The 56,614-nt window shown below is 70.3% G+C and carries 51 protein-coding genes and 1 riboswitch (1 of these 52 cut by a window edge); of the genes, 18 read left to right on the top strand and 33 right to left on the bottom strand.

Features of this window, described 5'->3' with window-relative positions; translation table 11 throughout:
- On the bottom strand, positions 1–1,386 hold the 5' portion of the coding sequence (locus tag FVE25_RS49390) for an MFS transporter (protein ID WP_157254351.1). The gene continues 135 nt to the left of window position 1, outside the view; only the first 1,386 of its 1,521 coding nucleotides appear in the window; its start codon is at positions 1,384–1,386; its stop codon lies off the left edge, out of view.
- Positions 1,387–1,495: 109 nt separating this feature from the next.
- Here FVE25_RS49390 and FVE25_RS49385 point away from each other — a divergent pair, with 109 nt between their 5' ends.
- The gene (locus tag FVE25_RS49385; RefSeq protein ID WP_157254350.1) at positions 1,496–2,239 is read left to right on the top strand and encodes a TetR/AcrR family transcriptional regulator; all 744 of its coding nucleotides are present in this window, start codon (positions 1,496–1,498) and stop codon (positions 2,237–2,239) included.
- On the opposite strand, the gene FVE25_RS49380 is transcribed toward FVE25_RS49385, so the two are convergent.
- Genes FVE25_RS49380 through FVE25_RS49370 form a run of 3 tightly spaced genes read right to left on the bottom strand, consistent with a single transcriptional unit; the run spans position 2,236 to position 4,141 of the window.
- Positions 2,236–2,829 (bottom strand): response regulator transcription factor, encoded by a 594-nt coding sequence (locus FVE25_RS49380; RefSeq protein WP_157254349.1) that lies wholly within the window; start codon positions 2,827–2,829, stop codon positions 2,236–2,238. The genes FVE25_RS49385 and FVE25_RS49380 overlap by 4 nt on opposite strands.
- Positions 2,826–3,938: a sensor histidine kinase gene (locus tag FVE25_RS49375; protein WP_157254348.1), complete on the bottom strand. Its 1,113-nt coding sequence runs from the start codon at positions 3,936–3,938 to the stop codon at positions 2,826–2,828. The genes FVE25_RS49380 and FVE25_RS49375 overlap by 4 nt, the downstream gene beginning before the upstream one ends.
- On the bottom strand, positions 3,935–4,141 hold the full coding sequence (locus FVE25_RS49370) for a hypothetical protein (protein ID WP_157254347.1): 207 nt from the start codon (positions 4,139–4,141) through the stop codon (positions 3,935–3,937). The genes FVE25_RS49375 and FVE25_RS49370 overlap by 4 nt, the downstream gene beginning before the upstream one ends.
- A 92-nt stretch (positions 4,142–4,233) precedes the next feature.
- Here FVE25_RS49370 and FVE25_RS54155 point away from each other — a divergent pair, with 92 nt between their 5' ends.
- Positions 4,234–4,455 carry a hypothetical protein gene (locus FVE25_RS54155; protein ID WP_181019960.1) on the top strand — a complete coding sequence of 74 codons (222 nt, stop codon included), beginning with the start codon at positions 4,234–4,236 and terminating at the stop codon, positions 4,453–4,455.
- 7 nt (positions 4,456–4,462) lie between these two features.
- Here FVE25_RS54155 and FVE25_RS49365 read toward each other — a convergent pair whose 3' ends face one another.
- Genes FVE25_RS49365 through FVE25_RS49340 form a run of 6 tightly spaced genes read right to left on the bottom strand, consistent with a single transcriptional unit; the run spans position 4,463 to position 9,485 of the window.
- Positions 4,463–5,338 (bottom strand): ABC transporter ATP-binding protein, encoded by an 876-nt coding sequence (locus FVE25_RS49365; RefSeq protein ID WP_157254346.1) that lies wholly within the window; start codon positions 5,336–5,338, stop codon positions 4,463–4,465.
- Positions 5,339–5,384: 46 nt separating this feature from the next.
- Positions 5,385–5,705: an NIPSNAP family protein gene (locus FVE25_RS49360; RefSeq protein ID WP_219825987.1), complete on the bottom strand. Its 321-nt coding sequence runs from the start codon at positions 5,703–5,705 to the stop codon at positions 5,385–5,387.
- Positions 5,706–5,731: 26 nt separating this feature from the next.
- On the bottom strand, positions 5,732–6,757 hold the full coding sequence (gene purM / locus FVE25_RS49355) for a phosphoribosylformylglycinamidine cyclo-ligase (protein WP_157254344.1): 1,026 nt from the start codon (positions 6,755–6,757) through the stop codon (positions 5,732–5,734).
- Positions 6,754–8,190, bottom strand: a complete 1,437-nt coding sequence (purF, locus tag FVE25_RS49350; protein ID WP_157254343.1) for an amidophosphoribosyltransferase — start codon at positions 8,188–8,190, stop codon at positions 6,754–6,756. Before purF ends, purM begins: the two co-directional genes overlap by 4 nt.
- Positions 8,191–8,241: 51 nt before the next feature.
- Complete coding sequence (locus FVE25_RS49345) at positions 8,242–8,985, bottom strand: SDR family NAD(P)-dependent oxidoreductase (protein WP_157254342.1); 744 nt, start codon at positions 8,983–8,985, stop codon at positions 8,242–8,244.
- Positions 8,986–9,026: 41 nt separating this feature from the next.
- Positions 9,027–9,485 carry a MarR family winged helix-turn-helix transcriptional regulator gene (locus FVE25_RS49340; RefSeq protein ID WP_157254341.1) on the bottom strand — a complete coding sequence of 153 codons (459 nt, stop codon included), beginning with the start codon at positions 9,483–9,485 and terminating at the stop codon, positions 9,027–9,029.
- A gap of 142 nt (positions 9,486–9,627) precedes the next feature.
- Between FVE25_RS49340 and FVE25_RS49335 the strand changes: the two genes are divergently transcribed.
- Entirely contained in the window at positions 9,628–11,274 is a 1,647-nt protein-coding gene (locus FVE25_RS49335; protein ID WP_157254340.1) for a hypothetical protein, read from the top strand.
- Here the strand turns inward: FVE25_RS49335 and FVE25_RS49330 are convergent.
- From FVE25_RS49330 to FVE25_RS49320, 3 genes are all read right to left on the bottom strand, one after another.
- Entirely contained in the window at positions 11,271–12,224 is a 954-nt protein-coding gene (locus tag FVE25_RS49330; protein ID WP_157254339.1) for a hypothetical protein, read from the bottom strand. The genes FVE25_RS49335 and FVE25_RS49330 overlap by 4 nt on opposite strands.
- 101 nt (positions 12,225–12,325) lie before the next feature.
- Positions 12,326–12,628 carry a hypothetical protein gene (locus FVE25_RS49325; RefSeq protein WP_157254338.1) on the bottom strand — a complete coding sequence of 101 codons (303 nt, stop codon included), beginning with the start codon at positions 12,626–12,628 and terminating at the stop codon, positions 12,326–12,328.
- A gap of 123 nt (positions 12,629–12,751) precedes the next feature.
- On the bottom strand, positions 12,752–13,189 hold the full coding sequence (locus tag FVE25_RS49320) for a sterol carrier family protein (protein WP_157254337.1): 438 nt from the start codon (positions 13,187–13,189) through the stop codon (positions 12,752–12,754).
- Positions 13,190–13,405: 216 nt separating this feature from the next.
- Here FVE25_RS49320 and FVE25_RS49315 point away from each other — a divergent pair, with 216 nt between their 5' ends.
- Both FVE25_RS49315 and FVE25_RS49310 read left to right on the top strand, forming a co-directional pair.
- Positions 13,406–15,361, top strand: a complete 1,956-nt coding sequence (locus FVE25_RS49315) for a PhoX family protein (RefSeq protein WP_157254477.1) — start codon at positions 13,406–13,408, stop codon at positions 15,359–15,361.
- A gap of 45 nt (positions 15,362–15,406) precedes the next feature.
- A complete protein-coding gene (locus FVE25_RS49310; protein ID WP_157254336.1) occupies positions 15,407–17,287 on the top strand; it encodes an ABC transporter ATP-binding protein in 1,881 nt (626 codons plus the stop codon).
- Here FVE25_RS49310 and FVE25_RS49305 read toward each other — a convergent pair.
- Positions 17,251–18,660, bottom strand: a complete 1,410-nt coding sequence (locus FVE25_RS49305) for a DHA2 family efflux MFS transporter permease subunit (RefSeq protein WP_157254335.1) — start codon at positions 18,658–18,660, stop codon at positions 17,251–17,253. The genes FVE25_RS49310 and FVE25_RS49305 overlap by 37 nt on opposite strands.
- Before the next feature lie 72 nt (positions 18,661–18,732).
- Here FVE25_RS49305 and FVE25_RS49300 point away from each other — a divergent pair, with 72 nt between their 5' ends.
- The gene (locus tag FVE25_RS49300) at positions 18,733–19,389 is read left to right on the top strand and encodes a TetR/AcrR family transcriptional regulator (RefSeq protein WP_246268711.1); all 657 of its coding nucleotides are present in this window, start codon (positions 18,733–18,735) and stop codon (positions 19,387–19,389) included.
- 8 nt (positions 19,390–19,397) lie between these two features.
- Here the strand turns inward: FVE25_RS49300 and FVE25_RS49295 are convergent, their stop codons facing one another.
- The 5 genes from FVE25_RS49295 to FVE25_RS49275 are packed head-to-tail and all read right to left on the bottom strand — an operon-like array spanning position 19,398 to position 24,158.
- Positions 19,398–19,718, bottom strand: coding sequence for a type II toxin-antitoxin system PemK/MazF family toxin (locus FVE25_RS49295; RefSeq protein ID WP_157254333.1), 321 nt, complete (start codon positions 19,716–19,718; stop codon positions 19,398–19,400).
- The gene (locus FVE25_RS49290) at positions 19,715–19,939 is read right to left on the bottom strand and encodes a hypothetical protein (protein WP_246268685.1); all 225 of its coding nucleotides are present in this window, start codon (positions 19,937–19,939) and stop codon (positions 19,715–19,717) included. Before FVE25_RS49290 ends, FVE25_RS49295 begins: the two co-directional genes overlap by 4 nt.
- 24 nt (positions 19,940–19,963) lie before the next feature.
- Entirely contained in the window at positions 19,964–21,406 is a 1,443-nt protein-coding gene (locus tag FVE25_RS49285; protein WP_157254332.1) for an MFS transporter, read from the bottom strand.
- A 46-nt stretch (positions 21,407–21,452) separates the two neighbouring features.
- Positions 21,453–22,115, bottom strand: coding sequence for a Crp/Fnr family transcriptional regulator (locus tag FVE25_RS49280; RefSeq protein ID WP_157254331.1), 663 nt, complete (start codon positions 22,113–22,115; stop codon positions 21,453–21,455).
- A gap of 33 nt (positions 22,116–22,148) precedes the next feature.
- Positions 22,149–24,158: an adenylate/guanylate cyclase domain-containing protein gene (locus tag FVE25_RS49275; protein ID WP_219825986.1), complete on the bottom strand. Its 2,010-nt coding sequence runs from the start codon at positions 24,156–24,158 to the stop codon at positions 22,149–22,151.
- A gap of 229 nt (positions 24,159–24,387) precedes the next feature.
- Here FVE25_RS49275 and FVE25_RS49270 point away from each other — a divergent pair, with 229 nt between their 5' ends.
- On the top strand, positions 24,388–25,236 hold the full coding sequence (locus FVE25_RS49270) for a collagen-like domain-containing protein (RefSeq protein ID WP_157254330.1): 849 nt from the start codon (positions 24,388–24,390) through the stop codon (positions 25,234–25,236).
- Between the two features lie 44 nt (positions 25,237–25,280).
- Here FVE25_RS49270 and purL read toward each other — a convergent pair whose 3' ends face one another.
- The 6 genes from purL to FVE25_RS57260 form a co-directional block, all read right to left on the bottom strand.
- Positions 25,281–27,536: a phosphoribosylformylglycinamidine synthase subunit PurL gene (gene purL / locus FVE25_RS49265; protein ID WP_157254329.1), complete on the bottom strand. Its 2,256-nt coding sequence runs from the start codon at positions 27,534–27,536 to the stop codon at positions 25,281–25,283.
- Positions 27,533–28,216, bottom strand: a complete 684-nt coding sequence (purQ, locus tag FVE25_RS49260; protein ID WP_157254328.1) for a phosphoribosylformylglycinamidine synthase subunit PurQ — start codon at positions 28,214–28,216, stop codon at positions 27,533–27,535. The genes purL and purQ overlap by 4 nt, the downstream gene beginning before the upstream one ends.
- A gap of 119 nt (positions 28,217–28,335) precedes the next feature.
- Complete coding sequence (locus FVE25_RS49255) at positions 28,336–28,719, bottom strand: ATP-binding protein (protein ID WP_157254327.1); 384 nt, start codon at positions 28,717–28,719, stop codon at positions 28,336–28,338.
- A 220-nt stretch (positions 28,720–28,939) separates the two neighbouring features.
- Complete coding sequence (purS, locus tag FVE25_RS49250; RefSeq protein WP_157254326.1) at positions 28,940–29,185, bottom strand: phosphoribosylformylglycinamidine synthase subunit PurS; 246 nt, start codon at positions 29,183–29,185, stop codon at positions 28,940–28,942.
- Positions 29,103–30,461 carry a hypothetical protein gene (locus FVE25_RS49245; protein WP_425489535.1) on the bottom strand — a complete coding sequence of 453 codons (1,359 nt, stop codon included), beginning with the start codon at positions 30,459–30,461 and terminating at the stop codon, positions 29,103–29,105. The genes purS and FVE25_RS49245 overlap by 83 nt, the downstream gene beginning before the upstream one ends.
- Positions 30,397–31,758 carry a hypothetical protein gene (locus FVE25_RS57260; RefSeq protein ID WP_425489533.1) on the bottom strand — a complete coding sequence of 454 codons (1,362 nt, stop codon included), beginning with the start codon at positions 31,756–31,758 and terminating at the stop codon, positions 30,397–30,399. Before FVE25_RS57260 ends, FVE25_RS49245 begins: the two co-directional genes overlap by 65 nt.
- Positions 31,759–32,106: 348 nt before the next feature.
- On the opposite strand from FVE25_RS57260, the gene pdhA reads away from it, so the two are divergent.
- From pdhA to FVE25_RS49220, 5 genes are all read left to right on the top strand, one after another.
- Positions 32,107–33,195 carry a pyruvate dehydrogenase (acetyl-transferring) E1 component subunit alpha gene (gene pdhA, locus FVE25_RS49240; RefSeq protein WP_157254324.1) on the top strand — a complete coding sequence of 363 codons (1,089 nt, stop codon included), beginning with the start codon at positions 32,107–32,109 and terminating at the stop codon, positions 33,193–33,195.
- Positions 33,192–34,172, top strand: coding sequence for an alpha-ketoacid dehydrogenase subunit beta (locus tag FVE25_RS49235; protein ID WP_157254323.1), 981 nt, complete (start codon positions 33,192–33,194; stop codon positions 34,170–34,172). The genes pdhA and FVE25_RS49235 overlap by 4 nt, the downstream gene beginning before the upstream one ends.
- A 14-nt stretch (positions 34,173–34,186) precedes the next feature.
- Positions 34,187–35,689 (top strand): dihydrolipoamide acetyltransferase family protein, encoded by a 1,503-nt coding sequence (locus FVE25_RS49230; protein ID WP_157254322.1) that lies wholly within the window; start codon positions 34,187–34,189, stop codon positions 35,687–35,689.
- A 114-nt stretch (positions 35,690–35,803) separates the two neighbouring features.
- Positions 35,804–39,379, top strand: coding sequence for a glycosyl hydrolase 2 galactose-binding domain-containing protein (locus FVE25_RS49225; RefSeq protein WP_157254321.1), 3,576 nt, complete (start codon positions 35,804–35,806; stop codon positions 39,377–39,379).
- Positions 39,380–39,388: 9 nt separating this feature from the next.
- Positions 39,389–39,682 (top strand): Dabb family protein, encoded by a 294-nt coding sequence (locus FVE25_RS49220; RefSeq protein WP_157254320.1) that lies wholly within the window; start codon positions 39,389–39,391, stop codon positions 39,680–39,682.
- Here the strand turns inward: FVE25_RS49220 and FVE25_RS49215 are convergent.
- Positions 39,679–39,903 (bottom strand): hypothetical protein, encoded by a 225-nt coding sequence (locus FVE25_RS49215; protein WP_157254319.1) that lies wholly within the window; start codon positions 39,901–39,903, stop codon positions 39,679–39,681. The two genes, FVE25_RS49220 and FVE25_RS49215, sit on opposite strands and share 4 nt — an antisense overlap.
- 174 nt (positions 39,904–40,077) lie before the next feature.
- The gene (locus tag FVE25_RS49210) at positions 40,078–41,883 is read right to left on the bottom strand and encodes an acyl-CoA dehydrogenase (protein WP_157254318.1); all 1,806 of its coding nucleotides are present in this window, start codon (positions 41,881–41,883) and stop codon (positions 40,078–40,080) included.
- A gap of 103 nt (positions 41,884–41,986) precedes the next feature.
- Here FVE25_RS49210 and FVE25_RS49205 point away from each other — a divergent pair, with 103 nt between their 5' ends.
- From FVE25_RS49205 to FVE25_RS49190, 4 genes are all read left to right on the top strand, one after another.
- Positions 41,987–42,796, top strand: coding sequence for a class I SAM-dependent methyltransferase (locus FVE25_RS49205; protein WP_246268681.1), 810 nt, complete (start codon positions 41,987–41,989; stop codon positions 42,794–42,796).
- A gap of 10 nt (positions 42,797–42,806) precedes the next feature.
- Positions 42,807–42,870, top strand: a riboswitch (guanidine-III (ykkC-III) riboswitch).
- A gap of 34 nt (positions 42,871–42,904) precedes the next feature.
- On the top strand, positions 42,905–43,228 hold the full coding sequence (locus FVE25_RS49200; protein ID WP_157254316.1) for a DMT family transporter: 324 nt from the start codon (positions 42,905–42,907) through the stop codon (positions 43,226–43,228).
- 9 nt (positions 43,229–43,237) lie between these two features.
- Positions 43,238–43,621 (top strand): VOC family protein, encoded by a 384-nt coding sequence (locus FVE25_RS49195; RefSeq protein WP_157254315.1) that lies wholly within the window; start codon positions 43,238–43,240, stop codon positions 43,619–43,621.
- Between the two features lie 25 nt (positions 43,622–43,646).
- A complete protein-coding gene (locus tag FVE25_RS49190) occupies positions 43,647–44,114 on the top strand; it encodes an SRPBCC family protein (protein ID WP_157254314.1) in 468 nt (155 codons plus the stop codon).
- Between the two features lie 25 nt (positions 44,115–44,139).
- Here the strand turns inward: FVE25_RS49190 and FVE25_RS49185 are convergent, their stop codons facing one another.
- Positions 44,140–44,580 (bottom strand): hypothetical protein, encoded by a 441-nt coding sequence (locus FVE25_RS49185; RefSeq protein WP_246268679.1) that lies wholly within the window; start codon positions 44,578–44,580, stop codon positions 44,140–44,142.
- A gap of 75 nt (positions 44,581–44,655) precedes the next feature.
- Between FVE25_RS49185 and FVE25_RS56900 the strand changes: the two genes are divergently transcribed.
- Positions 44,656–45,576 carry a GNAT family N-acetyltransferase gene (locus FVE25_RS56900; protein WP_157254313.1) on the top strand — a complete coding sequence of 307 codons (921 nt, stop codon included), beginning with the start codon at positions 44,656–44,658 and terminating at the stop codon, positions 45,574–45,576.
- Here FVE25_RS56900 and FVE25_RS49175 read toward each other — a convergent pair.
- From FVE25_RS49175 to FVE25_RS49165, 3 genes are all read right to left on the bottom strand, one after another.
- Positions 45,560–47,554 carry a molybdopterin-containing oxidoreductase family protein gene (locus FVE25_RS49175; RefSeq protein WP_157254312.1) on the bottom strand — a complete coding sequence of 665 codons (1,995 nt, stop codon included), beginning with the start codon at positions 47,552–47,554 and terminating at the stop codon, positions 45,560–45,562. The genes FVE25_RS56900 and FVE25_RS49175 overlap by 17 nt on opposite strands.
- Positions 47,555–47,611: 57 nt before the next feature.
- Positions 47,612–49,168 carry a M28 family peptidase gene (locus tag FVE25_RS49170; RefSeq protein WP_157254311.1) on the bottom strand — a complete coding sequence of 519 codons (1,557 nt, stop codon included), beginning with the start codon at positions 49,166–49,168 and terminating at the stop codon, positions 47,612–47,614.
- An 89-nt stretch (positions 49,169–49,257) separates the two neighbouring features.
- Positions 49,258–50,349, bottom strand: coding sequence for a M20/M25/M40 family metallo-hydrolase (locus FVE25_RS49165; protein ID WP_181019958.1), 1,092 nt, complete (start codon positions 50,347–50,349; stop codon positions 49,258–49,260).
- Between the two features lie 416 nt (positions 50,350–50,765).
- On the opposite strand from FVE25_RS49165, the gene FVE25_RS49160 reads away from it, so the two are divergent.
- Entirely contained in the window at positions 50,766–53,162 is a 2,397-nt protein-coding gene (locus FVE25_RS49160; RefSeq protein ID WP_246268677.1) for a lysylphosphatidylglycerol synthase transmembrane domain-containing protein, read from the top strand.
- On the opposite strand, the gene mgrA is transcribed toward FVE25_RS49160, so the two are convergent.
- Entirely contained in the window at positions 53,131–54,138 is a 1,008-nt protein-coding gene (gene mgrA, locus FVE25_RS49155; RefSeq protein WP_157254309.1) for an L-glyceraldehyde 3-phosphate reductase, read from the bottom strand. The genes FVE25_RS49160 and mgrA overlap by 32 nt on opposite strands.
- Positions 54,135–56,183, bottom strand: coding sequence for a S9 family peptidase (locus tag FVE25_RS49150; RefSeq protein WP_157254308.1), 2,049 nt, complete (start codon positions 56,181–56,183; stop codon positions 54,135–54,137). Before FVE25_RS49150 ends, mgrA begins: the two co-directional genes overlap by 4 nt.
- Between the last annotated feature and the right edge of the window lie 431 nt (positions 56,184–56,614).

The following is a 56,614-nucleotide window of genomic DNA, read 5'->3' as shown; positions in this document are numbered from 1 at the left end:
GAACGCCATGCCGCTGGTGAAGGCGGAGCGAGCCACCTCGGCCAGCCCGGAGTCGCCGGTCTGCGCGGCCACCGCGAGCGCGTCCCCGATCGACTGCCGGGCCTGCTCGGGCGCGCTCTGCGGCATGGCGCCGGTGAACGTCCCGGCCAGGAGGCTGCCCAGGATGGCCACGCCGAGCGCGGCGCCGGCCTGCTGGACGGTGTCGTTCAGCGCCGAGCCCACGCCGGCGTGCTCGTGCGGGACGGCGCCCATCAGCGCGGTGATCGCCGCGGGCTGTGCCAGACCGGAGCCGATACCGAAGATCGTCAGTGCGATGGCCACCTTGAGGAAGCTGTCACCCGGCTCGAACGTGGTCATGAACGCGAACCCGCCGCACTTCGTCAGCAGGCCGGAGACGGCCAGCGGCCGGTTGCCGAGGCGCTGGCCCAGCGTGGAGGCGACGGCGTTGACCAGGATCACCGCGACCGCCATCGGGATCAGCGCCAGGCCGGTCTGGGTGGGCGTGAAGCCCAGCACGAACTGCAGGTACTGGGTCAGCGCCAGCACCAGGCCGCCGTTGCCGATCTGCAGCAGGACCAGGGAGAGGCTGCCACCGCTGAAGTTGCGGTTGCGGAAGAGCGCGAGCGGGACCATCGGGTTGGGGGTGCGCAGCTCCCAGACGACGAAGGTGGTCATGCCGACCACGGCCAGGGCGATCGCGGTCAGGGTGAGCGGGTGGCCGATGCCGTGTTCGGGAACCCAGATGATGGCGCCGACCACGGAGGTCATGCCGACCATCGACAGGATGGCGCCGAGGGGGTCGGCCTTGCGGGCGGGACCCTTGGACTCGGGCATCAGCGTGAGCGCGGCGATGATGGCGATGATCGCGATCGGGACGTTGATGAGGAAGACGGAACCCCACCAGAACTTGGCGATCAGCACGCCGCCCACCACCGGGCCGCCGATCAGGCCGACCATGAGGGCCGAACTCCAGATGGACATCGCCCTGCGGCGTTCCTGGGCGTCGAAGACCGTGATCAGGATCGACAAGGTGCTCGGCATGACCAGCGCGCCGCCGACGCCCATGAGGACCCGCCCGGCGATCAGCATCTCCGGGCTGGTGGCATAGGTGGCCACGAGGGAGGCCACGCCGAAGGCGGCCAAGCCGATGACCATCACCTTCCGCCGGCCGTACCGGTCGGAGAGGCTGCCCGCGGTGAGCAGCATGCCGGCGAACACCAGGATGTAGGACGCGATGATCCACTGAATGTCCTGGGGACTCGCGTGCAGGTTTTCGGTGAGCGGCGGGATCGCCACGGTGAGCACGCCGTTGTCGACGACCAGCACCAGCGTGCTCAGGCAGAGCACCAAAAGGATCAGCCAGCGTCGTGGATGACGTTCGGCCATGTCTTCACTCCTCCATGATGAGTACAGTGTGCCAACTCCGAACACTGTACGGACAGAAGACAGTGTGCGCAACTCCGCACGATGTGCGGCCGTGCGCTATGCTGACGCAATGGCGAACGCGCAGCAGTACCCATCCGTGTGGACCCGCCCGCAGCCGCGCCGGCGCGAGCATCCGGCCCTGAGCAGGGAGCAGATCGTGGCCGAGGCGCTGAAGCTGCTCGACGCCGACGGCATCGACGCGCTGAGCATGCGGCGCCTGGGAGCCGCACTGAACGCCGGCGCCACGTCCCTCTACACGCACGTGGCCAACAAGGACGAGCTCATCGAGCTGGTCGTCGACCTGGTCCTCGGCGAGATCGAGCTACCCGCGCAGGACGACTGGCGGCCCGCGATGGAGACCGTGGCCAGGAGGCTGCGCGCGATCATCCTGGGACACCCGTGGATCGCCGCCGTCCTCGACGGGGTGGGCACGACCTTCTTCGGCCCGAACATGATGCGGATCACCGAGCGGCTGCTCGGGGTCCAGGTGATGGCCGGCTTCACCACCCAGGACGCGGACGAGACCCTCAAGCTGGTCTTCGCCTACGTCATCGGCCTGAGCGCCGGCGAGGCCGCGGCCCTGACCCGCCTGCGCCGCGACGGCTGGACCGAGCAGGACGTGCTGGACAGCAGGCTCCCGGACGCCGAGACGATCGCCGAGGAGGGCTTCCCGCTGCTGAGCAGCGTCTACCTCGGCTACCAGGGCCGGCCGCCGGAGGAGATGCGCGAGGCGAGCTTCGAGTACGGCCTGGCCCGCATCCTGGAGGGCGTCACCGCCCACCACGAGCGCACCCACCACGAGCGCACCCGCTAGAGCCAGCCCCGCGAGTGCGCCACGTGCACCGCCTCGGCGCGGTTGCGCGCGCCCGTCTTGCCGATCGCCGACGACAGGTAGTTGCGCACCGTCCCCTCGCTCAGGAACAACCCGGCGGCGAGGTCGGCCACGGTCGAGCCGTCGCCGGCCGCCCGCAGCACCTCCCGCTCGCGGGGCGTGAGCGGGCTCGGCCCAACCTCCCGCGCGGACGTGGCCAGCTTCGGATCGATCACCCGCTCGCCCGCCATCACCCGCCGTACCGCCTCCGCCAGCTCGGCCGCCGGAGCGTCCTTGACCACGAACCCCGCCGCCCCGGCATCCAGCGCCCGGCGCAGGTAGCCGGGCCGGCCGAACGTGGTCACGATCACCACCCGGTGGCCGCGCAGCCGTTCGGCCACTTCCAGCCCGGACATCCCGGGCATCTCTATGTCGAGCAGCACCACGTCCGGCCGATGCTCCGCGGCAGCCGCGGCGACCAGGTCACCCCGGCCCACCTCGGCCACCACCTCGATGTCGGCCTCCAGGTTGAGCAACGCCGCCAGCCCGCCCCTGACGAGCTCCTGGTCGTCGGCGATCAGGACGCGGATCACGGCGCCTCCAGCGGAACCCGGGCGCGCAACCGGTACCCGCCCTCCGGCCTGGCGCCCGCCTCCAGCACCCCACCGGCCGCCCTCACCCGCTCGGCCAGCCCGCGCAGCCCGTTCCCCTTCCCCTCGGACACCGCATCCGGTACGGCGCAGCCGTCGTCACACACGTCCAGGCTCGCCCAGCCGTCCTCCACGCCCAGCGTGATCCGGCACTGCCCGGCCCGGCTGTGCCGCACCACGTTCGTGGCCGCCTCCCGCACCGCCCAGGCCAGCAGGGTCTCGGTCGCCCACGGGATCGGGCCGCCGGCGGGGGAGACCCGCACCGCGATCCCGGCCAGCTTCATGGTGTGCGCCGCCTTCTCCAGTTCCGCCGACAGCTCCGGGGTCCGGTAGCCCGCCACGGCGTGCCGTACCTCGTCGAGGGCCTGGCGGGCGGTGGCCTCCACGCCGGCCATCTCCCCGGCGGCCCGCTCGGGGTCGGTGCGGGCCAGGCGGGCGGCGAGCTGGCTCCTGATCGTGATCGAGGTCAGCGTGTGGCCGAGCGTGTCGTGCAGGTCGCGGGCGAAGCGCAGCCGTTCGTTGTCCACGGCCAGCGTGGCCACCTGGGCGCGGGCGGTGTCGAGCCGCCAGATCAGCACGCCCATCTGCTTCGTCGAGTTCACGGCGAGGGCCAGGGTGAGCACGACCGGCGGCAGCCACCACGCGTTCTGCCCGTCGGCCAGGACGACGGCGGTGCTCACGGCGGCGGTCGCGACCGCGCCGGCGGCGAACGCGGCTGCCCGGAGCACCGTCGCCAGCACGGTGATCACGAAGACGAACGCGACGTAGGCCCAGGTGGGCCCGAGCAGGGGCAGCAGCGCCGCCGCGGCCGCGACCAGGACGGTCACCGCCCACGGCTGCGGCGACCCGGCCCCCGGCCCGATGAACCGCCACATGGTCACCAGCCAGGACCGGCCCAAGACCATCAGCACGGCCACTGCCGCCACGACCCGCAGGGGACTCGGGCCGGAGGCGACCAGCACCCACAAGGGCCACACGGTGATCAGCAACCAGGCGGCCGTGCCCGCCCGGGCCGCCGACCGCCCGCGGTGGAAATCGTCGGTCCCCTTCACAGGGCCCGACGGTAACGCCAGGCGGCCAGTCCGGAGAAGACCAGCGTCCACGCGGCCAGCACCACCAGCGACCGCACGGCCGGCGGATCGCCGGCCAGCGCTCCCCACCCCAGGGACCCGGACTGGTAGGCGGGGCTGAACTCGGCCAGCGTCCGCATCCCCTCCGGCATGAGCGGCACGGGCACCCACAACCCGCCCAGCACGGAGCAGCATTCCGGCCAGGCCCGCGAGCAGCTTGGCCGAGATGTAGCCGTGCGCGGGCAGCGGTGTCACGGCGAGCTGCCGCAGCCATCCCTTGGAGCGTTCGACGGCGATCGCGCCGCCGATGGACATCGCGCCGCCCATCGCCCCGTATGTGGCCATCGAGACCATCATGTGGTCTTTGACGTTGGCCTGTCCCTGCGGGGCCAGGCGCAGCACCTCCGTCCACAGCAGGTACAGCGCCACGGGGAAGGCGGTCGTCATGACCAGGCCCACCGGGTTGCGCAGGCCGCGCACCAGCTCCAGCCTCAGGTAGGACCGCATCAGGCGCCTCCTGTCAGCGTCATGAAGGCGCTCTCGAGGTCGGTGCCGGCCGTACGCACGTCCCGGACGTCCGGCAGCGCCGTGAAGAGCGCGCGGAGGGTCGCGTCGGAGGCGGCGGTCTGCAGTACGGCGGTGCCGTCCTCGACCCGGACCCGCAGGACGCCCGGCAGCGACCAGAGCGGACCCGTGTCGGCGCCGTCCAGCGCGAAGCGCACCTCGAGGCCGCCGACCAGCGACTTGATCGTCTCCACCGGGCCGTCGGCGACGATCCGGCCATCGGCCAGCAGGATCACCCGGTCGGCGTAGTCGTCGGCCTCGGTCAGGTAATGGGTGGCGAAGAGGGTGGTGTGACGGCGGGCGCGCACCTCCTGCCACAGGGCGCGCCGGCCCTCCACGTCGAGGCCCACGGTGGGTTCGTCGAGGACCAGCAGGTCCGGGTCGCCGATCAGTGCGAGGGCGAAGCGCACCCGCTGCCGCTGGCCGCCGGAGAGCTTGCCGATCGGCCGGGTGGCGAGGTCGTCCACGCGGGCGGCGCGCATGACCAGCTCGACCGGGAGTGGTTTGGGGTACATTCCGGCGGCGGCCGTGATCAGCTGTTTGACCGGCACGTCCTCCAGCAGCCCCGATTCCTGGAGGAGCACGCCGACGCGGCCCTCGCGCAGTGCGGCGGCGGGGCTCCGGCCGAGCACCGTGGCGCTGCCCGAGGTGGCGGGCAGCAGGCCGAGGGCGATGTTCAGCATGGTGCTCTTGCCCGCCCCGTTCGGGCCGAGCACCGCGATCGTCTCGCCCTCGTCGACGCTGAGGTTCACGCCGTCGAGGGCGGTTCTGGCGCCGTAGCGTTTGCTGACGGCCTTCAGTTCCAGCGCGTTAGGCATGGGAACAGGCTGCGGGACGGGGTGGTGCTGCTAGTAGTGCCGTATGTCAGTGTTTGAGGGCGTTGACGGCTGCGCGGGACGTGTCGATCGCGACGCTGTGGTAGCTCTCGATGTGCGAGACGATCGCCTGGCGCGGGCCCTCCAGCCAGGTGGGGCTGGAGTAGAAGGCCGCCTCCTGCCGCTCGTGCGCCTCGAGCGAGTCGAAGGCGCGCAGCAGGTACGCCTCCTCGTGGCCGTCCTCGTCGGCCAGCGACGGGCCGCAGCCCACGACCTCGATGCCGTGGGCCAGCAGCATGGGGATGGCCTGTTCCCGCATCGCCCGGACGAACGCGTCCCGGGTGCCCGGCTTGAGGCGGTAAGTGCGCATTTCCAGGATCATGGGGAGATCATCCCTTAGACATATCGGGCTTGTCCGCTACCCGGGACGACCTCGCCGAGGACCCACGCGGGCAGCCCGCGCGACTCCAGCAGACGGACGGCCGGATCGGCCGCCTCCGGCGCGACGATCGCGGCCATGCCCACGCCGAGGTTGAACGTGCGGTCGAGGGCGGGCCGCTCGATCGAGCCGTGCCCGGCCAGCACCTGGAAGACGGCCGGAACCGTCCACGAGTCCCGCGACAACACCGCGTCCAGGCCCGGGGGCAGCGATCGGGCGATGTTGCCCTCGACGCCGCCGCCGGTGATGTGCGCGTACGCGTGCACCTCGAGCGTCCTGGCCAGCTCCAGGCAGTCGAGGGAGTAGATGCGGGTCGGCTCCAGCAGTTCCTCGCCCAGCGGGCGCGACAACTCGGGCAGGTCCGCGTCCAGCGACAGACCGGCATTCTTCAGCACGTGCCGGACCAGCGAGTAGCCGTTGGAATGGATCCCCGACGAGGCCATGCCCAGCACCACGTCCCCGGCCTTGACCCGGTCGGGGCCCAGCATGGCCGACGCCTCGACCACGCCGGTGCCGGCGCCGGCCAGATCGTACTCGTCGGCGCCCATCGCCCCCGGGTGCTCGGCGGTCTCGCCGCCGACCAGGGCGGCCCCGGCCAGGCGGCAGCCCTCGGCCACCCCGCCCACGATCTCGGCGATGCGCTCCGGCACCACCTTGCCGCAGGCGATGTAGTCGGTCATGAACAGCGGCTCGGCGCCGCAGACCACCAGGTCGTCAAGAACCATGCCGACCAGGTCGACGCCGATGGTGTCGTGCTTGCCGTACTGCTGGGCGATCATGACCTTCGTGCCCACGCCGTCGGTGGAGGTGGCCAGCAGAGGCCGCTGGTAGCGCAGCATGAACGAGGCGTCGAACAACCCGGCGAAGCCGCTGGCGTCGTCGACCACCTCGGGCCGCCGCGAGCGCGCGACCTTCGCCTTCATCAGCTCGACGGCCCGCTCGCCCGCCGCGATGTCGACACCGGCGGCCTCATACGTTGTCACTTGGTGCTCTCCAACACGTACTTCCCGACGTTGTCCTGGTCGATCGGGATCGGGTAGCTGCCGTCGAAGCAGGCACGGCACAGGCGCTCGGCCGGGATGGTGGTGGCCGCGGTCAGGCCCTCCAGGGAGATGTAGCCGAGCGAGTCGGCGCCCAGCGAGGCGCGGATCTCCTCGACCGACAACGACCCGGCGATCAGCTCGGCGCGGGTGGCGAAGTCGATGCCGTAGAAGCACGGCCAGGCCACCGGGGGAGAGGAGATGCGCACGTGCACCTCACGGGCCCCCGCCTCGCGCAGCATCTTGACGATCGCGCGCTGGGTGTTGCCGCGCACGATCGAGTCGTCGACCACGACCAGCCGCTTGCCCTCGACGACCTCGCGCAGCGGGTTGAGCTTGAGCCGGATGCCGAGCTGGCGGATGGTCTGCGACGGCTCGATGAACGTGCGGCCGACGTAGGAGTTCTTGACCAGGCCCTGGCCGTAGGGGATGCCGGACTCCTCGGCGTACCCGACGGCGGCCGGGGTGCCGGACTCGGGCGTCGGGATGACCAGGTCGGCCTCGACCGGGTGCTCGCGGGCCAGCACCCGGCCCACCTCGACGCGGGTGACCTGCACGCCGCGCCCGGCGATGGTGGTGTCGGGGCGGGCCAGGTAGACGTACTCGAACAGGCAGCCCCTCGGCTCGGCGACCGCGAACCGGCGCGAGCGCACGCCGCGCTCGTCGATGGTGAGCATCTCACCCGGCTCGACCTCGCGCACGAACGTGGCGCCCACGATGTCGAGCGCGGCCGTCTCGGAGGCGACCACCCAGCCGCGCTCCAGACGGCCCAGGACCAGCGGGCGGATGCCCTGCGGGTCGCGGGCCGCGTAGAGCGTCTTCTCGTCCATGAAGACCAGCGAGTAGGCGCCGAGCACCTGCGGCAGCAGCTCGGCGGCGGCGTCCTCGATGGAACGGCTGCGATCCTGCGCGAGCAGGGTGGTGAGGACCTCGGTGTCGGTGGTGGCCCGGGTGGTGCCCGGCTCGAGGCGCTGGGCCAGAACCGGGGTGTTGATCAGGTTGCCGTTGTGGGCGAGCGCGAGGCCGCCGACCTCGGTCGAGCTCAGCGTGGGCTGCGCGTTCTCCCACACGCTGGAACCGGTGGTGGAGTAGCGGCAGTGCCCGACGGCCAGGTGGCCGCGCAGGGTGCCCAGCACCGACTCGTCGAAGACCTGGGCCACCAGGCCCATGTCCTTGTAGACGAGGATGCGGCTGCCTTCACTGACCGCGATGCCCGCGGACTCCTGGCCGCGGTGCTGCAACGCGTACAGCCCGTAGTAGGTGAGTTTGGAAACTTCCTCGCCTGGCGCCCATACACCGAAGACCCCGCAGGCGTCCTTGGGGGCACGGTCTTGAGGGTCCAGGTCATGGCCGAGTCGGCCGTCGCCCTTCAGCACGTGCCTCAGTTTAGGTCGGCCACTACCCTGCTCGCACACCCGGGTGCTAGATCACATGGTATGGGCGGATCGTGCCGCGTTGGACCCCTCTCGGATGATCTCGCCGGTGAGGTTGCGGTTGGCCGCCGATCCGAGGAACACCAGCAGCGCGGCCACGTCGTCGGCCGTGGACATCCTCCTGGCCGGGGTACGGCGGGCCATCGCCTCGAACACCTGGGCCGGAATGGGCGTGCTGTCGGTTCTGGTCAGCCCCACGGCCGCCACGTTCACCAGGATCCCGTCGCCGCCCGCCTGCCAGGCCAGGGTTCTGGCCAGGCCGTGCAGGGCCATCTTGGCCGTGCCGTACGGGCCGGAGCCCGGCGTGCCCTCCTCGGCGATACCGGAGGAGACCAGCACGATGCGTCCGAAACCCTTCTCCCGCATGGCCGGCAGCACGGACTGCGTGAGCACCACGTTGCCGACCACGTTGGCGTGCAGCATCTCGCTCCAGTGCGCGGCCGGAACCTCCTCGAAGCTCTCCTCCCGGGGCGCGTCGCCGCCCCACATCACCGCGTTCGCGATCACCGAGTCGAACGGCCCGGCGGCGGCGACGGCCGCGCGGATGCCCTCGTGGTCGCTCAGGTCCATGGGTACGGCTGCCGCCGTCCCGCCGGCCTGCTCGATCTCTTCGACGACCCGCTTCGCCCGGTCGGGGCCGGATCTGTAGGTCAGGGTGACCCGGTGGCCCTCTCTGCCGAACGCGCGGGCGGTGGCGGCGCCGATCCCGGACGAGCCGCCGGTGACAAGGACGTGCATGACGAACTCCCTCGTGCTGTGTTAGCCAACTAATTAGCCAGCTAACTACATGCCTCCCCGCCATGCAACGGAGTTTCGCCCTGGGCGGACGGACAGCTCCAGAGCCGGCCCACCAGGCGCACCAGCGTCTTGCGGTCCTCCGGCTCGAGCTGGGCCAGGACCTCCCGGTCGTTGCGCTCCCAGATCTCCTCCACCGGCGCCCGCAGCGCCCTGCCCGCCTCCGTCAGATGCACATGGCTCAGCCGGGGCCGCATCGGATCGGGCTCCCGGCGCACGAACCCCGCCCGCTCCAGCCGCTGGATGGTCTTCGTCACCGTCGGCGGCTCCACCCCCAGCCGCGCGATCAGCTCGCCCTGCGACAGGCCGTCCTCCCGCCAGAGCTGGTTGAGCAGCATCTCCTGGCCCACGTGTAGCCCCAGCTTCGACAGCTCTGCCGCGACCCGGTAGCGGTGCACCTTGGTGATCTTGATGAGCGCGTAGGTGAGGGTCTCGTCCAGCATGTCTTCATCTTGCCCGCCGCCAGCGGTTTTGGCGCACCGTGGACCAAGCATGGGCGGACTCTTACCGTGTCGAGCGGTTGCCTGTGGCAGGTGCGCGCAAAGGTGGAGTATCCGGCATGACGACCAGTCGGGAGACGCAGACGTGACCACACCTGGGGACCCGAACCAGCCGCGCCCACCTGCGGACGGCCGTCCCTCGCAAGACACGCCAGACGAGGCCGAGCAGCCCACGCCGCCCTCGGATGAGCTGCCCGAGCCGCCCGAGTCCGAGCAGCCGCCCGCCTCGTGGTGGGTGGACGAGCCCGCGATGTCCGACGAGCCCACAGCGCCCCAGCCGTCCGAGCCGTGGCGCACGCAGACGGGTGAGCCGTCCGAGCCGTGGCGGACGCAGGCGGGTCAGCCGTCCGAGCCGTCTGAGCCGTGGCGCACGCAGGCGGGTGAGCCCTCGGGGTGGGGGGCCGCGGCGGCGGAGGAGCCGATCGTGCCCGCGCCGCCGGTCGTGCCGCCGGAGACCCCGCCCGTGCCGCCGCCGCCCGCGCCGCAGCCGTCCCCGTGGGACCAGCCGGACGCGCCGGCGCCGCAGGACGCCGAGAGCACCACCGCCTACGAGCTTCCCGCGTGGGCCCGCGACGACGCGCCCGAACCCGCCGGCCCCTGGGAGACGCCGGCCGCCGGCCAGTCGGAGACCTCCACCTGGCCGTCACCCGGGCAGCCCACCGGCCAGGAGACGCCCGGCTGGCCGGAGACCGGCACGGAGCAGCCCTGGAAGTCGCCCGAGCAGCCCGCGGCACCGGAGGCGGGACAGCCGGAGGAGACCCAGGCGTACCCGATCCCGGGCGCCACGCCGTCCTACCCCGGCTGGGAAAGCTCCTCACCCACCTCGACCTGGGAAAGCCCCGGCGGCACACCCACGTCGGGCCCGCAGCCCTCGCGCTACGACCCGCCCACTCCCGCCGACCGCCCGTCCTTCGCCCCGGCCGACCCCTACACGGGCGGCCCCAAGGAGTACGGCACCGCCGAGACCTACGGCGACACACCTTCTTATGGCTCCGACACCGGAGCCGCCTTCGGAGCCGGTGCGGGCGGCGCAGCAGCAGGGGCCGCCGCAGCGGCAGCCGCAGGACAAGGCGGCACACAAGACCCAGGCGCACCAGGCCCAGGCGGGCCGGGCCCAGGCGCTCCAGGTTCCGGCACGTCTGGTCCGGGCGCTGCGGGAACTCCCGGCAGCGGTGAGTCGCCCTACGGCACCGGCCCATCCAGGGACCCCTACGCCGCGGCCGCTCCGAGCCCGGCGGAAGGCCCGGTTCCCGGCGCCTCGCCGTACGGTGGCGCGGAGCCGCACGCAGGGGAACCGTCCGTCCCGGGTTCGACCCCGTCCAGCCCGTACGGCGGCGCCCCCGGCGGCCCGGCGTACCCGCCTCCGGCGGGCGGCGCCTACACCCCGCCTCCGGGCAGCGGCCCGTACCCGCCGGACTGGGCGCAGAAGAAGCCGGGCAACGGCCTGTCCGTGGCCTCGCTGGTGCTGGGCGTGGCCAGTGTGTTCCTGCTGCTGGTGTGTTTCACCGGCGTGCTCACCGCGATCATCGCGATCGTGCTGGGCGCGGTGGCGCTCTCCAAGGGCGCGAGCAAGGGGATGGCCTGGACCGGCATCGCCCTGGGCGTTCTGACGCTGGTCCTGGCGGTGGCGGCCTTCTTCGGGATCCGCAGCTACTTCGCCGAGTGCAGCAACCTCCCGCCGAACCTCGCCGAGCGCTGTGTCCAGGACAAGCTTCCCTGGAGCACGCCCTAACGCTTCTTGCGTCGGCGTTTCCTGGGTTCGTCGAAGTACGGGGCTTCGGCGGCGTAGTAGGGCTCGCCGCCGTACCAGCCCCACAGCCCGGCGATCACCGCGAGGGCCGTGCCGACCGCCGCCACCGCGACGTTCAGCCCGTACATCAAGCCGATGGGCACGGCGGCGAGCGCGAAGAGGGGGAGTTGGAGCATCGACGGCCCGGGCCAGCGCGGCGGCCGGCTCGGGCGGTGGTAGCTCTGCCACTTGCGCGGGAAGCGGTGCCGCAAGGATCCCGCGGGCCACAGCCGCGTGCCGTTTCTGAGGTCCACCACTGCCCTGCCCCCGGCGATTCTGGCCGTCGCGGGTACGGTGTCCTGCGCATCGGTCATGTGGTCCAGGTCGGCGTGCCAGTAGATCCGCTGCATGCGCGGCTCGCCGTCTTCCAGGGCCAGAACCAGGTAGGCGGCCGCCCATTTGGCGGTGCGGTGTCCGGTTTGGTGCTGGATCAGCCGGGCCGGCCGTACCCTGCACGGCTGCCCGGGAGCGCGGGCGGCGCGCCCGTTCATCACCAGGCGGACCCCGAGGGGCAGCCACGCCACCGGTAGCGCGATCAGCAGGACGATCAACAGGGCGCGGTGCCCATCGCCCGGCTCGGGGAAGTTGCCCTCCACCGGGAAGGCCAGGCCGCCGTCGCCGTACCGGATGGACACCGTGCTGCCCGGCGGGAGTTCGTCCATCTGGGTGGCGGAGTAGCGGGCGAAACCATCCTCGTCCGTCCAGACCAGGCCGACGCCACTGATGTTCTTCTTGTAGAAGAAGATCTCGTCCACTGTCGCGGTCGCGGTCCGGGTGGCCCGCTCATCCTGCGCGGCCACCTCCAGCACGGGCGGCGTCAGCGCGGCCGCGGCTATGGCCATTCCCAGCGTGTAGCCCGCCATCGACCAGGCGGTCGTCTTCCATAAGCCCATGTATCTCCCCCCGTCATCCGGACAACGGCTCGGGGAGACCAAAAGTGTCGCCCGGACCAGACGGCCGCCCTCACCGTGGCCGCCTGGTCCGGCTTCATCGGTCAGTCAAGTGCCATGAAGCTGCCGACGTCGTCCAGCCGGATCTCGCCGGGGTGGACCGGGTTGAAGATCCTGGTCCGGCATGCGCCGTCGGGGAAGACCAGGATGACGCCTTCGGTGAAGTTGGCCACGCGGCTGTGGAGGCCGGTGCCGGGGTGGCATGCGCGAGGCTCGGGGTTCTCGACGACCAGTTCCTCGCCGTTCGGTGCGGTGAGGATCACGACGCCTGGTGCGGCGAGGGCGGGGCCGGCGAACGCCACGGTCGCGGCCGCCGCCACCGCCAGCATGAGGGGGACGGGACGCATGAGGTTTCCCTTCTGTCGACGGAAAGACCTCCCCATCCTTAACTGACGGCAGTCGATCTACTACTGTCCGTAGCGGCAGCCTGGCGTGGCGAAAGGGTGCGGATCACGACGCCAGCCACCTGCCTAGATCGGCAAATATCCGGAAAGATCGGCGCGTGCCCCACTGGCCGACACCGACCCCTTGGCCATCGCCTCGTCCCACCCGATCCGTCCCAGAGCCAGGTCGATCCAGGTCCTGGCATCGGTCTCGATCACGTTCGGCGGCGTCCCGCGCGTGTGCCTGGGCCCCGCGATCGCCTGCACCGCCGCGTGCGGCGGCACCCTGACCTCCACCGTCCGCCCGGGCGCCGCCGCGGCCAGCCGTTCCAGAAGATGCCGTACGGCCAGCCGCTCGGCCGCCCGCTCCGGCGTGGCCCCCCGGTCGTAGGCGCTCACCACGGCCGCGACCAGCGCGTCGGCCAGCCGGGCCGCAGGGCCGTCGTATTCCGGCTGGTCATTGGCGATGAGCTGCGCGTCGAGCGCCGCCCTGAGCTTGTCGGGGTCGATCTTCCTGGCTGCCATGGTTTCCATTCTCCAACGCCCCTGGCGTCATTACCCTGGGCGCTGCGGTATCCACCCAGCCAGCGTTCATCGACTCGGTGACCGTCGTTCACCAGCGGTTCCGAATTCGGCCGTAACGTCCCGGCCGAACGATTGTGCACCACCTTGGAGGACCCCGTGCTGCTGCCCCTGCTCTCCGACTCGCACAAGGGCGGCCGATCCGCCCTGACGTGCCAGATGCGATGCGGCAACGCGTGCGCTCATGACGTGGCCAACCCCAGCACGAACTCCTACTTCGGCGACATCGCGGCCAAGGCCCTGTCGCGCCGCGGCGCGCTGCGCGCGGGTGCGCTGGGTGCGCTGGTCGTCGGGGTGGGCGTGGCGGGAGCCGTGCCCGCCATGGCGGACGAGATCGAGCTGACGGGTGAGGCCGAGGCCGCGCGCCACGGTCGCGGCCGGCTGCGCTTCACACCGGTGGCCCCCAACAAGGACGACGCGCTGCGCGTGCCGGACGGCTACCGCTCCTCGGTCGTGGTGCGCTGGGGCGACCCGGTGCTGCGGGACGCGCCCGCCTTCGACTTCGACAACCAGACGGCGGACGCGCAGGCCAAGCAGTTCGGCTACAACTGCGACTTCGTGACGTTGTTCCCGATGGGCCACGACCGCGGCCTGCTCTGGGTCAACCACGAGTACACCGACGAGTCGCTGATGTTCCGCGGCTACACCCCGGCCACCGCGACGCCCGAGCAGATCAAGATCGCCATGATGGCCCACGGCGGCTCGGTCGTGGAGGTCGAGCGGGTGAGCTGGACCGGCCAGTGGCGGCTGGTGACCCGCGGGCGCCGCCGGTACAACCGCCGCGTCACCGCCCAGACGCCGATGCGGTTCTCCGGTCCGGCCGCGGGCCACGACCTGCTCAAGACCGCCGCCGACCCGGCCGGGCTGAAGCCGGTCGGCATGCTGAACAACTGCGCCGGCGGCACCACCCCGTGGGGCACCGTGCTGACCGCCGAGGAGAACTTCGACCAGTACTTCGTCAACGGCGACCGGAACAACCCCAACGTCGCCCGCTACACGATCCCCACCAACATCCCGAGCGGCAACCGCCGCTTCGACAAGGTGGACGAGCGCTTCGACCTGGCCAAGCACCCGAACGAGGCCAACCGCTTCGGGTGGATCGTGGAGATCGACCCGTTCGACCCGGATTCCGAGCCGATCAAGCGCACCGCCCTGGGCCGCTTCAAGCACGAGGCCGCCACCACGCACGTCGGCAGGGACGGCCGTCTCGTGGTGTACATGGGTGACGACTCGCGCTTCGAGTACGTCTACAAGTTCGTCTCGCGCCGCAGGTACATCCCGGGCCACGACTCGAACAACCGCAGGCTCCTCGACGACGGCACGCTGTACGTGGCCCGGTTCACCGGCGACAGCCCCAAGACGGAGATCGACGGCTCCGGCCGGCTGCCGCAGGACGGCGCCTTCGACGGCTCGGGCGAGTGGGTCCCGCTGGTGACGGGCAACCAGTCGCACGTGGAGGGGATGAGCGCGGCCGAGGTGCTCATCTACACGCGCGCGGCCGCCGACAAGGTGGGCGCGACCAAGATGGACCGGCCCGAGGACGTCGAGCGCAACCCGGTCACCGGCGCGGTCTACGTGGCCCTGACCAACAACTCCTCCCGTACCCCCGCCCAGGTGGACGAGGCCAACCCGCGCCCGTCGAACAAGCACGGCCACGTGGTGGAGATCGTCGAGGGCTCGGGCGTCACGTTCGCCTGGTCGCTGCCGCTGGTCTGCGGTGACCCGAACGACCCGGCGACGTACTTCGCCGGCTACGACAAGACCAAGGTCTCGCCGATCTCCTGCCCGGACAACCTCGCCTTCGACCGTGACGGCAACCTGTGGATCTCGACGGACGGCAACGCCCTGGGTTCCAACGACGGCCTGTTCGTCACCCCGGTGCGGGGGCCGGAGCGCGGCTACGTGCGCCAGTTCCTCACGGTGCCGATTGGCGCGGAGACCTGCGGCCCCATGGTGACCAACGACCAGCGCAGCGTCTTCGTGGCCGTTCAGCACCCGGGCGAGATCGACGGCGCCACCCCGGACAACCCGGCCAGCCGCTGGCCCGACGGCACCCAGCCGCGCCCGTCGGTCGCGGTGGTGTGGCACGCTAGGGGCAGGGAGATCGGCTCCTGAAATTCGCTTGACCTCAAGTAAGGTTGAGCTCTTACCGTCGTCTCCATGAGCATGGAGATGACCGCGTGGCACCAGCTTTACTCGATGAACAACAACCAGCGTGACCGCAGGCCCCTGTCCAAGGAAACGCTGAAACGCATAGGCGCCTTCGCCCGCCCTCACCGCCGCAGGATCACCGTGTATCTGGTGCTCAGCGTGGTGATGGCGGGCATGGCCGTGCTCGGGCCCGTGCTCGCGGGGCGGGTGGTGGACGCCATCGTCAAGGCCGAACCACTCGGCACCGTGGTCGGCCTCGCCGTCCTCATCGCCGGCCTGGCGCTGGCCGAGGCGGGCCTCGGCCTGATCAGCCGCTGGTTGTCGGCGGGCCTGGGCGAGGGCCTCATCCTCGACCTGCGCACGGCGGTCTTCGACCACGTCCAGCGCATGCCGGTCGCCTTCTTCACCAGGACCCGCACCGGCGCCCTGGTCAGCCGCCTCAACAACGACGTGATCGGCGCCCAGCGGGCCTTCACCGACACGCTGTCCAGCGTCGCCGGCAACGTGGTCACGCTCGTGCTCACGCTGACCGTCATGATCGGCATCTCGTGGCAGATCACGCTGCTGGCGCTGATCCTGCTGCCGGTGTTCGTGCTGCCCGCCCGGCGCATGGGCGTCAAGATCGCCGGGCTGCGCCGCGAGGCCGCCGACCACAACGCGGCCATGAGCACCCAGATGACCGAGCGGTTCTCCGCGCCAGGCGCGACGCTGGTGAAGCTGTTCGGCCGCCCGGCCAGGGAGTCGGCCGAGTTCGCCGCCCGGGCCAGGAGGGTGCGCGACATCGGCGTGCGCACCGCCATGACCCAGTACGTCTTCGTCACCGCCCTCACGCTCGTCTCCGCGCTCGCGCTCTCCCTGGTCTACGGCCTCGGCGGCTTCTACGCGCTGCGCGGCCAGCTCGACCCCGGCTCGGTGGTGGCGCTGGCGCTGCTGCTGACCCGCCTGTACGCGCCGCTGACCAACCTGGCCAGCGCCCGCGTGGACGTGATGAGCGCCCTGGTCAGCTTCGAGCGCGTCTTCGAGGTGCTCGACCTGGAGCCGCTGATCAAGGACAAGCCGGGGGCGCGTGCCGTACCCGAAGGACCCGCGCGGGTGGAGTTCGACGACGTGCGCTTCGCCTACCCGTCGGCCGACAAGGTCTCGCTCGCCTCCCTGGAGGAGGTCGCGACGCTCGACACCCGCGGCGGCGAGCAGGTGCTGCACGGCATCTCCTTCACCGCCGAGCCCGGCCAGATGGTCGCGCTCGTGGGCTCCTCGGGCGCGGGCAAGTCGACGATCGCGCAGCTCCTGCCCCGCCTCTACGACGTGGACGCGGGTCAGGTACGGCTCGGCGGCGTGGACGTGCGTGAGCTGAGCGCCGACTCCATCCGGCGGACCCTGGGCATGGTCACCCAGGACGGTCACCTGTTCCACGACACGATCCGCGGCAACCTGCTCTTCGCCCGTCCGGAGGCCACCGAGGACGAGATGTGGGACGCCCTGCGCAGGGCCCGCCTGGCCGGGCTGATCGAGTCGCTGCCCGACCAGCTGGACACCGTCGTCGGCGAGCGCGGCTACCGCCTGTCCGGCGGCGAGCGCCAGCGGCTGACCATCGCCCGCCTCCTGCTGGCCAAGCCCCAGGTCGTGATCCTGGACGAGGCCACCGCCGCCCTCGACTCCACCAACGAGGCGGCCGTGCAGGCGGCGCTGGCCGAGGCGCTCGACGGCCGCACCGCGGTGGTGATCGCGCACCGCCTGTCCACGATCCGCGCCGCCGACCTCATCCTGGTGATCGAGGACGGCCGGGTGGCCGAGCGGGGCACCCACGAGGAGCTGCTGGCCCTCGGCGGACGCTACGAGGAGCTCTACCGCACTCAGTTCGCCGACCCGGCCATCTCCGAGGCCGCGTGAAGGCTCCGGGTACGGCCCCGCCGGAGCGCGAACAGGCTCACCGGCACCCCCGCCAGCACGATCGCCGCCGCGATCACCAGCGTGAACTGGTAGGCGTCGAGGAAGGCGGCCAGCGGCGCCAGGCCGCTGCCGCTCTGCCGGGAGGTGAGGATCGCGCCGAGGACGGTGATGCCGAGCAGCCCGAACACCTCACGGGAGACGTTCAGCACCCCGGAGGCGACGCCGCCGCGGCCCTCCGGCAGGGCGCCCAGGATGGCCGCGGTCAGCGGCACCAGCATGCCGCCGCCCAGCCCGTAGAGCAGGAACCAGGGCAGCACGTCGCCGTACCCGCCGCCGGCGCCGACGCCGGAGAGCATGAAGATGGCCGCCGCCATCAGCACGAGGCCGAGCGCCACGGCCGGGCCGATGCCGATCGCGGCGGCCAGCCGCTGTGACAGGACGGCGACGACCGCCATGAGCAGCGCCATCGGCACGAACGCGGCCCCGGCCTGCGTGGGGGAGAAACCGAGCACGTTCTGCAGCCAGAGCGCGCTGAAGAAGTAGATGCCGAACACGCCGAACGACCACACGCCCATGCTCAGCAACCCGCCGCCGAACACCCGGGAGCGGAACAACGACAGGTCGATCATCGGCTCGTCCGAGCGGGTCTCGACGACGAGGAAGACCCCGGCGGCCAGGGCGGCGACGGCGAAGGAGCCGAGGATCACCGGCGCCGTCCACCCGGCCACCGGCCCCTCGATGAGCGCGTAGGTCAGCGCGAACAGGGCGACGGTGGAGCCGGCCAGCCCGGGCAGGTCGAGGCGGTGCCGTACCCGGATCTGCGCGGACGGCAGCGACCGATGGGCCACCCAGAGCGCACCGGCCCCGATGGGCACGTTGATCAGGTAGATCCAGCTCCAGTGCAGGCTCTCGCTGATGAAGCCGCCGGCGACCGGCCCGAGCGCCATGGACAGCGCGCCCGCGGCGCTCCAGATGCCGACGGCCCGCCCGCGTTCGGCGGGCTCGGGGAAGACCTGTGACAACAGCGCCAGCGCGGCCGGCGTGAGCAGCGCCGCGCCCACGCCCTGCACGGCCCTGGCCGCGATCAGCATGGTCCCGGTGGTGGCCAGCCCCGCGACCAGCGAGGCGAGGGTGAAGACCGCCAGCCCGCCGAGAAACACCCGCCGCGCCCCGAACAGATCGGCCAGCCTGCCCCCGGCCAGCATGAGCCCGGCGAAAAGGAGGATGTAGGCCGTCGTGACCCACTCCAGCCCCGCGAGCGTGAGCCCGAGCTCCCGCTGGATCGTGGGCAACGCCACGTTCTGCACGTTGTTGTCGAGATAGGTCATGAAAGACCCGAGCGTCACCGCGCCCAGCACCCATCGCCTGCGCATGCCGTACCTTCCTATACGCCGTACTTGTACGACGTATAGGAGAACTTGTACGGCGTATAGTTGTCAACCGTGATGGGAAAACTGAGCGCCGAAGCGATCGTCGAAAGGGCCCTGGAGATCGGTGACGGCGAAGGGCTCGAGGCGGTCACCATCAGACGCCTGGCCACCGACCTGGGCGTCACGCCCATGGCGCTCTACTGGCACTTCAAGAACAAGGAACAACTGCTCACCGGCATGGCCGACCACCTGATCGCCGGCTTCGCCGTCGCGCCCGACGACGGCCGCCCCTGGCTGGACCAGCTACGTGAGCTGACCCAGGGCCTGATCAGAACGCTGCGCCGCTACCCCTGCGCCAAAACCGTCCTGGAACAGATCGACCAGACCCAGGTCCCCAGCTTCCTGGTCGTCTGGGACCACACCCTCGGCCTGGCCCGCGCCGCCGGGTTCGACGTGGAGGAAAGCTGCCTGATCACCAAGTACATCCTCCAGAGCGCCATCGCCATCGCCGACGCCCCGGTCCACCTCCGCACCGGCCGCACCCCGGAGCAGGTCAAGGAGGTCCTCCGGGTCAAGCGCCTCGGCCTGCAGTCCCTGCCCGCCGACCGCTACCCGCACCTGGTGGAGATGGCCGCCCCCATGGTCGGCGACATGGACCCCGCCCTCTACGACTCCTTCGGCATGGAACTCATCCTTGCCGGCATCGAGGCCCTGGCCCGCGCGAAGGCATGACCAGGGCCTCAGAAGAGGCCGAGTTTGAGCATGAGCGCACGGTCCAGGTCGGCGATCTCGTGCGGCTCAAGGCCGCCCTTGAAAAGGCCGAGTCTGCTCGGGTCCACCGAGTAGATCTGGTCGGTAAGGACCCGGGTCTTGACGCCATCGAACTCGATCTCGGGTCGGTAGATCGCGGGACCGGCACTTGTCGAGGTCAACGCCACGGTCACGGTGCTCGTCGCGAACCGGCCGGACTGAATCACTATTCCGTACCGCTTCCCTTGCTGTTCATGGCCGCGACCACCGGTAAAGGGTTTCACCTCGCGGATCGCTCCGCGGAAGATCACTCCGCGACTCCCATGAAGCGCTGGATGGCCAGCATCTCAGCCTGATCGTCGGCATCGTTGCGTAGCCTCTCGGCATCCTCCTGCGCCTGCTCGAGCAGAAGCTCTTTGTAGGCTCGCATGATCGCATAGCGAACTGCCTCTGACCTGCTGCGACTGTCCCCTGCCAGGGCGCGCAGAGCGGTTTCCATGGCCTCATCGGTGCGCACGTTGAGCGTCCCCATGCACTCAGTGTAACACGTTTTGTATTACACCTTCGGTGTCCGCGCGAAGGCCGACAAGGCGGTGCCGAGGAGGGCGACGGTGAACAGGACCGCGTAGGTGCGCTGGAAGCCGGTCATGAGCTGGTCCACGGCCACCGGGGAGAGCTGGGACAGCGTCGCCGCGTACACCTGGTTGCGGAGGGCGGGGCCCACGGAGCTGGTGATCAGGCTCAGCGACAGGCCCACGCTCAGCACGAAGCCCACGTTCATGATCATGATGCGGAAGCCGTTCACCACCCCGAGGCTTCCGCTGGGCAGGGCGGTCATGACCTGGGTGGTGTTGCCGGTCAGGAAGGTGCCGCTGCCGCAGCCGGCCAGGAACAGGCCGACCCCGATGAGCCCGTACGGCGTGGCCGGGTCGGCCGTGAGCGTCAGGACGCCGAGGCCCAGGGCGCTGAAAGCCGAGCCGACGATGGCCAGCGTGTACGGGGAGAGCCGCCTGCCCAGGGCGCCGGCGATGGGGGAGGCCAGGCCCATGCCGACGGGGAGGGGGAGCACGCTCAGGCCCGCGGTGAAGGCGTCCGCCCCGCGCGCCGCCTGGAAGTACAGGGCCACCACGAGGATCAGCGCCGACCTGGCCAGCGCGTTGCAGAACGAGGCCAGGTTGGCGCAGGCCAGCATGCGGCCGGTGAACAACGTCATGTTCAGGACCGGATGGGAGGCCCGCCGTTCCACGACCACGATCAACGGGGCGAGCACCACGAAGATGGCGGCGCCGGTCAGGACCACGGGGCTGGCGGGGCCGCGGGATCCGGCCTCCGACAGGGCCAGCAGGACCGCGGACAGCGCGGCGAAGACGAGGGCGTTGCCCAGCGCGTCCACCGGCTCGCGCGGGCCCCTGGGCATCTTGCGCAGGGTCATCGCGCCCCACACGAGGGCGAGCACGCCGGCGGGCACGTTCACCCAGAAGATCCACTGCCAGCCGGCGGTCTCGGCGATGAGGCCGCCGAGGGTGGGCCCGGCGAGCTGGGCGACCGAGAGGGTGCCGATGTAGACGCCCATGCCCTGGCTGAGCCGGTCGGGCGGGAAGGCGTCGGTGATGATGACGGTCCCGTTGGCCAGGATCATGGCGGCGCCGATGGCCTGGACGGCCCGCATGGCGATCAGGAACCACACGTCCGGCGCGAATCCGGCCAGCAGGGAGGCGGCCGTGAACAGGGCGAAGCCGGTCAGGTAGATCTCGCGCCGGCCGAGCAGGTCGGCCACGCGCCCGAAGAACACCAGGCTGGCCGTACTGACCAGCAGGAACGCCAGCAGGATCCACCCCGACTCGAACGGCCCGGCCCGGAAGTGCCGCACGACCGCGGGCAGGGCGACGTTGAGCGTGCTGCCGGCGATGCCGATGAGGATGAGGCCCAGGCTGGTGACCGAGACGACCCGCCAGGCGTAGCGGAGGCGGCTGGCGTAATCGGGGGAGACCGCGACCATGCCTCCACTATGACGTACGACGTACGTCCGCTTTATCCCCGGGGCCTCACCTGGCCCGCTTGCGCAGCCCCTCCAGGTCGTGGATGACCACCCGGCGCCGCCCGGTCTCGATCAGCCCGCGGTCGCGCAACGAGCGCAGCGCCTTGCTGACCGCCTCCCGCGAGGCGCCGGTCCAACCGGCCAGCTCGTCCTGCGACAGCGGCAGCGCCACCCGCACCCCGGCATTGGTCTTCTCGCCATAGCGCTCGGCCAGCTCGATCAGCCGCGTCGCCACCCGCCCGGTCGTGTCGAAGGCGCCGTACTCGATCCGCTTGCGGTCGCTGTCGCGCAACTTCGCGGTGACCAGCTGCATGAGCAGCACCGCCACCCGCCCGTGCTCGCGCAGGTACCCGGTGAAGTCCTGCACCACGATGCCCGCGATCGGCTCCAGCGAGGTCACCGTGGTCGAGCGCGGCGATCCGTCGATCGCCGACATCTCGCCGATCAACGCCCCGGGCCCGCGAATCGCCAGCACCACCTCGGTGCCGCTGCTGGTGTGCGAGGAACACTTCACCCGCCCCTCGGTCAGCAGCAGCACCCAGTCGGAAACGTCGCCCTCGGTCATGACCGTGGCGCCGCGCTCCCACTTCCGCGGCCGCCCCGCCGCATGCAGCGCGGTCGTCTCGGCGGGGGTGAGCATGGACGTGAACTCGCCGGGCTCAGGGTTCATAGCGTGATTATCCCCGTACGGCCGGCGGAGCTTCTATGTCATTGCCAACAGAACGTATGCATCCACCCGTTCTTCCTTGCCCTTGAGCTCCAGCTTGCCCAGAGGCAGCGTGGTGGCGTCCCTGCCGAGCTGGGAGAGGGTGGTCCCGCCGATGACCACCGTGCCCGGCTCGGCCACCCCCTGCAGGCGCGCGGCCACGTTCACGCAGTCGCCCATCGCGTTGAAACCGCGCAGCTCAGGGCTGCCGATGTTGCCGACCAGCGCGGGCCCGGTGTTGATCCCGACCCGGAACGTCGGCCACTCCACCTCGCCGCCCCTGCTCTCGGCGGCGATCTCGCCCGCCGCCGCCTGCATCGCCAGAGCCGCCCGGCAGGCCGCCGCCGCGTGGTCGTTCTGCGTGGCGGGCGCGTTGAACAACGCCAGCAGGGCGTCCCCGACGAACTGCACGATCGTGCCGCCGTTGCCCAGAATGCACGGGACCGCCGCCGTGTGGTAGCGGTTGAGCATCTCCACGATCTCGCCCGGCGTCACCCGCTCCGAGAACGTGGTGAACCCCTTGAGGTCGGCGAACAGCGCGGTGAGCTGCTTCATCTGCCCGCCCAGCTCGGCCTGGGCCGGGTCGGCGAGCAGCGCCTTGGCCACGTCCGGCGACATGTACTGCCGGAAGAGCGTCTCCAGCTCGTGGTAGAGGCGGGCGTTCTCCAGCGAGATCGACAACTGCCCGGCCAGCGTCGCCGCCAGCGCCTCGTCCTGCGAGGTACGGCCCACGGGCACCTCCAGCGCCCCGGCCAGCTTTCCCTTGACCGTCAGCGGGTAGGCCACCAGGTTGTCCCGCGCGACCGGGGTGAACCCCTCGAAGACGTACTCACGTGAGCCGATGTCCACCCTGCCGTGGGCGACCAGGCCGATCCGGACGTCCCCGTACGCCTGCCGCACCCGCTCCAGCGAACTGGCCAGCAGCTCCGTCTCCGGCAGGCCGACCCGGGTCCGGGCGCTGATGTCCACGAGCGCGGCCAGCCGCTCCGACAGCCGCCGCTCGCTGGCCAGCGCCTCGCCGGCCCGGTCGAGGACGGCCGCCTGGCTCTCGGTCAGGTCGAACTTGCCGGCCAGCCGGGTCGCGGCCAGCGGCTCGCCCCGCCGTACGTGCTCGACCAGTTCCTCCAGCGCCTGGTCGTAGTCGGCCTTGATGCGGGCGACCGTCGCCGACAGCGTGACCGAGTCGAACAGCCCCGCGCTCGTCCCCTCGCGGCGGAACTGCAGGTAGGCGCTGTAGCCGACGAACACGAACGCCAGCGAGAGCAGCACGTGCCACAGCCACCAGCTCAGCCGCCAGTTCTGCTGGGACATCCCGGCGATCATGGCCTCGCCCAGCAGCGCGTAGGCGGTGATCAGGCTGATCAGCATCGCCGCCGGGCGCCTGCGGTGCAGGAGGAACATCATCACCGCCGCCACGCCGTACAGGATCACGCCGGGAACCGAGCCCCAGACCAGCGCTTCGTGGAAGGTGGTCAGCGGCGGCTGGCTGAGCGGGGTGAGGCCGGGCAGCAGCGAGGCCAGCCCCCACAGGATGAGGAAGCCGAAGAGCGCGCCGCGGATGACGTGCTGCGCGTCGAGTACGGCTGCCGCCGCCTTCTCGCCCAGCGGCAGGGCGGAGGCGAAGGCGAAGCCCGCCGCGAGGGAGAGGCCGACCTGCTGGCCGATGTCGAAGCCGAGCGAGCCCTGCTCCAGGATCACCTCGGGCGTGGCCAGGCCGTGCAGGAAGAAGAAGCCGGCGCTGGTCAGGAAGACCATGGAGACGAGGAAGAGCCGGGCGTCCTGCCGCCTTCTGGACGCCTCGCTCACGATCAGGCCGAGGGTGACGTTGAGCCCGGCGACGGCCAGGATCATCCAGAAGTGGCTGGGATTGTGGTGCCACTGGACGTTGGCGTCGGGCTCGGCCAGCAGCAGCCACAGGCCGAGCAACGGCAGCGCGAGATGGACCGCCCAGACGACGGCTCTGACCGGCTGGGTGGCGGGTGGCAGGTAGGGACGGTCGGTAGGCAACGTGCGCCCTCCGCGGTGACATGGGGCCCCGGATCAGTCCTGATTATGCCTCTGCCGGGGGGCCGGTCGGTGTGTCGTTTTACGCGGTCCGTCAGTCAGAGTTGGTAAGTCCAGTTCGTCACTCTCAGTAAGTTATGAATGCGTTATGTAGTTCTTGTCATCTTTTGGAACGGTTGAAGCGTGAATCTCATGCTCACCATGAGCATCAGGTTTCTCTGGAAGGACAACCGTGGCACTCAAGACCCGTGTGCTGCCGCTCGCCGCCGTCGGCGCGCTGGCCGCCTCGCTGCTGACCGTCGGTGGCGTGGCCACCGCATCCTCCTCCGCGGCCGGGGAGGTGCACGCGTGCGTGCACAAGAAGACGCGCTACGCCCGCATCGTCAACCCGGGCACCCCGTGCAGGAAGACCGAGGAGCGGGTGCTCATCGGCGGCGGGACGACCCAGAGCACGTCCGGCGTTCAGGGGCCGCAGGGCGAGCGCGGCCCGGCGGGTCCGCAGGGTCCGGCGGGTGGCTCCGGCCCGAAGGGCCCAGTGGGTCCGGCCGGTCCCACAGGTCCCACAGGTCCTGCCGGTGCTGCGGGTCCTGCGGGTCCCAAGGGTGCCGATGGCAAGGACGGGGCCAAGGGCGAGCAGGGCCCCAAGGGCGACACCGGCCCTCAGGGCCCGCAGGGGCTGAAGGGCGCCGACGGCGCGCAGGGTCCGAAGGGTGAGCAGGGCCCCAAGGGCGCGAACGGCCCGGAGGGGCCCAAGGGTGACACCGGTCCCCAGGGTCCCCAGGGCCCCAAGGGCGACGGCGGCGCGCTCTACACCACCTACAAGAAGACCTCGTCCATCGGCTACAGTTCCGGCACCGCCTCCTGCGACGGCAACGACGTGGCCACCGGCGGCGGCTTCGCCGGCATCCCGACCAAGTACCACGTGAGCGGCAGCGCCCCCTCCGGCGCCGGGAGTTGGACGGTCACGGTCACCAAGGACAACAACGGCGGTGACAACGACTACTCCGTCCAGGGCGGAGGCCACGGCGGCGGTGGGAACAACAACGGCACCGTCTACGTCGTCTGCCTCAAGAAGGTCTGACACGCGGAAAGGGGCCGGTCCGACCGACCCCTTTCCCCGCAACCTCAGCTCAGCAGGTCGGGCAGCGTCGCCTGGTGCGTCTCGCGCAACTGGGCGACCGGCACCTCGAGCACGCCCTCCACGACCAGCGACGTCCCGCCGGTCGTGCCCAGCCCGTAGCAGGGCACCTCGTGCCGCCCGCACAGCGCCGCGAACTCCTCGAACGCCTCCGGCCGGACGGCGACCAGCGCCCGCGCGGCGGACTCGCTGAACAGGTCGGTGAAGGCGTCCCCGGTCAGCGACGGCGACACCGTGGCCCCGACCCCTGCGGCCAGGCACGCCTCGGCCAGCGCGATGCCGAGCCCGCCGTCGGACAGGTCGTGCGAGCCCTCCAGCAGTCCCCGCTCGGCCGCCTCGACCAGCACCGTGGCCAGCGCCGCCTCGGCGAACAGGTCCGCCTCCGGCGGCAGCCCGCCCAGGTGCCCGTGCGCCACGTGCGCCCACTCCGAGCCGCCGAACTCCTCCTTGGTCTCGCCCAGCAGCACGATCCGCAGCCCCTCGGCGGTGAAGCCGGACGGAACCCGCTTGGCCACGTCCTCGATGACGCCGAGCACGCCCACGACCGGCGTGGGATGGATGGCGGCGCTGCCCGTCTGGTTGTAGAAGGAGACGTTGCCGCCGGTGACCGGCACGCCCAGCGCCTTGCAGGCGTCGGCCAGGCCGCGCACCGCCTCGGCGAACTGCCACATCACCTCGGGGTCCTCGGGCGAGCCGAAGTTGAGGCAGTTGGTGACGGCCAGCGGCTTGGCGCCGGTGACGGCCACGTTGCGGTACGCCTCGGCCAGCGCGAGCTGCGCGCCCGCGTACGGGTCGAGCTTGGCGTAGCGGCCGTTGCCGTCGGTGGCCAGCGCGATCCCGCGCGTCGTGGGCTCGGCGCCCGCGATGGCCTCCGAGATGCGCAGCATGCCCGCGTCCGCCGGCTGGGCCAGCACGGTGTTGGAGCGCACGTAGCGGTCGTACTGGGAGGTCACCCACTCCTTGGAGGCCAGGTTCGGCGAGCCGAGGAGCTGCAGGAGCGTGGCGCGCAGGTCGGCCGGGCGCTCCAGGCGGCCCGGGGTGTCGGCGTTGAGCGCGGACTGACCGGCGGGCTCGTGGAAGGGCCGCTCGTAGACCGGGCCCTCGTCGGCCGCGGTGCCCGGCGGGATGTCCACGATGACCTCGCCGTCCCACGTCATGACCAGGCGGCCGGTGTCGGTCACCTCGCCGATGACGACGGCGGGCACGTCCCACTTCTCGCAGATGGCCATGAACGCCGGGATGTCGGAGGGCCGCACGACGGCCATCATCCGCTCCTGCGACTCGCTCATCAGGATCTCCTCGGGCCGGAGCGAGGGATCGCGGAGCGGGACGAGGTTGAGGTCGACGTGCATGCCGCCGGTGCCCTTGGCGGCCAGCTCGGTGGTCGCGCAGGAGACGCCGGCCGCGCCGAGGTCCTGGATGCCGACGACCACGTCGGCCGCGTACAGCTCCAGGCAGCACTCGATGAGCAGCTTCTCCATGAACGGGTCGCCCACCTGCACGGCGGGCCGCTTGGCCTGGGACTCGTCCTCGAACGTGGCGCTGGCCAGGACGCTGGCGCCGCCGATGCCGTCGGGGCCGGTGGCGGCGCCGAACAGCACGACCTTGTTGCCCGGGCCCGGCGCGGTGGCCAGCTTGATCTGGTCCTTGCGCAGCAGGCCGACGCAGAGCGCGTTGACCAGCGGGTTGCCGATGTAGCAGGGGTCGAAGACGACCTCCCCGCCGATGTTGGGCAGGCCCAGGCAGTTGCCGTAGGAGGAGATGCCCTCGACGACGCCGGGCAGCACCCGCTTGGTGTCCGGCTGGTGGGCGCCGCCGAAGCGCAGCGCGTCCATGACGGCGATGGGGCGGGCGCCCATGGACATGATGTCGCGCACGATGCCGCCGACGCCGGTGGCCGCGCCCTGGTGGGGTTCGACGTAGGACGGGTGGTTGTGCGACTCGATCTTGAACGTGGCGGCCCAGCCGTCGCCGATGTCCACGACGCCGGCGTTCTCCCCCATACCGACGAGCAGCGCCTCGGACTTGGGTGCCTTGGTGGCGAACTGCCGCAGGTGCACCTTGGAGGACTTGTAGGAGCAGTGCTCGGACCACATGACGCTGTAGATGGCCAGTTCGGAGCCGGTCGGGCGGCGGCCCAGGATCTCCACGACGCGCTGGTACTCGTCGCGCTTCATGCCGAGCTCGGCGTACGGCATGGCCTCGTCGGGCGTCTCTGCGGCCCGCTTCACGGAGTCGGTCATGCGTTCACCAGCTTACGGAGGATGGAGGTGAAGAAGCCGCGGCCGTCCGTCGAGGGCGCTCCCACGAGGTCCTCGACGGCGTGCTCGGGGTGCGGCATGAGGCCGACGACGTTGCCCGCCTCGTTGGTGATGCCCGCGATGTCGTTGAGCGAGCCGTTGGGGTTGCCGTCCAGGTAGCGGAAGACAACCCGGCCGCTGGCCTCGAGCTCGGTCAGCGTCTCGTCGGAGGCGACGTAGCGGCCCTCGCCGTGCTTGATCGGCAGCACGATCTCCTGGCCCGCGGCGAAGTCACGGGTCCAGGCGGTGTCCGCGGACTCCACGCGGATCTTCTGGTCGCGGCAGATGTAGTGCAGCGAGGCGTTGCGGGTCAGCGCGCCGGGCAGCAGATGGGCCTCGCACAGGATCTGGAAGCCGTTGCAGGTGCCGAGCACCGGCAGACCGGCCTTGGCCGCGGGGATCAACTCGTCCATCAGCGGCGCGAAGCGGGAGATGGCCCCGCAGCGCAGGTAGTCGCCGTAGGAGAAGCCGCCGGGCAGGAAGACCGCGTCGACCCCCTTGAGGTCGTGGTCGGCGTGCCACAGCGGGACCGCCTCGGCGCCGGCCAGGCGCACGGCTCTGGCGGCGTCCTGGTCGTCGAGTGTGCCGGGAAACGTGACTATGCCCACGCGGGCAGGGTTCATGACTTCGTCCCCTCCGAGGATGCGCACGCACGCGCCACCATCTCTTCCTGGCGGATGGCGGTCTGCGGCGGTGCCCACAATCTATCGGGTGCGTGGGCGTGCCTCAGTGAGGGCCTGGGTCAGACGGCGGCCAGCTCGCGCGGCCGTACGTCGCTTTCGTCCCACTCCAAGCGCTTGCGCAGGTGGACGGTGGTGCCCTGGCCAGGGGTGACGCCGAAGGAGATCTCGTCCACGACCGAGCGCATGATCAGCAGGCCACGGCCGTTCTCGGTTTCCGGAGGCGGAAAGTGGAGGGGCATCGAGGGCAGGCCGCCGCCGTTGTCGGCGACGCGGACGTCACATCGGTCGTAACCGATGGCGGCCGTGACCTCGTAGCGGTTGGCGGGCCCCCCGTGCCGCACCGCGTTGGAACACGCCTCGGAGACGGCGAGCAGCATGTCGGCGATACAGCTCTCGCTCACGTTGAGCGAACGCATGGCATCGCCGAGTACTCGCCTGACCATCGGTATGCCGATCGCATCCCGAGGCAGTGCCAACGAGAACTCAATATCCACCGGACCCCTCCCGGCGCCAGAACGTCACCTGGAGTAGGTTTCCCCGAGAAAACAGGGCTAACCGCAAAATCACGTTGTTGTTATTTAGTATTGGTAAGCCCGTGGGATTGTGGCACGGCAAAACCCGGCTTTACGCCGTCGGGGGCAATTCTGGTGCCAAACGTCGCTTCTATCCCTCGACGCGGACGACGTAGTCCTCGATCACGGTGTTGGCGAGGAGAGTCTCGGCCATCTTTCGGACGTCCGCAAGTGCCGCCTCGTCGGCGGGGCCGTCCAGCTCGAGCTCGAAGCGCTTGCCCTGCCGCACTGCGGAGACCCCCGAGAAGCCCAGCCTAGGCAGGGCTCGGGCGATCGCCTGCCCCTGCGGGTCGAGAATCTCCGGCTTGAGCATGACGTCGACGATGACGCGCGTCACTTGGGTCCTCCTGGGGTGATGGTCGGGTGCCGAGGGTCAAGCCTAGTGCCAGGCAGACCAGCGGGAACGCCGGGATGACGTAACGCACGTCATAGGCGGCCAGGAACGGCGGGGAGACGATCAGCGCGAGCGCCGCAAGCCCGGGCAGCAGCGCGTCCCAGCGCCGCCGGACCAGCGCGGCGGCCAGCGTGCCGAGCAGGCCCAGCATGAGGATGGGGAAGGGCAGGTAGCCGAAGCGCTGGTAGGCGCGCAGCCATCCGGCCACCGGCTCGACGACCCGGGTGGCGGCGGGGCCGTTCTCGTAGGACTCGGCGATCTGTTTCACCGAGCCGTTGAGCGGCCGTTCGGCGGCCGGGAACTTGTACGGCGTCTTCTCGTCGGGGGCGGTGCGCTCCCAGCGCAGCAACTGCGTGAGATCGGTGGCCACCGCGCCCAGGTACGCGCCGGGCTGGGCCAGGATGGCCTTCCTGCCGAACTCCCCGGCGAGCTGGTTGCGGTTGGCCGTGCCGGGCACTTTGAGCAGGGGCGAGAAGCTCTCCCACAACCAGTAGGGCGGGTAGGGTCGCTGCTCGACCGGCATGTTCGGGCACAGGACGGCCAGCCGCTCGGGCGGTTTGATCACCGAGCAGTCGGCGAAGCTCATGGTCCTGGACCACAGGAAGGTGCCGTCGGCCTCGGTCAGGCCGAACTTGCCCTTCTCGACCCGGGTCCACGTCGCATAGGCCCCGAGTGGTACGGCTCCCGCCACGACGAGGGCCAGCAGCGGCCGCCAGCCGTATCGTCGCAAGCTCCTCAACTCCGTATACCTCCTGACCAGCAGATATGCGGCGGTGAGCAGCAGCAGGGGAAGGCCGACCGTGCGCGTGATGCCCGCCAGGCCGAGCAGGAGGCCGCCGACGGCGGCGGTCGCGGGGGTGACCCGCCAGACGATCAGCGTGATCGCGGCGCTGACCAGCACGATGAAGACGAGATCGGCCATGATCATGTGTTCCAGCAGGACCATGAACTCGTCGAACAGGATCGGCGTGACCAGCAGGGTCGCACCCCAGCCCGGCAGGCCGCGGCGGCGCAGCAACAGGTAGACGCCGACCGCGAGCGCCAGGCCGAGCAGGTGCTGCAGGACCGTGACCAGGGTCAGGCTGTGCGCGGGGCGCAGCAGGGCGAGCAGCAGCGAGTAGCCCGATGGCCGGGTGGTGCCGGGGGCCAGCTCCTCACGGAGGAAGGCGAAGGAGTCGCCGAAGAACAGAATCGACGGCGGATAGCCCAGGACGGCCAGCAGGCGCAGCCCGATCGCGGGGATCAGGGCGATGATCAGTGCGCGATGTGCTGACAACGGGACTTCGCTTCCTCGGGGGACCGCTGCCCAGGTTAGTAGGAAAAATCACCAAACCGGCCGCCAGACAGGTCAAAGGGAGGGCCACCAGCACATACCGGATGTCGTACCCGGCCACGAACACCGGGCCCGTCACCAGCATCACCGCCGCCAGCCCCGGCAGGAGCGCCTCGGGCCGCCGCCTGACCACGGCCGCGGCCAGCGAGCCCGCCAGGAGAAGGACGAGCAGCGGATACGGCAGGTACCCGAACCGCTGGTAGGCGCGCAGCCACCCGGCGACCGGCTCGACGACCCGGGTGGCCGCGGGCCCGCCCTCGTAGAGTTCGGGCGCCCGGTCACGGACGGGCCGCGGCCCGGCCGGGAACTTGTACGGGTTGTGCCGCCCCGGCACCACCCGCGCCGAGGTGCGCTCCCAGCGCAGCAGCTCGGTGAGGTCCCGGCCCACGGCGCCCAGATAGGCGCCGGGCTGGGCCATGATCGCCTCGCGGGCGAAGCGCCCGGCCACCGCGTTGCGCTCCTTGAGCGGGATCCGGTTGAGCGGGCCGCCCCAGAGCCAGAACGGCGGCGCCGCCCGCTGCCCCACGGGCCGGTCGGGGCAGAGCCGGGTGTCGGCCGGCCGGATCACCGCGCAGTCGGCGAAGCTCATCGTGCGCGCCCAAAGGAACATGCCGTCCGCCCTGGTCGGCGCCGGTGAACCGGTCACCGCGAACGCCCATGCCGAGTACGCCGCCAGCGGCGCCAGCCCGGCGGCGGCCACGCGCAGCACCGGCCGCCAGCCGATGCGGCGCAGCGCCGGGTAGGCCATGGCCAGGACGAGCACCGGCAGCCCGATCGTCCTGGTGATCGTGGCCAGGCCGAGCAACGCCCCGGCCGTGCCGTACCTGCCGGTGAGCATCAGGATGATCCCGCCGGTCACCAGCGCGGCGAACAGGGCGTCGGCCATGACCATGTGCTCCATGAGGATGAGGAACTCGTCGAAGAGCAACGGCGTGACCAGGAGCGTGGCGCCCCAGCCAGGCAGCCCGCGGCGGCGGAGTAATGCGTAGACCGAAATTGCCAGGGCGAGCCCGATCAGGTGTTGCACCAGAGTCACGAGCGCCAGGCTGTGCGCTGGGCGCAGCAGGTGCAGGAAGAAGGAGTAACCCGCAGGCCGGAACGCTCCAGGGGCAGGCTCGCGGAGGTAGGTGAAGGAGTCGGCGAAGAAGAGCAGAGCCGGCGGATAGCCGGTCATGGTCAGCACGCGTATCACCACGGCCGGAGCCAGCGCGCACAAGAGAACCCGGTGCTTAATCGAAGCGCTCCTTTGGATAGCGTTTACCCCTTCTTGCCGCCTCTTGTCGAAAGGGTTCACGTCCGTTACGCGGGGAACCTGGACGACATGGGGCTTGCGCGGAACGCTGTGATGTCTGCCACCATGTCCCCATATGCGGACGAACCACCACCAAGTGATTTGACCGCCAAGAAGGCCGGCCGCCGGTGGCAACCCCACCCACCCCGGCCCCGACTGCACAGGAGCGGCCATGAGCGAGCTTGTCGAGGTCATAAATAGGCACAGCACCTTGGTCGCGAGCCCGGCGAAGGAGGACTCGTGACCGTCGACGCCTCTCGTGACGAAGCACCCCCAGAGCTCGTCCAGTTGCTCACCCCGGAGGGCGAGCGGGTCGAGCACCCCGACTACGACATCGACCTGACGCCGGACGAGGTCAGGTCCCTCTACCGCGACCTCGTGCTCGTGCGCCGCGTCGACCTCGAGGCCGTGGCCCTGCAGCGGCAGGGCGAGCTGGGCATCTGGGCCTCGCTCCTCGGCCAGGAAGCCGCGCAGATCGGCTCCGGGCGGGCGCTGACCGACGCCGACATGGCCTTCCCCACCTACCGCGAGCACGGCGTGGCCTGGTGCCGCGACGTCGACCCGGTCAAGCTCCTCGGGCTCTTCCGCGGCGTCAACCACGGCGGCTGGGACCCCGCCGAGCACAACTTCCACCTGTACACCATCGTGATCGGCAGCCAGACGCTGCACGCCGTCGGCTACGCCATGGGCCTGCAGCGCGACAGCGGCGAGGGCGCCACGATCGTGTACTTCGGCGACGGCGCCTCCTCCCAGGGCGACGTCAACGAGTCGTTCGTCTGGGCCAGCGTCTTCAACGCCCCGATCGTCTTCTTCTGCCAGAACAACCAGTGGGCCATCTCCGAGCCCATCGAGAAGCAGAGCCGCATCCCGCTGTACCGGCGCGCCTCCGGGTTCGGCTTCCCCGGCATCCGCGTGGACGGCAACGACGTCTTCGCCTGCCTCGCCGTCACCCGCAAGGCGCTGGCCGACGCGCGCAGCGGGCAGGGCCCCACGCTGGTCGAGGCGTTCACCTACCGCATGGGCGCCCACACCACCACCGACGACCCCACCCGCTACCGGGTCGCCTCGGAGCTGGAAGCCTGGAAGCTCAAGGACCCGATCGAGCGGGTCAAGGCGTACCTGTTCAAACAGGAGCTGGCCGACCAGGAGTTCATCGACGGCGTCGAGGCCGAGGCCGACCAGCTCGGCGCCGACCTGCGCCGCCGCTGCCTGGCCATGCCCGACCCGGAGCCGCTCGACATCTTCGACCACGTCTACCGCGAGCCGCACGCGTTGATCGACGAGGAGCGGGCCCAGTTCGCCGCCTACTTGGAAGGGTTTGAGAAGTGACGGTGCTCAGCCTGTCCAAGGCGCTCAACGAGGGAATGCGCAAGGCGATGGAGGACGACCCCAAGGTCCTCATCATGGGCGAGGACGTCGGCAAGCTCGGCGGCGTCTTCCGCGTCACCGACGGCCTGCAGAAGGACTTCGGCGACGACCGGGTCATCGACACCCCGCTCGCCGAGTCCGGCATCATCGGCACCGCGATCGGCCTCGCGCTGCGCGGCTTCCGCCCGGTGTGCGAGATCCAGTTCGACGGCTTCGTCTTCCCGGCCGCCGACCAGATCATCACCCAGCTCGCCAAGATGCCGATGCGTTCGCTCGGGGCGATCAAGCTGCCCGTGGTCGTGCGCATCCCGTGCGGCGGCGGCATAGGGGCCGTCGAGCACCACAGCGAGTCGCCGGAGTCGTACTTCACCCACACCGCCGGGCTGCGCGTCGTCGCCTGCTCCAACCCGCTGGACGCCTACTCGATGATCCAGCAGGCCATCCGCAGCGACGACCCGGTCATCTTCTTCGAGCCCAAGCGCCGCTACTGGGAGAAGGCCGAGGTCGACACCGCGAGCACCGACTGGTGGACCCCCTTCGACCAGGCCAGCGTGGTACGGCACGGCGAAGACGTCACGCTCGTCGCCTACGGCCCCATGGTCAAGACCTGCCTGGAGGCGGCCAACGCCGCCGCCGAGGAGGGCCGCTCCCTGGAGGTCGTCGACCTGCGCTCGCTGAACCCGCTCGACACCCCGCGCCTCATGGAGTCGGTCCGCAAGACCGGCCGGGTCGTCATCGTCCACGAGGCGCCCGTCTACAGCGGTTTCGGCGCCGAGCTGGCCGCGCGGATCACCGAGCAGTGCTTCTACCACCTGGAGGCGCCGGTACTCCGGGTCGGCGGGTTCTCCACCCCCTACCCGCCGTCCAAGCTCGAGGAGCACTACCTCCCCGACCTGGACAGGGTGCTCGACGCCGTCGACCGCACCTACGCCTACTGAGAGGGGGACCCCGCATGCGACGCGAGTTCAAGCTCCCCGACGTGGGCGAGGGACTGACCGAGGCGGAGATCGTCCGCTGGCACGTGAAGGCGGGCGACGCGGTCAAGGTCAACCAGATCGTGGTCGAGATCGAGACGGCCAAGTCCATCGTCGAGCTGCCCATCCCGTGGGACGGCGTGGTCGCCGACCTGCTGGCCGACGAGGGGCAGACGATCGACGTGGGCCTGCCGATCATCGCCGTCGACACGGAGGCCGCCGGAGGGCCCGGGGACGCCGCAAAGGCGGGGGACACCGGGCAGGCCAGGCCCGCCGACTCCGCCCAGGCAGACGACCAGCGCTCCCAGGCGCTGGCCGACGACATGGTGCCCCGCCCGCCGGCGGAAGGCGCCGTGGAGCCGGGGGTTCAGGGCAGCCCGGCGCCCAAGGAGGAGCGCCAGGCGGTGCTGGTCGGCTACGGCGTCAAGACCGGTGCCGCCAAGCGCCGCCCCCGCAAAGCCGGAGCCCCAGCCGGACCGGCCGCACAAGCAGCGCCCGCACCAGCAGCGCCCGCACAGGCACCGGCCCGCACCGCACCAGCCCCCGCCCCGGCCCCGGCCCCCCAAGCTCCCGCCACGCAGGCACCCCCCGCGCCTGCGTCCGCCGAGCCCGGCCGGGTGGCCGTCCTGGCCAAGCCGCCGGTCAGGAAGCTGGCCAAGGACCTGGGCGTGGACCTGGCGGTCCTCAGCGGCAGTGGCCCGGAAGGCTCCATCACCAGGGACGACGTGCACGCAGCCGCCGAGGGTGCCGCCGTGCCCCAACGGCCCGCCGTACCGCAGGAGGGGGAGGAGCGCATCCCGGTCAAGGGCGTGCGCAAGATGACCGCCCAGGCCATGGTGGCCAGCGCGTTCACCGCCCCGCACGTCACCGAGTTCCTGCAACTGGACGTCACCGAGACCATGGACGCCGTCAGGCGGCTGCGGGAGCTGCCTGACTTCGCCGAGGTCAAGGTCTCGCCGCTGCTGCTGGTGGCCAAGGCGGTGCTGGTGGCGGCCAAGCGGTATCCGATGATCAACTCCTCGTGGGACGAGCGGGCGCAGGAGATCGTGGTCAAGCACTACGTGAACCTGGGCATCGCCGCCGCCACCCCGCGCGGGCTGGTGGTGCCGAACGTCAAGGCCGCGCACACGCTCTCGCTGCCGGAGCTGGCGGGGGAGCTGGGCAAGCTGACGGAGACGGCGCGGGCGGGCAGGACGCAGCCGGCGGAGATGTCCGGCGGCACGTTCACGATCACGAACGTGGGCGTGTTCGGCGTGGACGCCGGCACGCCGATCATCAACCCGGGCGAGTCCGCGATCCTGGCGTTCGGCCAGGTGAAGGACATGCCGTGGGTGGTCGACGGCGAGCTGGCGGTGCGGAAGGTGACGACGCTGGCGTTGTCGTTCGACCACCGGGTCATCGACGGCGAGCTGGGCTCGCTGTTCCTGCGTGACGTGGGCGCGATGTTGCAGGACCCGCTGCGGATGCTCGTCTGGAGCTGATCCGCTAGAGCGGGAGAAGCCGCCACCGGTTGCCGGTGGCGGCTTCTGTTGTGTTCTGTGCGATTGGTTGTTAAGAAGGTTTATTAACAAACTCATTCTCCCTGCGGGGTGCCCATGACCCGGTTGCTTGTCGCGTTATCCCTGCTCATGGCTGTTGTCGGACTCTCGGTGCCCGCCCACGCCGAGGCCCCCTCCGTCACCGCCCTCCCCGGCTACAAGATCCAGTCCTCGGCCCGGGTGAGCGACTCGGGCGCCGCCATCTCCACCCCCGGCTACGCCGCCACCGGCTGGTACCCGGCCGGCCCGCGCTCCACCGTCCTGGCCGGGCTCCTGGAGAACAACGTCTACCCGGACCCGTTCTTCTCCACGAACATGCAGTCCATCCCGACGGCCGACTTCGACGTGCCCTGGTGGTACCGCGCCGACTTCACCCTCGGCGCGGAAAGCGGCATGCGCACGCTGCTCGACTTCAGCGGCGTCATCTCGGCCGCGGACGTCTGGGTCAACGGCACCCAGGTGGTCACCGGCGCCGCCGGCGCCTACACCCGGCACGAACGCGACATCACCCCGCAGGTACGGCCCGGCGTGAACTCCATCGCCTTCCGGATCAGCCCCAACAATCCGAACAGCCACCTGACCATCGGCTGGATCGACTGGGTGCAGCTGCCGCGCGACGACAACATGGGCATCTTCCGCGACGTGCTGATCAAGCGCACCGCCGCGGTCTCGCTGAACAACCCGCACGTGATCACCAACCTGGCCGTGCCCGCCCTGGACCGCGCCGACCTGACCATCAAGGCCGACGTCCGCAACCACACCGGCAGCCCGCTCACCACGACCGTGCGGGGCACGATCGGCGCCCTCGCCTTCAGCCAGGACGTCTCCCTGGCCGCCGGCGAGACCAAGCGGATCACGTTCAACCAGACGATCACCGGCCCGCGGGTCTGGTGGCCGCACACGATGGGCGGCCAGCCGCTGTACGACCTCGACCTGACGGCCTCCGTCGGCGGCGCCGCCGGCGACACGATCAGCGAGCGCTTCGGCATCCGCAAGGTCGAGTCGGCCAAGAACGCCTCCGGCCGCCGCTACTACAAGATCAACGGCCGGAACCTCCTCATCAAGGGCGGCGGCTGGTCGCCCGACATCTTCCTGCGCCCCAAGGTCGGCTACGTCGAGGACAAACTCCGCTACGTCAAGGACCTCGGCCTCAACACCATCCGCGTCGAAGGCCACCTGGAGAGCGACGAGCTCTACGACCTGGCCGACAAGCACGGCGTCCTGACCCTGCCCGGCTGGGAGTGCTGCAACAAGTGGGAGGGCTCCTGGTCCAGCGGCGACTACCCGATCGCCAAGGCGTCGATGACGGCGGAAGCCGTACGCCTGAGGAACCACCCGAGCGTGATCTCCTTCCTCATCGGCTCGGACAACCCGCCGCCCGCGCAGAAGGAGACCGGCTACCTGGAAGCCCTCCAGAGCGCCGAGTGGCAACTACCGATCGTCCCGGTGGCCAGCGACAAGTCCAGCCCGCAACTGGGCAACTCGGGCATGAAGATGCCGGGGCCGTACGACTGGGTGCCGCCGAACTACTGGTACGACAAGCGCGAAGGCGGCGCGTTCGGCTTCAACTCCGAGACCAGCGCCGGCCCCGACGTGCCCACGCTCGACTCGCTCAAGCGCATGATGACCCCGGCCCAGATCGACTCGCTCTGGCAGAACCCGGGCGCCACGCAGTATCACCGCTCGCCGTCCGGCACCTTCAACAACCTGTCCATCTACCACAACGCCCTCAGAGCCAGGTACGGCGTGCCGTCCGGCCGCGAGGACTACGTGAAGAAGGTGCAGCTCGCCCAGTACGAGGCGGTCCGCGCCCAGTTCGAGGCGTACGGCAGGAACTTCACCGACGCCGCCAACCCCTCGACCGGCGTCATCTACTGGATGCTCAACAGCGGCTGGTCCTCCCTGCACTGGCAGCTGTTCGACTACTACCTCGACCAGGGCGGCTCCTACTGGGGCGCCCGCGCCGCCAACAAGCCGCTGCACGTGCAGTACTCCTACGACAACGACTCCGTGGTCGTGGTGAACTCCACCGTGAACCCCGCCGCGAACCTGACGGTCAAGACCGACGTCTTCAACCTCGACGGCACCGCGAAGTACTCCAACACGGCCACCGTGAGCGTCCCCGCCGACGGCGGCAAGGCGAGCGCGGTCACCATCCCGGCGCTGTCCGGCCTCAGCCCGACCTATCTGGTACGGCTGACGCTGTCGCAGGGCGGACAGGAGATCGACCGCAACGTCTACTGGCTGTCCACCTCCGACGACGTGCTCAACTGGGGCGCCACCACCTGGTACTACACGCCGACCTCCAGCTACGCCAACCTGACCGGCCTCACCTCGATGCCCAGGAGCACGGTGACCGCCGCCGCGACCGCGAACGCGGTGACGATCACCAACACCGGCACCGCCCCGGCCCTCTATCTGGAGGCCAAGATGGTCGACGCCTCCGGTACCCCGGTCCTGCCGACGACCTGGTCGGACAACGCCATCAGCCTGTGGCCGGGGGAGTCGAGGACGCTCACCGCCTCGGGCACCGGCCACAGCGTCCGCGTGACCGGGTGGAACACCGCCACGGTCACCGTGCCGACCGGCCCGCCCGACCTCGAGCGGCCGACTCCGCCGCCGCACCTCAGGGTCACCGGCACGACGTCCTCGTCGGTTTCACTGGCCTGGGACCCGGCCACCGACAACGTGGGCGTGGTCGGCTACGACGTGCAGGGCGGCCCGTCGGTCACCGGTACCACGGCCACCGTCACCGGCCTGCGGCCGGAGACCGCCTACACCTTCACCGTGCGCGCCCGTGACGCCGCGGGCCTCGTCTCCGACCCGTCGAACGAGGTTCAGGCGACCACCGGCGAGGACACCGGCCCGGCTGAATACCAGGCCGAGGACGCGACCATCTCCCAGGGGGCGGTCGAGTCCAACCACGCCGGGTTCACCGGCAGGGGTTTCGTCAACCTGGACAACGTCACCGGCTCCTACGTGGAGTGGACGGTGACCGCCGCCGCCGCGGGCCCGGCCGATCTGGAGATCCGCTACGCCAACGGCACCACGGTCAACCGCCCGATGTCGTTCACGGTCAACGGCGGCCCGGCGCAGAACCGCGACTTCCCGGGCACCGGCGCGTGGAGCACGTGGCAGACCCAGGCGGTCCCGGTCACGCTGCGGGAGGGCGTCAACACGATCCGGGCCGTCTCGGCCACGGCCAACGGCGGCCCGAACCTCGACCGGCTCGTCGTGACCCCGCGCGCGCCCAGCTTCGACTACCAGGCGGAGGACGCCACGATCTCCCAAGGGGTGGTCGAGTCCAACCACGCCGGATTCACCGGGACCGGCTTCGTCAACTACGACAACGTCACCGGCTCCTACGTGGAGTGGACGGTGACCGCCGCCACCGCCGGGACCGCCGACGTGATCATCCGCTACGCCAACGGCACCACGGCCAACCGCCCGATGTCCTTCACGGTGAACGGCGGCGCCGCCGTCACCCGCGACTTCACCGGCACCGGCGGCTGGCCGGCCTGGCAGACGCAGACCATCCCGCTCCCGCTCCAGGCCGGCGTCAACAAGATCCGCGCCACCGCCACCACCGCGAACGGAGGGCCCAACGTGGATCGGCTGTCCATCGGCCCCTAGGCTGACCGCATGATCCGTCACATCGCGCTGATGACCTGGTCGGAAGAGGCCACCGACGAGCAGAAGGCCGCGGTGGCCGAGGGGCTGGCGGCGCTGCCCGCGGTGATCCCGCAGCTGCGCCGCTTCAACCTCGGCACCGACCTGGGCCTGGCGCCGGGCACGTCCGACTTCGCGGTCGTCGCCGAGTTCGACTCGGTCGCCGACTACGAGGTCTACCGCGACCACCCGGCGCACCAGGCCGTGCTCGCCGAGCGCATCAAGCCGATCCTGGCGGGCCGCGCCGCCGTACAGGTCACGCTCTAGACCTCGGGCGGGTTGTTCTCCCGGTGCATCAGGTGGTTTTCGGAGGTGCGCCCGCGCTTGGGCGCCAGCACGATGCTCAGCACCACGCCCACACCTCCGACGATCATGAAGATCAGGCCGATGACATCCATGCGGACGGCCTTGCCGAACACATCGGGATCGATGGCGAATCTCAGGATCGCGCCAAGCGTGAGGAAGAAGATGCTGACCCCGACACCCATGGCGACCTCCGGAGGGAAAGAGCACGTACGCACACGGTCATACCCGAGTATCGGTGATCGTCACGCGAGGCGCGTGAGCGGCTGGCCGCGAGGCCGCCCGCCGTGGTGGCGGACGGCCTCGCGTGGACCTGCCGCGGGTGCAGGTGACTTCGGGGTACGGCGGCGCCGTACCGGCTAGAAGGCTTCTTCGGGGAGCTCCATCAGCTCGAGCCCGGTGGCGTCGAGCACGCGGCGCTCGGCGGCCAGGCGCGGCAGGACGGTGCCCGCGAAGAAGGAGGCGGCGGCGACCTTGCCCTGGTAGAAGGGGTCCTCGCCGTCGGCCAGCTTGGCCAGGGCGATCTCGGCCTGGCGCAGCAGCAGCCAGCCGATGATCAGGTCGCCGAGGGCCAGCAGGAACCGGGTGGAGTTGAGGCCGACCTTGTAGACCTCGTCCGGGTTCTCCAGCGAGCCCAGCGCCCAGCCGGCCATCGTGTCGCCCATGGCCTGGACGTCGGCGGCGGCCTCGGCCAGGAGCTTGCGCTCCTCCTTCAGGCGGCCGTTGCCGGCGTCGGAGGCGGCGAAGGCGTTGATGCCGCCCATGAGCGTGCCGATGGCGGCGCCCTGGTTGCGCAGGATCTTGCGGAAGAACAGGTCCAGGCCCTGGATCGCGGTGGTGCCCTCGTAGAGGGAGTCGATCTTGGCGTCCCTGATGTACTGCTCGATGGGGTAGTCCTGCAGGTAGCCGGAGCCGCCGAGGGTCTGCAGGGAGCGCGAGAGCAGTTCGTAGGAGCGCTCGGAGCCGACGCCCTTGACGATCGGGAGCAGCAGGTCGTTCATGGCGTGGGCCTGCTGGTCGCCGGGGTCGATCTGGATGGCGTCCTGGAAGGTGGCGGTGTAGAGGACCAGGGCGCGCATGCCCTCGGCGTACGCCTTCTGCAGCATGAGCTCGCGGCGCACGTCGGGGTGGCGGGTGATGGCGACCCGGGGGGCGCTCTTGTTCATCATCTGGGCCAGGTCGGCGCCTTGGACGCGGGACTTGGCGTACTCCAGCGCGTTCAGGTAGCCGGTGGACAGGGTGGCGATGGCCTTCGTGCCGACCATCATGCGGGCGTGCTCGATGATCATGAACATCTGCTTGATGCCCTCGTGCACGTCGCCGACCAGGGTGCCGACGGCCGGGTGCTTGTCACCGAAGGTCAGCTCGCAGGTCGTGGAGACCTTGAGGCCCATCTTCTTCTCGACGTTGGTGACGTAGGCGCCGTTGCGCTCGCCGAGCTCACCGGTCTCGAGGTCCACGTGGTACTTGGGGACGAGGAACATCGACAGGCCCTTGGTGCCGGCGCCGTGGCCTTCGGGGCGGGCCAGGACCAGGTGGAAGATGTTCTCGGACATGTCGTGCTCGGCGCTGGTGATGAAGCGCTTGACACCGGTGAGGTGCCAGGTGCCGTCGGGCTGCTGGACCGCCTTGGCGCGGCCGGCGCCGACGTCGGAGCCGGCGTCGGGCTCGGTGAGCACCATGGTGGCGCCCCAGTTGCGCTCGATGGCCAGTTCGGCGAAGCGTTTCTGGGCGGGGGTGCCGACCTTCCACAGGGTGTAGGCGAAATTGGGGCCTGCGGCGTACATGTACAGCGCCGGGTTGGCGCCCAGGACCATCTCGGCCGTGGCCCACGCGAGGGTGCGCGGAATGCCGGGGCCGCCCAGGTCGGCGGGCAGGTCGAGGTGTGCCCAGCCGCCGTCCACCAATGCCTTGTAGGACTTCTTCACACCTTCGGAGACGGTCACGGTGCTCGTGGCCGCGTCGAAGACCGGGGGAGTGCGGTCGCCCTCCTCGAACGAGTCGGCAAGGACGGTCGTGGACAGGCGGTTGACCTCGTCGAGGATGCTTCGGGCGACGTCCTCGTCCACCTCCGCATAGGGCCCGGTGCCGAGGATGTCGCGGCGGCCGAATACCTCGAAGAGGTTGAACTCCAGGTCGCGCACGTTGCTCTTGTAGTGGCCCATGGCTGCTGATCTCCTTGAACCGCGGCGTTAGTCTACTGGCCAGTAACCTTACTAGGAATGCTACCCGCGGGTAACCACTGCTATGCGTGGCATGCTCGTTCGCATGGACGTCGAAGACCTCGCCGCCCTGTGGCGGGAACGTCTGAGCTCGTGGGCCATACCTCCGGAGATCCTGGAGAAAGCCACGGCCGACCCGTGGGGGCACAACCCGGCACGCTTCGCCGAGCGCATCGACCGGGCGCTGGCCGAACCCGTCCGCGGCCCGACCATGCGGCGCGTGGCGGAGGCCCTGCCCGACGGCGGCACCATCCTGGACGTCGGCGCGGGAACCGGCGCCGCCTCGCTCCCTCTGCACCGGCGCCTGGGCGAGGTCATCGCCGTGGACCCCTCGCCCGGCATGCTCGCCGCGCTCGGCGCCAAGGCCGACCAGCTCGGCGTCAAGGTCACCGCGCTGAAAGGCAGCTGGCCCGAGGTGGCCCCCGAGGCGCCCGTCGCGGACGTGGCCGTGTCCGCGCACGTGGTCTACAACGTTCCCGACCTGGCCGGCTTCCTGCGCGAACTCGACGCGCACGCCCGGCGCCGCGTGGTGCTGGAGCTCACCCACCGCCACCCGATGAGCTGGCTGACGCCCCTGTGGGAGCACTTCCACGACGTGCGGCGGCCGGTGCGCCCGATCGCCGAGGACGTCGTGGCGCTGGCCGCGGCGCTGGGCTTCGGCGTGCACGTGGAGGAGCGGGAGTCGCCCCTGGAACGATTCGGCACGCTGGAGGAGCTGGCCGCCGCGGCCTGCCACCGCATCTGCCTCGACCCCGCCCGCGCCCCCGAGGTGGCCGAGACCGCGATGTCCCTCGGCATGTGGCCGGTACCCCGTGACCGATGGGTCACGATCTGGTGGGGAATGCCCGGCGACTGAGCGCCGTTGGACGAGGTGAGTGGCCACACTCCCGGACGAGACGCGCCGTACCCGGAATGCCAAGACGACGCACGACTTTGTCGGACTCGTTCGCAAGGAGTGTCAGTCGTGGCCTGGATTCTGCTCATCGTCGCCGGCGTGCTCGAAGTGGTGATGGCCCTCTCGCTCAAGATGAGCAACGGCCTGTCCCACCTGTGGTGGACCATCTCGTTCCTGACCTTCGCGGTCCTGAGCTTCGGCCTGCTGTCCTACGCCCTCAAATCGCTCGAGGTGGGCACCGCCTACGCCGTCTGGACCGGCATCGGCGCCGTCGGCACCGCCGTCATCGGCATGATCGCCATGGGGGACAACGTGTCGTTCCCCCGGATCGCCAGCATCGCGCTGATCGTCATCGGCGTCGTCGGCCTCAACCTCGCCGGCGGCGCCCACTAGGGTGACCGCATGATTGAGATCCACGCGGTCACCTTCGACGCCGAGAATCCCTACGAGTTGGCGAGCTGGTGGTCCACCGCCACCGGCCTGCCGCTCGGCGACGGGGACGAGCCCGGCGACGACGAGGTGATGCTCCGCACCAAGCAGGACCCCTTCGTGCTGTTCATCAAGGTCCCCGAGGGCAAGACAGTCAAGAACCGCGTCCACCTCGACGTCAACGGCACCGAGGGGCGCACCCGCGACCAGGAGGTCGAGCGCCTGCTCGGCCTCGGCGCGACCGTTTTCGAGGACCACCGCCAGCCGGACGGCACCGGCTGGGTTACCCTGCTCGACCCCGAGGGCAACGAGTTCTGCGTCTGCCGCAGCAAGGCGGAGAAGGGCTTGCCCGAATAAAGTTCGGTCGACCAGACTGGGCGGCATGAGCGAGCCAAGCGCGTCCGCGCGCATCGAGATCGCCGCCCCCGCCGAGCGCGTCTACGAGCTCATCACCGACCTGGCCAACCTCGGCGCATGGAACGCCGAATGCGTCAGGGCCCGCTGGGTCGGCCCGGTCAAGCAGGCCAGAAGGGGGGCCCGGTTCGTCGGCAGCAACCGCAACGGCGCCCGCCGCTGGTCCACCCAGTGCACGGTCACCGCAGCCGAGCCCGGCCGCGCCTTCGCCTACCACGTGCGCGCCGCGGGCGTGCTCGACGTCGCCGTCTGGCGCTTCGAGCTGACCCCCACCGACGAGGGCTGCCTGGTGGAGCAGAAGACCTGGGACACCCGCGGCCCGTTCATGCGTGTCGTCGGCGGGTGGGCCACCAACGTGCCCGACCGGGTCACTCACAACTCCGCCAACATGGCCAGAACCCTGGAGAACCTCAAACGCGCGGCGGAACGCCGGTGAAGGCCGTCTCCGGCGGTGCGCGGGGTCACTGGGAAGATCGTGCGCGTCCCGACATGACCATCGTGAGGACACCGGCGATCAGGTAGACCAGCGCGCCGTGCCACAGCGCGGCCCAGGCGGAGCCGAACACGCCCTCGCCGTCGAGCACGAGCTGCACCGGGTAGTCCAGGACGGCGGAGATGCCCGCGGGCAGCAGCGCGAACTTCCAGGGATGGCGCAGCGACCAGACCCTGGCCTGCCGGGTCACCCGATCGCCCACCTCGGGCTTGGCGACGGCGCCGATCGCGGCGATCAGGGCGAACAGGTTGATGCCCAGGCCGAGCGCCCAGGCCGGGCTGTCGAAACCGGAGAAGACCCAGGCGATGGCGGCGGTTGCGCCGCCGCCGACCACGGCGGCCTTCCACGGGGCGCCGCGGAGGGCGGCGCCGGAGAGCGACATCTCGTCGCGGCGGCTGATTTCGTTCATGGTCACAGGTTGCCCCTTTTGCGCCCTTGTTTACATCGGGGATGGACCCTGACCCGTCCCTGACATGATGCCGACATGCGTGAATTCACTGTTGAGCGCCTGACCCCCGCCGACGCCGCCCGCCTGCGCGAGGTACGGCTGCGCGCGCTGGCCGACTCCCCGGACGCGTTCGGATCCACCTACGAGCGCGAGGCCGCCTTCCCCGGCGAGAAGTGGGTCGAGCGCCTGGCGAACCCCGACGGCGTGTTCTTCGCGGCCGTCTCCGGCGGCGAGATCCACGGCATGGTGTACGGCCTGGCGGAGCGCCCCGGCCACGTTCACCTGCTGTCGATGTGGGTCGCCCCCGAGGCCAGAGGCGCGAAGCTGGGCTCGCGCCTGGTGGACGAGGTGATCGCGTGGGCCCGGGCCAGGAACGCCGAGGAGGTCGAGCTCTGGGCCGTGGACGAGAACGCCGCCGCCCGCGCGCTGTATGCGGGCAAGGGCTTCGTGCCGACGGGCAAGGTGATGGGCCTGCCGTCCAACCCGTCGCTGCGCGACTCGCAGTACACGTTGTCGCTGGTCTTCCGGAACGCGCGGGCCGAGGACGTCCCGGCTGTGGTGGCGCTCATCGCCGACGACAAGGTGGCGGCCGGCCGTACCGGTGAGTACGGCGCGGCCCACCAGGCCGCCTTCACCGCGATCGAGGCCGACCCCAACAACGAGCTGATCGTGGCCGAGCTGAAGGGCGAGATCGTCGGCACGATGCAGCTCACCTACATCCCCGGCATCTCCCGCAACGGCGCCACCCGGCTGCAGGTGGAGGCGGTGCGGATCGCCGCCGACCTGCGCGGCCGGGGCTGGGGGCGCAAGATGATGGAGTGGGCGCACGCCAAGGGGCGCGCCCGCGGCTGCGTGATGGTCCAGCTCACCTCCGACAAGCAGCGCGAGGACGCGCACCGCTTCTACACCTCGCTCGGCTACGCCCAGTCGCACGAAGGGTTCAAGCTAGCGCTGTGAGCTCGACGACGTTGTCGTGGTAGACGGCGCCCTTGCCCATGTCGGCGTCGCGCTCGTCCACCACGGCGTTCGGGTTGGCGCCGCCCGGCGCGAACTTCGGCCAGCGCCCCTTGGGCGAGGCCACCACGCCGGCGGCCACCCGGTCGCTGATCTCCACGTCCGCCAGGAACTCGCCGTTGGCGTTGTGCACCCGCACCCGCTGGCCGTCGCTCAGCCCGCGGGCCGCGGCGTCGGCGGCGTTGACCAGCACCACAGGTTCTTTGGCCCGCCTGCGCAGCTCCGGGTTGTTGCCGAAGATCGTGTTGAGGAACACGTGCGCGGCCGGGGTGATCAGCGTCAGCCCCTCGGCGCCCGCCGAGAGCGGCGGCGTGTACGCCTTGTCCTCCGGCGGGAAGCGCAGCCGCCCTGACGGCGTCGGGAACCCGTCGGCGAAGGGCGCGAACGGCTGGGGGTAGTTCATCCGCACCCAGCCCTCCTTGCGCAGCCGGTCCAGCGTGACGCCCTCCAGTGACGGGTGCTCGCCGGCCAGCAGCTGCTCGGCCAGCTCCAGATCGCTGTCGAACAACGACGGCTCGGTCATGCCCATGCGCTCGGCCAGGCGGCGGAAGAGCTCGGTCGTGGACACGCACTCGCCGGGCGGCGCGGTGGCCGGTTCGTTCCACAGCAGGTACATGTGGCCGTAGCCGGCGTGCAGGTCCATGTGCTCGGTCTGCATGGTCGCCGGCAGCACGATGTCGGCGTGGTCGGCGGTGTCGGTCGGGAAGTGCTCGACGACGACCGTGAACAGGTCCTCGCGCCGCATCTGTGCGCGGATGCGGTTGCTGTCGGAGGTGGAGGCCAGCGGGTTGGCGCCGTAGACGAACAGGCACTTGACCGAGGGCAACTCCGAGGCGAGCCGGGTCATGGCCAGAGTCCGGACCGGTTTGGCCAGCAGGTCGTCGCGGCGGTCGACGCCGACGTGCACGTGGCCGCTGGTGGAGTACGCCACGCCGCCGCCCGGGTGCCGCCAGTCGCCGGTGACGCCGGGGATGGCGGCGATGGTGCGCAGGGTGGTGCCACCGCCGGCGTGCCGCTGGATGCCCATCGTGGCGCGGATCGCGGTCGGGCGGGTGTGGGCCAGGCGCATCCCCAGGCTGTGGACGGTCTCGGCGGGGATGCCGGTGATCTCGGCCACGCGCTCGACCGGATATTTCAGGATCTCCTGCTGGAAGTCCGCCCAGCCCTCGGTGTGCCGGGCCAGGTAGTCCTCATCCTGCGTGCCCTCGGACAGCACCACGTTGAGCAGGCCCAGCGCCAGCGCGGCGTCGGTGCCCGGCCGGATGGGGATGTGCTCGTCGGCCTGGTCGGCGGTGCGGGTCCTGATCGGGTCGATGGCCACCACGTGCGCGCCGCCGGCCCGCGCGTCCTGGATGAACTTCCACAGGTGGTGCCCGGTGGTCAGCGTGTTGGTGCCCCACAGCAGGATCAGCTTGGCCTGGGCGAAGTTCTCGGGGTCCATGCCGGCGGCCGTGCCGTTGGCGCGCACGAGGCCGGAGGCGCCGGCCGACGAGCAGATGTTGAGCCAGTGCTTGGACGCCCCGAGGACGTTCCAGAACCGGCGGCCCGCCACGCCCTCGCAACCCTGCAGATAGCCGAGGGAGCCGGTGCCGAAATAGGGCCAGATGGCCTCGCCGCCGTGCTCGTCGGCGATCTGGCGCAATCTGGTGGCGATCTCGTCGAGTGCCTCGTCCCAGCTGATCCGCTCGAATTGCCCCGACCCCTTGGGCCCGGTACGGCGCAGCGGATGAAGGATGCGGTCGGCCGCCCGGGTGTGCTCCAGGTAGCGGTTGACCTTCACGCAGAGGGCGCCTCGGGTGTACGGCTGGTCGGGATTGCCACGCATTTTGACGGCCTTGCCGTCCTCGACGGTGACGACCCATGAGCATGTGTCGGGGCAATCCAGCGGACATGCCCCCAAAACCTGCAAATTTCCCGACATGTTGGACAGCTTACGAAAGAGCGCCCCGAGAACATCCCGGGGCGCTCCATCACGTCCTCAGCTCGCGGCCGAGGGCACGTCGTCGTGCGCGACCTTCGCCGCCATCCGGGCCGCCGCGGGCGGCGTGTGCGGCGCCCCCGGCTTGTGGATGGCGTCCAGCGCCGCCTTGTCGTAGGTGTACTTCGCCGCCAGCGTCGCGATCGCGTCCGCGTTCACGTCCAGGGCGGTCCCGTTGATGTTCTTGATCGTGTCGCATTCACCGTGGTAGCACGGGTCGTACGGAATGCCCGCCGTACCACCGAAGAGCTTGGCCTCCTCCTCGGTCTTCTTCTTCTCGGCCCCGGTGAACAGGCCGCCGCCCGCGATGCCGGCGTCGATGAACGCCTTGTAGTCCGAGCGCCCGTCGAACTCACTCGGCTTGTACGGCAGGCCGCGCGAGCCGTAGAACGCCTGGTAGTCCTTCTCCAGCTGCGCCGACCCCTCCGGACCCGGCACGCCGAAGGCGTCGCCGTCACCGTCGTAGACCTGGTAGACGAAGTTCGGCGAGCCGATCATGTCGTAGTTCAGGTAGAGGCCGATGTTGTTCTTCTCTTCCTGGCTCAGCGAGGTCACGTAGTGCTTGGAGCCCAGCAGCCCGAACTCCTCGGCGCCCCAGAACCCGAACCGCACCTTGTTGACCGGCCGGTACTTGGCCATCTGGAGCGCCACCTCCAGCACGCCGGCCGTGCCCGAGCCGTTGTCGTTGATGCCCGGCCCCTCCTGCACGCTGTCCAGGTGGGCGCCCATCATCACCACGTTGTCGGCCCGGCCGCCGCGCGACTCGGCGATGACGTTGTAGGTGGTGCGCTGCTCGACGATCGGGTCCCAGTTCAGCTTCACGGTGGTGCCTGGAGTGGCGGCCAGTTCCGAGCCGGTGGCGAAGCTGGTGAAGAACGACGGGATGGTGATCGACGGGTCGCTGAGCGTCGGGTTGAGGTCCACGTCGGTGCGGCCGGGCTGGCCCTCGTTGAAGACGATCACCGCGCTGGCCCCGGCGTCCTGCGCGTTCTTCGCCTTGATCGCGAAGTTGCAGGTGCCGCGCTGCATCAGCGCGACGTTGCCCCGGGTGAAGCCGGCGAAGTCGGCCGGCTCGCAGCCCGAGGTGGACGACGGCGCCGGGGTCGGCGGCAGCACGAGGTCCACGGCCTGGAGTGTCCCGGACGCGCTGCCCGCCGGGGAGTCGCCCATCGCCACGTAGTCGTTGAAGAACCCGTTCTTGTAGGTCTTGGGGCTGGGCGAGACCCGCTCCAGCACCGGCTTGGTCCGGTAGCCGTCGAAGGTGAACTCGAACGGCTGGACCGTCACCTTGTAGCCGGCCGCGCGCAGCAGCGTGGCCACGTAGTCACGCGACAGGTTGTACCCATGGGTACTGGAGACGCGGGTGCCGCCGTTGACCTTGGCGATCAGGTCAAGGACTTTCAGGTGCCGCTCGACATGCCGGCCCTTGACGTCCTGGACGAGTTTGCGGGCCGGATCGCGGCCGTGGTCGGCGTAGGCGGGAGCGGAAAGAGCCAACGGAGTGACGAGTGCGAGCGCGGCCGCACCCAGCACGCCTGCGGACAGGCGACGACGCATAAAGCTCCTCGGTGAAGTGGAACGATCCCCCGATTGCGTGAAAAATAAACTGAAGCGGGGTTATTGGGGAAGATGTTGCCCCGGAATTCTTATGCGGCCAGGGTGGAAACCGCCGCCGCGACGGCGTCGGCCGTCACCTCCAGCGCCTCGGTGTTCACGTTCTCCAGCGTGTCGCAGGCCAGGTGGTAGCAGGCGTCCAGCGGACGGCCCGCCGTACCGCCGAAGACCTGGGCCTCTTTGCCGGTCTTCTTCGCCTGGGAGCCGGTGAACAACCCGCCCGCCGGAATGCCGGCCGCGGCGAACGGCGCGTAATCCGACCTGCCGGTGAAATCGACCGGCTGAAACGGCAGCGCGCGCCCGCGGAAGAAACGCTCGAAGGCCCGTTCCACCCGCGCCGACCCCTGCGGCCCCGGACCTGCGCCCCTGCGCTCGGAGTCGTCGCCGTCGAAGACCCCGAACGTGTGGTTCGGCGAGGCGATCATGTCGAGGTTCAGGTAGGCGCCGATTCGCTTCCGCTCGGTCTCCGGCAGGTTGTGCACGTAGTGCGTGGAACCCAGCAGCCCCAGCTCCTCCGCGCCCCACCAGGCGAAGCGCACCGGCCGCCGCAACGCCGAGCCCGGCTTCGCCGCCCGCAGCGCGAGCTCCAGGATCGCCGCGCTGCCCGAGCCGTTGTCGTTGATGCCCGGCCCGTGCTGCGTCGAGTCCAGGTGCGCCCCGACCATCACCACCCGGCCCGTGCCCCGGGTCTCCGCCAGCACGTTGTGCGTGATCCGCTGCTCGCTCTGGGTCCTGGTCACCAGCCGCACCCGCTTCAGCGCCGACACCTCCGTACCGACCTCGCCCGGCACCCCGACCACCGGGATCGGCTGCGGCACGCCCGCACTTCCCTCGAACGGGCCCTTCTGATCGACCACGATCAGTGCCGCCGCCCCCGCGTCGACCGCGTTGCCCGCCTTCACCGCGAACGTGCACGTACCCCGCTGAACCACCGCGATCCGCCCGGCGGGGAAGTCACGGAAGTCCCTGCCCACGCAGCCCGCGCCCGCCGCCTGCGGCCGCGCGTTCACCTCCCCGCTGCCGGAGAACCTCAGCGTGCTCACACCGGGGAACCGCCGCCCGCCCTCCAGCACCGCCGGAGCCAGCTCCCGATAGAAGTCAAAGGCGAACGGCTGCACCTTCACGGTGTAACCCGCATCACGTAGGCGCGTGGTCACATATGCCGCAGACGCCTCGTAGCCCGGCGTTCCCGCCGCCCGGGTACCACCGTGAGCGGTGGCGATGGCTTGGAACGCCTGCAGATGTCCTAGTACGTTGTCCACCTTGACCGCATCTACGAGTGGTTCGCCCGGCGCGGCAAGAGCCAGGATCAACATCGCATGAGTGATCATGGACTAGAGCCTGCCAACGCCGACCGCGATCCGGGAGTAGACGCGTCGTCGCTGGTCGAGTCCTTACCCGGTGCGTTGACTCAGGTGACGATTGGGGACACTAGAGGCCAAAGATCGTACGGTCCGGCCCGGAAGGTGCAGAATCGCTGTCGGTGGCGGAAATCAGAGAACGTGAGAATGCGGCGGACCTCTCAGGAGAGGGGCCGGCCGTGATCGAGCCGCGCCAGGAAACGGCCGAGGGGGACGTCTACGTCGTCGAGCCCCTCCTGCCGCAACGGCTGCGCCGGCCCTCCGACCTGCTGCGCTTCCTGGCCACGCTCCTCGCGCTGGCCGCGGTCGTGCTGCTGTCGCTGGTCGCCAAGCAGACGCTGAACGGCCTGGCCGGCGACGTGACCGAGGGCGCCAACCTCGTGCCCAACCTGCTCAGCCGCATCGCCTCCTTCCTCAGCGGCGGCGCCGTGCTGATCGTGCCCGCCGCCTTCGCGGTCGAACGCGTGTTCCACCGCGACGGACTCCGCGTGGCAGAGGGCCTCATCGCCGCGATCATCGGATTGGTCGGCTCGTTCCTCATCGGCGAATGGGTCGTCTCCTCCAACGCCGTCGGCGACCTGCGCCAGCTCCTCACCGGCGACCGGCCGGGGGTGGAGCCGTTCAACACCCTGCTCACCTCCGTCGTCGCCTACAGCACCGCCGTACGCATCTCACGAAGGCCCACCTGGCGCGCGCTGATGTGGACCGTCATCGCGCTCGACGTGCTCGCGCTGTTCACCAGCAAACAGATGACCCTGCCCAGCGCGATGGTGACGATCCTGGCGGGCATGGCCATCGGCTACGGCACCCTGTACGGCGTCGGCAGCCCCAACACGCGGCCACCCGGCTCCGCCGTCATCGCCGCCCTGCGCAAACTCTCCTTCCAGCCGGTCAGCGCCCGCCGCATCGAGGACGACCACCAGGGCAGCCGCCGCTACCTCGTCGGGCTCGCGGACGGCACCAGCCTCGACGTCACCGTCCTCGACCGCGACCGGCAGGTGGCCGGCCTGCCGTACCGGCTGTGGCGGCGCTTCAGGCTCAACTCCGAGACCAGGCGCAGGGCCGTGCGCTCGCTCCGCGCCGAGCTGGAGCGCGAGGCGCTCATGGCCTACGCCGCGCAGGCGGCGGGCGCCTCGACGCCGCGCCTGCTCGGCACCAGCGAGGTCGGCACCGAGGCCGCGCTGCTCGCCTACGAGCACCTCAGCACCCGCCCGCTCGACGCGCTCGACGCCGCCGAGATCGACGACGACCTCCTCGCCCAGATCTGGGAGCAGGTGGAGCTGCTGCGCCTGCAGCGCCTGGCGCACCGGCGGCTCACCGGCGACGGCATCCACGTGGACGGCGCCGGCCGGGTCGTGCTCACCGACGCCCGCAGCGGCGAGATCGCCGCCGGCGACCTGCTGCTGCGCCTGGACATCGTCCAGCTCCTCACCTACCTCGCCCTGCGGGTCGGCCCGGAGCGCTCGGTCGCCTCGGCCGCCCGCGTGATCGGCGAGGACGCGCTGGCCGCGGCCATGCCGCTGCTCCAGCGCATCGCGCTCACCCGGCAGACCCGGGCCGCGCTCACCAAGGAGAACAAGGGGCTCCTGTCGGCCATCCGCGAGCAGATCGAGCAGCTCCAGCCGCAGGCCAACGTCGAGGAGATCCGGCTGGAGCGCTTCCGGCCCAAGACCCTCATCACGATCATCGCCAGCGCGTTCGCCGCCTACTTCCTGCTGTCCCAGCTGAGCCAGGTCGACCTGATCACGGTCGTCACCACGGCCAACTGGGCCTGGTCGATCGTGGCGCTGGCCGCCTCCTTCGTGAGCTTCATCGCCGCCGCCCTCATGCTGCGCGGGTTCGTGCCCGAGCCGCTGCCGCTGTGGCGGACCGTGATGGTGCAGTTCGCCTCGTCGTTCGTGAAGCTGGTCGCGCCGCCGGCCGTGGGCGCCGTCGCGATCAACACCCGCTACCTGCAGAAGCGCGGCATCCCGCCCGCCTCCGCCGTCGCCAGCGTGGGCGCCTCGCAGCTCGTCATGCTGATCGCGCACATCAGCCTGCTCCTGCTGTTCGCCTACATCACCGGCTCCGCCACCGCCACCTCCTTCACGCCCTCGCGCGGGCTCGTGCTGGCCCTGCTGGCCGTCGCGGTGCTGATCGTGGTGGTGCTCGGCGTGCCGCCGCTGCGCCGCATGCTCACCAAGCGCCTGCGCTCGCTGTTCTCCAACGTGCTGCCGCGGCTGCTGGACGTGCTGCAGTCCCCGCGCAAGATGCTCGAGGGCTTCGCCGGCACCGTGATGATCACGATCGCCTTCGTGACCTGCCTCGACGCCTGCGTCTCGGCGTTCGGCGGCGACATCTCCTTCACCGCCGTGGCGGTGGTCTTCCTGACCGCCAACGCGATCGGCTCGGCCGCGCCCACACCGGGCGGTCTGGGCGCGGTCGAACTCGCGCTCGCCGGCGGCCTGACGGTGGCCGGGGTCACCAGCCCCGTCGCCACCTCGGCCGTCCTGCTCTACCGGCTGCTCACCTTCTGGCTGCCGGTACTACCCGGATGGGCGTCCTTCACCTGGTTGCAGCGGCACGAGGCCCTGTGACCTTGTCGATCTGAGCCAGCTCGTCCTCGGTGAAGGCCGGGCCGTTCACGCAGGCGACGTTGTCCTCGAGCTGCTTCACGCTGCTCGCGCCGATCAGCACGCTCGTGACCCGCGGGTCCCTGAGCGCCCACGACAACGCCATCTGCGCCAGCGTCTGCCCGCGGCCCCGCGCGATCTCGTTGAGGCTCGCGGCCAGCTCACGGTCGCCCTCCGCCCGCTCGGCCGACAGGAACCGGCTGGTCGCCGCCCGGGAGTCCTTGGGCACGTCCTTCAGGTACCGGTCCGTCAGCAGCCCCTGGGCCAGCGGCGAGTAGACGATGCAGCCCATCCCCGCCTCCTCCAGCACGTCCAGCAGCCCGTCCTCGATCCACCGGTTGATCATCGAGTACGACGGCTGGTGGATGAGCAGCGGCGTGCCCAGCTCACGCATGATCCGGGCGGCCTGCACCGTCTGCTCGGCCGAGTAGTTGGAGATGCCCGCGTACAACGCCTTGCCGGACCGGACCGCGTGGTCCAGCGCGCCCATCGTCTCCTCGAACGGCGTCTCCGGGTCGGGACGGTGACTGTAGAAGACGTCCACATAGTCCAGGCCCATGCGCTTCAGCGACTGGTCCAGGCTGGCCAGCACGTACTTGCGCGAACCCCACTCCCCATACGGCCCCGGCCACATGTCGTAGCCCGCCTTGGTGGAGATGATCAGCTCGTCCCGGTAGGGCGTGAAATCCTGGGCGTAGACGGCGCCGAAGTTCCGCTCCGCCGAGCCGTACGGCACGCCGTAGTTGTTGGCCAGGTCGAAGTGCGTCACCCCGAGGTCGAAGGCCCGCCGCAGAATGGAACGGGAGTTCTCGATCGGCCGGTCGTCGCCGAAGTTGTGCCACAGCCCCAGCGAGACGGCCGGCACCTTCAGCCCGCTCCTGCCGCTCCTGTTGTACGGCATGCGGTCCTGGTAGCGTCCGGCGTCTGCCTCGTAGGTCATGCGGTGCCCCTCTCGATGATCCAGGAGAGCGCGAAAGCCTCCTCGCGCCAGGCGTCATAGCGGCCGCTGCGCCCGCCGTGCCCCGCGCCCATCTCCGTCTTCAGCAGGAACGGCCCGCCGGCCGCCGTCGCCCGCAGCCTGGCGATCCACTTGGCGGGCTCGTGGTAGAGCACCCGCGTGTCGTTCAGGCTCGTGATCGCGAGGATCGGCGGGTAGGTTCGCCCGTCCACGTTCTCGTACGGTGTATAGCTCTTCATGTAGGCATAGACATCGGCGTTGTGCAGGGGATCGCCCCACTCGTCCCACTCAATCACGGTCAGCGGCAGCGACGGATCGAGGATGCTGTTCAGCGCGTCCACGAACGGCACCTCGGCCACCACGCCCGCGAACCGCTCGGGCGCCAAGTTCGCCACCGCGCCCATGAGCAGGCCGCCGGCCGAACCACCCCTGGCGATCAGCCTGCTGCTCCAGCCCGCCTCCTTCATGTGCCCGGCCGCGGCCACGAAGTCGGTGAACGTGTTCTTCTTGCGGGTCATCTTGCCGTCCTCGTACCAGCGACGGCCCATCTCACCGCCGCCGCGCACATGCGCGATGGCGAAGACGAACCCGCGGTCGAGCAGGCTCAGCCTGGCCACGGAGAAGCTCGGGTCGATCGAGGTCTCGTAGCTGCCGTAGCCGTACAGGACCGTGGGGGCGGGCTTGGCGGCGTCCTTGCGCTTCACGATCGAGATCGGGACCCGGGTGCCGTCCCCGGCCGTGGCCCACTCGCGGACCTGCTCGTAGTCCTCCGGGTCGTAGCCGCCGAGCACCGGCCGCTGCTTGAGCAGGATCAGCTCGTGGATGGCCAGGTCGTAGTCGTAGACGCTGGGCGGCGTGATCATGCTGGTGTAGGCCAGGCGCAGCCGCCCGGTCTCGAACTCGGGGTTGCCCGCCGGGCCGACGTCGTAGATCGGCTCGGGGAAGTCGATCTGGTACGGCTCGGCGTCCTTGGGCAGGACGCGCAGGCCGGTCTGGCCGTCACGGCGGAAGTGGACGACGGAGTGCCCCGCGAAGGCGTCGATCTCCAGCAGGCGGGTGTCCTCGCGGTGCGCGATCAGCGGCGTCCAGGTTCCCGGGTCATCGAGCGGCGCGGTGGCCAGCTCGAAGTTCTCCGCGTCCTTGTTGTGCAGGACGTAGAAGAAGTCGCCCGCGTGCTCGACGCCGTACTCGACGCCGGTCTCGCGCGGGCGGACCAGCCGGAACTCGCCCGCCGGCGCGGCGGCGTCGAGCAGCCTGACCTCGCTGGTGATCTTGCTCCCGGCGCCGAGGACCAGGTAGCGCTCGCTGCGGGTCAGCCCGATGCCGACCCAGAACCGCTCGTCGGACTCCTCGTAGACCAGGACGTCGTCCTCGGTGCCGAGGGTGTGCCGATAGACCTGGTGGGGGCGCCAGGCGTCGTCCACACGGGTGTAGAAGAACGTCGAGCCGTCGGCCGACCAGGCGCCGCCGTAGAAGATGTCCTCGATCGTGTCGGGCAGGGTCTCGCCGGTCTCCAGGTTCTTGAAGTGCAGCGTGAAGCGCTCGGCGCCCTTGTAGTCGGTGGAGTAGGCGAGCATCGTGCCGTCGGGGGAGACCGAGCTCGTGCCCACCGAGAAGAACGGGCTGTCGCCGGCCAGCTCGTTGCCGTCCAGCAGCACCTGCTCGTGGTCGAGGACCTTGCCGGGCTCGATCTCCGGCGGGGTGTCGCCGGTGGCGGGCACGCGGCAGGAGACGGCGTACTGCTTGCCCTCCTCGGTGCGGGTGAAGTACCACCACGCGCCCTTACGGCTGGGGACCGACAGGTCGGTCTCCTGGGTCCGGCCCTTGATCTCCTGAAAGATCTGCTCCTGGAGTTCGCCCAGGTGAGCGGTCTGTTCTTTGAGATAGGCGTTCTCCGCCTCCAGATAGGAGATCGTGTCGGGATCTTCCTTGTCGGCCAGCCACGCGTATTCGTCGATCACGGTGTCGCCGTGATGAGAGCGCTCAGTAGGGACCTTCTTCGCCGTTGGCGGCATGTTGCTGCTCACGGGGCGAGTCTATGTTCGGCCGTGATCGTTCTGTGTTGCGGAACGTGTGCCGAGTGGTCTGCGGCGCTGCTAATCTTCTAAAGCCGACGCGGTGCGGCGCAACCATCCACCTCTCTCAGGTGGATCTGGCGTGTGCTGGGTCGGTATCCCCTGGTAGCGAGCTTGCTCCGATGATCGATTTGCTTGTCGGTCTCGGAGAGAGTAAGTTAGAGGGGTTGCCCCGGAAACGGGGCGGTCGAAATTCCCGCAGGTCAGCCCGCAAGTGTCAATTTGACACGGCGGGGAACGGCTGAAAGAATTACGACACAACGAAAAACGAACGAACGCCGGAAAACGCGTCCGTTTCTTGAGAACTCAACAGTGTGTTAAAAGCCAGTGCATGAAGTATCTCATGCAACACCTCGTCAAACAGTGGTTTGATGATGAGTTTT

Source organism: Nonomuraea typhae, assembly GCF_009760925.1.
GTDB classification, from domain to species: domain Bacteria; phylum Actinomycetota; class Actinomycetes; order Streptosporangiales; family Streptosporangiaceae; genus Nonomuraea; species Nonomuraea typhae.
Note: the sequence above shows the minus strand (reverse complement) of the source record. Positions and strands in the feature narration are given on the sequence as shown.

Bases quoted from the DNA above. Each gene is read 5' to 3' on its own strand.
- FVE25_RS49385 (WP_157254350.1), top strand. From the start codon at position 1,496: ATGGCGAACGCGCAGCAGTACCCATCCGTGTGGACCCGCCCGCAGCCG.
- FVE25_RS49365 (WP_157254346.1), bottom strand. From the start codon at position 5,338: ATGCCTAACGCGCTGGAACTGAAGGCCGTCAGCAAACGCTACGGCGCC.
- FVE25_RS49360 (WP_219825987.1), bottom strand. From the start codon at position 5,705: ATGCGCACTTACCGCCTCAAGCCGGGCACCCGGGACGCGTTCGTCCGG.
- FVE25_RS49345 (WP_157254342.1), bottom strand. From the start codon at position 8,985: ATGCACGTCCTTGTCACCGGCGGCTCGTCCGGGATCGGCGCCGCCACC.
- FVE25_RS49340 (WP_157254341.1), bottom strand. From the start codon at position 9,485: ATGCTGGACGAGACCCTCACCTACGCGCTCATCAAGATCACCAAGGTG.
- FVE25_RS49330 (WP_157254339.1), bottom strand. From the start codon at position 12,224: ATGGGCTTATGGAAGACGACCGCCTGGTCGATGGCGGGCTACACGCTG.
- FVE25_RS49325 (WP_157254338.1), bottom strand. From the start codon at position 12,628: ATGCGTCCCGTCCCCCTCATGCTGGCGGTGGCGGCGGCCGCGACCGTG.
- FVE25_RS49320 (WP_157254337.1), bottom strand. From the start codon at position 13,189: ATGGCAGCCAGGAAGATCGACCCCGACAAGCTCAGGGCGGCGCTCGAC.
- FVE25_RS49315 (WP_157254477.1), top strand. From the start codon at position 13,406: ATGCGATGCGGCAACGCGTGCGCTCATGACGTGGCCAACCCCAGCACG.
- FVE25_RS49310 (WP_157254336.1), top strand. From the start codon at position 15,407: ATGAGCATGGAGATGACCGCGTGGCACCAGCTTTACTCGATGAACAAC.
- FVE25_RS49305 (WP_157254335.1), bottom strand. From the start codon at position 18,660: ATGCGCAGGCGATGGGTGCTGGGCGCGGTGACGCTCGGGTCTTTCATG.
- FVE25_RS49300 (WP_246268711.1), top strand. From the start codon at position 18,733: ATGGGAAAACTGAGCGCCGAAGCGATCGTCGAAAGGGCCCTGGAGATC.
- FVE25_RS49290 (WP_246268685.1), bottom strand. From the start codon at position 19,939: ATGGGGACGCTCAACGTGCGCACCGATGAGGCCATGGAAACCGCTCTG.
- FVE25_RS49285 (WP_157254332.1), bottom strand. From the start codon at position 21,406: ATGGTCGCGGTCTCCCCCGATTACGCCAGCCGCCTCCGCTACGCCTGG.
- FVE25_RS49280 (WP_157254331.1), bottom strand. From the start codon at position 22,115: ATGAACCCTGAGCCCGGCGAGTTCACGTCCATGCTCACCCCCGCCGAG.
- purL (WP_157254329.1), bottom strand. From the start codon at position 27,536: ATGACCGACTCCGTGAAGCGGGCCGCAGAGACGCCCGACGAGGCCATG.
- purQ (WP_157254328.1), bottom strand. From the start codon at position 28,216: ATGAACCCTGCCCGCGTGGGCATAGTCACGTTTCCCGGCACACTCGAC.
- FVE25_RS49255 (WP_157254327.1), bottom strand. From the start codon at position 28,719: ATGGTCAGGCGAGTACTCGGCGATGCCATGCGTTCGCTCAACGTGAGC.
- FVE25_RS49230 (WP_157254322.1), top strand. From the start codon at position 34,187: ATGCGACGCGAGTTCAAGCTCCCCGACGTGGGCGAGGGACTGACCGAG.
- FVE25_RS49225 (WP_157254321.1), top strand. From the start codon at position 35,804: ATGACCCGGTTGCTTGTCGCGTTATCCCTGCTCATGGCTGTTGTCGGA.
- FVE25_RS49220 (WP_157254320.1), top strand. From the start codon at position 39,389: ATGATCCGTCACATCGCGCTGATGACCTGGTCGGAAGAGGCCACCGAC.
- FVE25_RS49215 (WP_157254319.1), bottom strand. From the start codon at position 39,903: ATGGGTGTCGGGGTCAGCATCTTCTTCCTCACGCTTGGCGCGATCCTG.
- FVE25_RS49210 (WP_157254318.1), bottom strand. From the start codon at position 41,883: ATGGGCCACTACAAGAGCAACGTGCGCGACCTGGAGTTCAACCTCTTC.
- FVE25_RS49205 (WP_246268681.1), top strand. From the start codon at position 41,987: ATGGACGTCGAAGACCTCGCCGCCCTGTGGCGGGAACGTCTGAGCTCG.
- FVE25_RS49195 (WP_157254315.1), top strand. From the start codon at position 43,238: ATGATTGAGATCCACGCGGTCACCTTCGACGCCGAGAATCCCTACGAG.
- FVE25_RS49190 (WP_157254314.1), top strand. From the start codon at position 43,647: ATGAGCGAGCCAAGCGCGTCCGCGCGCATCGAGATCGCCGCCCCCGCC.
- FVE25_RS49185 (WP_246268679.1), bottom strand. From the start codon at position 44,580: ATGAACGAAATCAGCCGCCGCGACGAGATGTCGCTCTCCGGCGCCGCC.
- FVE25_RS56900 (WP_157254313.1), top strand. From the start codon at position 44,656: ATGCGTGAATTCACTGTTGAGCGCCTGACCCCCGCCGACGCCGCCCGC.
- FVE25_RS49175 (WP_157254312.1), bottom strand. From the start codon at position 47,554: ATGTCGGGAAATTTGCAGGTTTTGGGGGCATGTCCGCTGGATTGCCCC.
- FVE25_RS49170 (WP_157254311.1), bottom strand. From the start codon at position 49,168: ATGCGTCGTCGCCTGTCCGCAGGCGTGCTGGGTGCGGCCGCGCTCGCA.
- mgrA (WP_157254309.1), bottom strand. From the start codon at position 54,138: ATGACCTACGAGGCAGACGCCGGACGCTACCAGGACCGCATGCCGTAC.